Raw genomic sequence first — 49,282 nt, 5'->3', positions numbered from 1 at the left:
TTAAAAAAGATGACTCCTGTTGAATACAGAAATCATCTTCTTGATATTGCCTAACTTTTTTCAAAATGTTCTTTACAAAGGGTACAGATTACTTGTTTCTATAACTTTTTTTGTTACTATTGATAAGTATAGAAAAAATAAAGTAGTAGGGGAAAAGTACATGAAAAAAACAATTGATCATATCGGAATCGCAGTTCGAGATATAGATAGTACGATACGTTTTTATGAAACGGTATTGTTAGGAACTTTAATAGATCGTTACGTAAGTGAGGCGCCTGGTGTGGAAAGCGAAGTAGCCATTCTTGAAGTTGATGGTGATAGAATCGAATTACTTGCGCCGACGAATAATACAACTTCTCCAATAGCACGATTTATAAAGCAAAAAGGGAAAGGTGTCCATCATGTTGCGTATCGTGTAGATGATTTAGATGTAGCTTTAGAAGAATTAAAGGAACAAGGCATTCGAACATTAGAGCATACACTTAGAATTAATAAACATGGTAGAAGGTTAATTTACCTTAACCCAGCGGATACTGAGGGAACGATTATTGAGTATTGTGATTATCCAGAAGAGAAATAAAAAAGAATATTTTTGTGAAAGGTGTTACGTAATAACGTAACGCCTTTTTATTTATGTATTTGGGTGGAGTGACAAAAAAGTTATACATTTTATAAGGGAATCATATCTTATACAAAAAAGAGATGCATTTAAAAAATGTTTGAATATATATTGTGAGAAGCTATCCACTATCCTATAAAAAATTATGCCGACTATGGGGGAAGAAACCATCGTTTTGAACAGCGATATGTGAAAGGAAAAGAGTAGTTTGTAACCAACTATATATTTTTAGGCAATACAAATAATATAAATAGTTAATTTCATGTATTGGAGAGTGGCTAATTGTGTCGATTTCGTATAGTGCTGAAAACTTTAACGTATTATTTGTTACATCTAGTGTTCCTGTATATTTCCCGGTACTAGAGGAATCTATATATAATAGTTTGAAAAAGGCAGTTGGAACTGTAACGATGGTAACATACGAAAACTTGGTGAAAACAGCTTTAAAGATAAAACCGGATCTCATTATTGTATTCCATGGTTTTGAAGAAGGGATAATTAAGGGGATTCAGGAATTAAAACCATATAACTTTAAAACTGCACTTTGGCTTACAGATGACCCTTACTTTACAGATGTGACGAAAAACTTAGTGCTTGATTATGATTATGTTTTTACGCAAGATACAGGATGTATTGATTTTTATAAAGATTTAGGTTGTGATAATGTATATTATTTGCCTTTAGCAGAACCCCCTGTATATACGCCGATACTTAGGGAAGAGGAATACTTATTTGATATTAGTTTCATAGGGACAGCTTTTGATAATCGGCTCGCATTTATTGATTCAATTGCAGAGTACTTAGTGACTAAAAATACTCTAATTATAGGTTGTAATTGGGATAGACTAAAAAGTTATGAGTTATTGAAAGATAAAATTTTACTTTTACCATTTTTGGTTTACGAAAACAGTATAGGATATTACAAAAAAAGTAAAATTAACATGAATATACATCGTTCGATAGAGGATTTAACATTTAATAGAAATAGAGTAAAAGTAAATGCTTGTTCTATTAATAATCGTACATTCGAAATAGCTAGTACAGGTTCTTTTCAAATGACGGATATTCGTTCAGATTTAGAAAAGTGTTATATTCCAGGGGTACAAATTGAGACATTTACCTCATCGGTTGATTTTATAGAGAAAGCTGAAAGATATTTAGTGAATCCGGCACAAAGAAAGAAAATTGCGATGGGAGGGCTTAAGAGAACGCTAATCGAACATACATATGATAAAAGGGTAAAACAGTTGTTAAAAATAATTGAAATGAACCCTAAAAAAGAAAATGAAATTTAAAAATAGGGAAAGAATATGTTGAAACACAACATATTCAAAGAACAAGGTATTTGAACGTAAGAGCACGCATTTCGAATGAATAAGCATGGTAGAAGAATAATTTATCTTAACTTAGCAGATACAGAGGGCACGATCATTGAGCATTGTGATTATCCGGAAGAAAAGTAAAGGGATTTTATTATTGAGAAAGGGTGTTGTGTAATAATGCAATACCCTTTTTTATTTATGTATTTCACATTTTCTTCACAAATGATTCACGATAACTTTTCTTCTACGGGGACTTACATAAATATATTTTATGATATAATAACAATCTGCTTTAAAAATATAAGTTATATATATGAAAGTAGTTACTATTATATTGGAAGTTTAGAGGTGAGGGGTAAGTTAAGAGTCATATTGTATAGAAAGTTATACTTAATCAGGTTAATATTTTGCCGGGGAATCAAACTTAGTAAGTAAAAAGTAATGAAAGTATAGCGATGAAGAAGAAAGAAGTGAAATGAGTGTGAAAGTAATGAGAAGGTTAGGGGCATGGTTGCTAATCGCGTGCGTGTTTATTATTTTGATACCAAAAAATGCATCTGCTCATGCGTATGTAGTGAAATCAAACCCTGCTGAAAATGAAACGTTGAAGAAAGCACCATCTGTTGTGAAAATTGAGTTTGATGAGGATATACAAGTTTCACATTTTAATACATTATTCGTAAGAGATTCCTCAGGTAAAAGAGTAGATTTGAAAGATGCTCATATTGATAAAGGCAATAAAAAATTATTAGAAACTGGATTAAAAGAGAATCTCAAAAACGGTCTTTACTCTATTCAGTGGAAGGCTATTTCAGCTGATGGACATCCAATTCAAGGAGTTATTCCGTTTCGTGTTGGATTAGCGGAAGCGGGAGCAGACGATGTACAAGTAGAAGAGATGGGCTATGTCCCGCAAATTGATATGATTATGGAACGCAGCATTCTATATACAAGTTTCTCACTATTTTTAGGAGTTCTATTCTTTAATCTTATTCTGTATAAAGGGAGTGCAACCCCAGTTCAATCAAGGAGTAAGAGAATAATATGGATAGCATTACTCGGGATATTCATTAGTTTATTATTCAATCTACCATTGCAAGCGAAAATAAATGCTGATGTTTCATGGTTAGAAGCATTTGATCCTTTCTTATTAAAAGAAACATTACAGCTATCTGTTTTTGGTTATGTATGGATCACTCAAATGGCTCTTATAAGTATGCTTATGATTGTTACATATTTTGCGGTGAAGCGTGAGAAACTTTCTTCGTTTAAAGTATGGAGCATTCCAATTGTATTGTTTATTGGGTTACTTGTTATGAAAGCCTTTAATAGTCATGCATATGGATTAAAGTTTAAAGAAATTGCTGTCGTTATGGACTTTCTGCATTTATTCGCAGCTTCGTTATGGATTGGGGGGCTATCATCGATTATTCTTCTTTTACGTAAAGAGGATGACAAGTGGACTATGTATTGGGATGCGATTAAGCGTTTTTCACCATGGGCAACAGGTGCTGTCATAGTGATTTTATTAACGGGTCTTTTTAACAGTACATTTTTTATTCCCACGATCCATTCCTTATTTGATACGAAGTATGGATTGGCCTTATTAGCAAAGATACTTTTATTCGTTTGTATGGGGATATTGGGAATTATTCATTATGTGAAAGGGAAAATGAGGGCTCAAAAAAGGTTAGGAGCTACGCTGAGAGTAGAGTTTATTGTTGGGGTTATCATTTTTCTAATCGTAGCTTTTATGACAAACATACAAACACCGCCGATGCCTCCTACTGGACCTTTTACAGAGAGTAAACAATTAGATAATGGATATGAACTTACTTTACATGTAAGTCCTAATAAGGTAGGACAAAATACATTTCATATTACTTTAAAGGATGAAAACGGACAGCCTGTTACTGATATGGAACAAATGATATTGACCACACAATCGTTAGATATGAATATGGGCAAAGGTTCATTTAAAGTTTCGGCAGTTTCACCAGGAGAATATGAAGCGGAAGGTATGTATATTAACATGACAGGAAACTGGAATATACATGTTCATGGATTGACAAAATCTCTTGATAGCTTTGATACAGATTATAAATTTATTGTAGGTGGCAGATAAAGAGCCGTTATAGATGAAAAGGAGTTAATAGAAAATGAAACGTATAAAAAAATTAGGAACAACAATGATCGCAACAATAATTGCAATGGGGATTTTTTCGTTACCTGTTAGTGCTCACGTAACTGTGCAACCAGCAACTTCAGATGTTAACTCTTGGGAGACTTACACAATAAAGGTGCCAGTTGAAAAAAATATGGCAACGACAAAAGTCACACTGAAAATACCAGCTGGCGTCGAGTTTCAACAGTATGAACCAGTGCCAGGATGGAAAGTAGAAGAACAGAAAGATGCAGCTGGAAAAGTTAAAACGGTAGTATGGGAAGCAACAGGAGAGGGTATTTTACCTGGGCAGTTTCAGCGATTTACTTTCGTTGCTAAAAATCCAGATAAAGAACAAAAAATAGCTTGGGATGCATATCAACAATATAAAGACGGAGAAATTGTTGAATGGACAGGTGATGAGAAAGCTGAGAAGCCACATTCGCTTACTACAATTGCAAAAGGTACAGCATTTACAGGAGAACATGGAGAAGAGTCTAGTGTGGAAAAGAATGAAGGTACAAGTAATATGCAAACAATAGCAATTGTCTTATCTGTTTTGGCGATTGTATCGTCGGTGGGTACGTGTGTGTCGTACGTCGTAAAAAGTAACATAAGAAAAAGCCTACAAACAGTAGGCTTTTTCTTATATTTGTTTATTTCACTTCAATCTGCTGCCTTACAGCAAGTGTTTTTGGCTTTATATTTACAAAATAAATGCTCACGACAATCAATAATAATCCAATCAATAAGCTTATTGTGATTGCTTCATGCAAGAAAATTGAACTTGCAATAATAGCGATAAGAGGGATAAGAAACGTATAAGCCCCAACTTTACTTGCTTCACCAGCTCCGACGAGTGTGAAGTAGGCAAGCCACCCCATTGCAATAACAAAGAATGAAATAAAGAGTAGTACACTTACAAAAGGTATGCTCCAAGCGATGTTAGACCAACTTTCAAATTCTGAACCGAATCCGATTAAGCAAAGTCCGCCAATAATAAGCTGAAGTGTTACCATCCAAATGGAATTAACGCGGTGTCCTGTTTTCTTAATAAATACTGTGCCAAGTGCCCAGCCAATAGCGGATCCTAGTGCAAGAAGGATTCCAATGACAGAAATATGTCCGGTTAAACTACTAGAGCTAATAACTCCTACACCAATAAACCCGAGAACAAGCCCGAAGATTTTTAAACCGTGCATTGATTCTTCAAGCCATATCCATGAGAAAATACCAAGTAAAACAGGCTGTAGAAATACAATTGCGGAAAATAACCCAGCAGGCATATATTGAAGGCCGACAGTCTGTAGTCCGTAAAATATAATGATATTGAGCAAAGAAGAAATTACGTATAAATGCCAAGTTTCTTTTAAATGTAACTCTTTGTATTTTGGTAAAGCGAATAGGAGTAAAATGAATCCTCCAATTAAAGTTCTAACGCCTGCAAATAAAACAGGTGGTGTATAATGCAGGGCAAACTTAGATAAAGGCCAATTAATTCCCCACATGAAAACAAGAAAGGTAAGGATAAAGGCCGTCTTAGTTCGAGAAAGCTGTGTCACTGTAAGACCTCCTTGATATTATTCATTTCACTATGATATGATATCGGCTATGATAAATAAAATGAATCTTTTTTATGAGGAGTATAAGTGATTAGTTATGACCATTACACAACTTCAAGTATTAATAAAAACTGTTGAGTTAGGTAGTTTTACAAAGGCTGCAGGGGTGTTAAATATGACACAGCCAGCTGTTAGTCATGCGATTTCAAGTATTGAGTCAGAGTTAGGAGTTACGATTCTAATACGTGATAAACGAAAAGGGTTAATGGTTACGGATGTTGGAAACAGAATTCTTGTGCATATTAGAGAGATTTTGAACGGTGTTGAGAAGATTGAACAAGAGGTGGCCATGGAGAAAGGCCATGAAGTCGGTACGATTCGTATAGGAAGTTTTCCAAGTGCTTCAGGGTATTTCTTGCCGAAAATGATTAATATTTTTCGTGAAAAGTATCCAAAATTACAAGTAGTTCTTTGTGAGGGGACACTTAAAGAAGTTGAAGATTGGTTATTATCACGAGTTATCGATATTGGGATTGTTATTTTACCGAATAAGGATATGGAAATAGTCCCAGTAACGAAAGGGAAGATGGTTGTAGTTTTAAGGGAGGATCATCTCCTTTGTAAGAAACGTTCTATTACGATAAATGATTTAGAGAACGAACCGATTATACTATTTAAGGGTGGATATGAACCGCCGATTATTGATATGTTCAAACAAGCAAACGTGCCACTTCGAGTTGAATATGCGGTTTCGACCGTTACTACATCTTTAAATATGATTCAAGAAGGATTAGGCATTGCCATATTAGCTGAATTATCTTTAACGAATTTACCAAAGAACGTGCAAACGCGAGAATTGGAGCCGAAAGTGTGGCGAGAGATTGCTTTAGCTGTTCCTTCATTAAAGGAAGCTTCACTCGCTGTTCAGTTATTTATTGAAGAATTCCAAGAGTTGTTTACAGAATAAGAAGGGATGTCTCATATAATGTAATGAGACATCTTTTTTATTTGCTTTAAAAAATCTGTAAAAAGGATTGACTTATTTTTTAGTTGTAACTATAATGGTTACATCAAGGTGGTGATTACGATGAGAATTAGTAGCCGCTTTTCTATAGCTGTTCATATTTTATCTATTTTGAAAAATAATCCATCATCACTGTGCACTTCAGACTATATGGCTGAGAGTGTAAATACCAATCCGGTAGTCATTCGTAAAATCATGTCGTATTTGAAACAAGCTGGATTTGTTTACGTAAATCGCGGACCAGGTGGTGCGGGATTATTAAAGGATCTACATGAAATCACATTGTTAGATGTGTATCATGCGGTGAATGTAGTAGAAGAAGATAAACTATTTCATATTCACGAGCAACCAAATCCAGATTGTCCAATTGGAGCAAACATTCAAGCTGTATTAGAAGTTATTTTAATCCAAGCACAATCGGCGATGGAAGAAGTGTTGAGAAATATTACGATGGGACAGTTGTTTGAATCTTTGCAAGAGAAAATGAATGCTTAAAATATTATCTATATTTTTTTATTATTGATGTAACTAATTTAATTACAACTATGAAGGTAAGGTGTAAAACTTATGACTGTAAAAATGAAAGTATACTCAGACTTTATATGTCCGTTTTGTTTTTTAGCAAAAGGTCCATTAGATGAAGTAGCGAAAGAGAAAGATGTAGAAATTGAATGGATGCCATTTGAATTACGCCCAAGTCCACATTCTAAAATAGATCCTTGGAACGAACCAGATAAGTTAGGTTCATGGGATGCTTTCATTCGTCCTACTGCAAAAAAATTAGGAGTTGAAATGCGTCTGCCACGTGTTTCACCGCATCCATATACACATTTAGCTTTCGAAGGATGTCAATTTGCGAAAGAACGTGAACTAGGAAATGAGTATCATCACCGCGTATTCACAGCGTTTTTCCAAGAAGAGCAAAACATTGAGGATATTGATGTTTTAACAAAACTGGCGGTAGAAGTAGGACTTCCTGAAGCTGAATTTAAAGATGCTTTAGTAACTCGAAAATATAAAGAAAAACATCAAGCAGCAATTCAGCACGCATATGATGAAGCGAATATTATGGCTGTTCCAACTGTCATGATTGGAGATGAAGTTATTCAAGGGCTTGCTAGTAAAGAAACGTTAGAAAGAGTAATTGATAAAGAAATGGAAAAGGATAAAATAAATTCATTTGAAGGAATGCAATGTAATACGGATGGATATTGCTAATTCGTTTTGCATGAAATAATCAAATTGATTTGTTTAAATAAAAAAACATATATTTGGAGGAATTAAAATGTCAGCAACTACAACAAACTTAAAAGAAGCGATTGTGAACCGTCGTTCCATTCGTAAAGTAACAAAAAGCGATGCAATTACGAAAGAAAGAATTGAAGAAGTTTTAAAAACAGCGTTACATGCACCAACTTCTTTCAATATGCAAAGTGGTCGTATGGTCGTATTAATGGATGGAGAGCATGAAAAGTTTTGGGATATCGTAAAAGAAACACTAAGAGCTCGCGTGCCAGCAGAAAACTTTGAAGCAACTGTAGAAAGACTAAAAGGCTTCCATGCAGGTGTAGGGACAGTTTTATTCTTTGAAGATCAAGCAACAGTAGAAAAAATGCAAGAAAATGCACCATTATATAAAGATCAGTTCCCATTCTGGTCTCATCAAGGAAATGCAATGTTACAACATACTGTGTGGATGCTATTATCGGCTGAAGGAATTGGAGCGTCATTACAACATTACAATCCAATCGTAGATGCTGAAGTAAAAGAGACTTGGAACATTCCAGCAGAGTGGAGCTTAGTAGGACAAATGCCATTTGGTGAACCAAATGAAGAGCCAGGAGAAAGAACATTCTTACCTACTGAAGAGGTAGTGAAATTTTATTAAGAAATCCAATATGTAACGAGAAGACATCTGTTATATATTTATCAAAATCAAAATTAAAAAAGTTCAATGAAAGAAAGGACATTACTATTAGTCATATGTAATGTCCTTTCTTATTCAATATTCACGCTCGATTGCGAAGTATATTATTGAAGATAAGCATCCCTATAGCTTAATAATGAAAAGGTTACTGCGAGAACAATTTTTTTAATATTGATTGATGACTTACAATTAAAAATCTATTATGTTTATTTTTTGAAATGACAGTAAACATCCCCGTCATGTTTGGTGAGTAATCTTTAAAATCATATTTCTTCAAAATGTATCCTCCAAGTCCTCAATTTCAACAAGTATATAAATTCGACATTTTTTTATCTATTCCTCGTATGCAAACTCCATTTAGCTATTGATTATAATATCCTCTATTCAGTGTAGTCTACTTAATTAAGTACAGCTTCCTTACTTGTAGTAATTTATAAGGGTTTAGGGAAGGAATATAAGAAATGATCCAGTGAGAAGGGAAGTGGAAAAATGAATGATGGGAAAAGATATACAGTGGTAGGTACGGATGTCGAGGAAGTAAAACGTTTAAATAAAAATTCAGGGTTAACGTATAACCAAGTGAAGGAATTGTTAGCGAAGCAAATGCAAAAAAGAAATAATTAAGCTTTTCATTTAGCATTTTTCTAGAGAGAGTTAAGTAGTAGATAACTCTCTTTTTTCAATATGAAAAATCTATTAAGGAGCAATTTTTAGAGCGGGGGAAATAACATGAAAAAATGGATAAAGGTAACGTAGGATATGCGTATGAGCAACAGTCTAAAAATAGACGTTCGCCTAAAATATAGAGTTGGAAAATTTTTAGAAAAGTATTAGATAAAAAATCCGACATTAAAAAAGAAAAAAAGGATTCTTCCCAATTAGTAAGAAAGATTGTCTATAGAAGTTCATAAAATGTAATATATTCAATTTCCATCCATTGAAGGGGGAGGTTAATTCTTAATGAATGAAGTGAAAAATTTCTTTCGAAGTAGAGGGTTTCAACGGTTTCTCGTTTTAATAATATTAGCGCTTGTATTATATGGATTAAAAAGTATGATTAATTTAATATTAATTACATTTATTCTTACATTTTTAATGGATCGATTTCAAAAGTTTATCTCAAAAAAATTGAAAGTAAATAGAAAAGTTGTTATTGCTTGTTTATATATTGTATTAGTGACGTTTATTGTCACAACGTTATATAAATATTTACCTGTACTAACGATACAAATTTCCCAATTAATTTATCAATTTAAGTTATTTTTTCAAAACCCGCCTGATAATGAGATAATTAAATATGCACTTTCGACTATTAATGGGATGGAAGTATCAAAATATATTGAACAAGGTGTAGATGTCATTTATCAATCGATAGCAAACATAGGAAAAGTCAGTTTGCAAATCCTACTTTCTCTTATTTTAAGCTTATTTTTCTTACTAGAAAAAGAACGCATAATATCATTTACTTCGAAATTTAAAGATAGTAAGCTGAAAATTTTTTATGAGGAGATTGCATATTTCGGTGAAAGATTTGCAAGGTCGTTTGGAAAAGTGATTGAAGCACAGTTTTTAATTGCGGTTGTAAATTGTGTTCTCACTGTAATTGCGCTTGTCATTTTAGGATTTCCGCAGTTACTGGTATTAGCAGTTATGATCTTTTTACTCGGCTTGATTCCTGTTGCTGGTGTTATCATTTCATTGTTTCCACTTTGTATCATTGCCTATAACGTCGGCGGGGTTATATATGTTGTTTACATACTAATATTCATTACAGTGATTCACGCTCTTGAAAGTTATTTTTTAAATCCGAAATTTATGTCGGCAAAAACGAATTTGCCTGTTTTTTATACATTTATGATTCTTATCTTTTCAGAGCATTTCCTCGGAATATGGGGGCTTATCATTGGGATTCCAATCTTTATCTTTTTATTAGATGTACTTGATGTAAATAATGAAGAACCGATTAAAAATAATAAATGATAGAAAATAACCGATGTTTTTCCGATTGAAAACATCGGTTATTTGTTATTTTTTCTTTGGAGGAGGTAGTTTAATGAAGACATTTGCAATTAAAGCTATAATAACAGCAGCAAAAATAAACAATGCGATTACGCCAACTCCTATACCTGCCCATCCTCCTATAAGGAAGATACTTATCGGTATTGCTAACAAGCTTAAAATAATTAGAATCAACCCGAGATTCTTATCATATTTTTTAGTTGGAAATAGCGTTCTGATGATTAAGAAGAGGAAGAGAATTAAGGCTGCTACAGCTAGTAAGAGGATGACAATCGTCCAAGAATCATTCATGAAATCACTCCTTTTTATTATAGATAATATTACGGTTTAGATTGAGGGTGAACAATAAAAATATAAAAAAGCAATCCAAAATAAGTTGGATTGCTTTTTGAATATACGATTAAAGAACTGGAGCCATTGTTTCTTTCAATACTTGAACAGAGTGATCGAATTTTAATTCTTCTTCTTCACTTAGTTCAACTTCTAAAATTTCACGAACGCCTCCGCGGTTTAAGACAGCAGGTACGCCAATATAAACGTCTTGTTGGCCGTATTGACCTTCAAGATAAGCTGATACAGTTAATACGCTGTTTTCATTGTTTAAGATTGCTTTCGTTACACGAAGCAGTGACATACCAATGCCATAGTATGTAGCACCTTTTCGTTCAATAATGTGGTAAGCTGCATCACGAACGTTTATGAAAATCTCATCTAAATCTTTTTGGTTGTATGTGTTGTCTTTTTCAAGAAGTGTTTCTAGCTTTTGAATACCAATTGATACGTGACTCCAAACAGGAAGTTCTGTATCACCGTGCTCTCCGATAATATAAGCATGAATGTTATGAGGTCCAATATCGAAGTACTCACCTAACATATAGCGGAAACGAGCAGAATCAAGAGTTGTACCAGAACCAATTACACGTTCTTTCGGTAAACCAGATTCTTTCCAAGTTACGTAAGTTAAAATATCTACAGGGTTAGTTGCGATTAAGAAGATGCCATCAAATCCGCTGTCCATAATGCTACGAACAATTTGCTTGAAAATTTTAGCGTTTTTCTCAACTAAATCTAAGCGTGTTTCACCTGGTTTTTGTGGTAACCCAGCTGTAATTACAACAAGATCTGCGTCTTTACAATCTGCATAGCTACCTTTCCATACTTTAGTTGGAGCTGGTGCGAAAGGCACGGCATGGCTTAAATCCATTGCTTCTCCTTCAGCTTTTGCCTCATTTACATCGACTAAAACAAACTCTTCAGCTACAGCTTGGTTAATCATACAATAAGCATAACTACATCCAACTGCTCCTGTTCCTACTAATACAACACGGTTAATACCTTTTTTCATTTCAAAATTCCTCGCAATTTCATTATTTTATTATGTAAGATAATACGTCTTACCTCTATAGTTTCATATCTATTTTATTACATTTTATAAAAGATATTCAAGTATTTGAAAATGTATCCGGGCAATTCCTTGTACAAAACATAGGAATCAAGTTAACTGAATATAATTCAGTAAAATCCTTTACAAAAGGGGAAAAGGACATGCTGAAGCCGTTAACGATGGAAAACATGCTTCATATTATTAATGTGGGGCTCTTAAAAACGAATAAGCCAAAACAAATCATTATTGCTGGTGCAGGGATTTCTGGTTTAGTCGCAGCATCTTTACTAAAAGAAGCGGGTCATAAAATAACGATTATAGAAGCAAATAACAGAATAGGTGGCAGGGTGTATACGATTCGTGAACCATTTAGCGCAGGATTGTATTTTAACGCAGGTCCTATGCGTATTCCGGATACTCATCATTTAACTTTAGCCTACATTCGTAAATTTAAACTACCGTTAAACCTTTTTATTAATAAAACTTCTTCAGATATAATTTATACGAATAATAAAAGAACGAGATTGGATGTGTTTGAAAAGGATCCAAGTGTACTTGGATATCCAGTTTTAGATAAAGAAAGAGGGAAAACGGCAGAAGAATTAATGTTAGAGGTATTAGAACCGATACTTAATTATATTAAGAAAGATCCTAATAAAAACTGGATTATTGTTGAAAAAAAGTATAAAGCATATTCGCTCGGATCATTTTTAACCGAGTATTATTCAGATGGAGCAATAGATATGATTGGAGTACTTCTTGATATGGAAGCATACATGGGAATGTCTTTAATTGAAGTATTACGAGAAATGATCTTTTTCACTTCCACGACGAAATATTATGAGATAACTGGCGGGATAGACGCATTACCAAATTCATTTTTACCGCAGCTAAAGGATAATATTTTCATGTCATATAAAGTAGAGAAAATAATTCAAGAAGATAACCAGGTAATGATGCAAGTGAATCATGAAAAAACGTTAGAGCAATCTATAGTAACGGGTGATATTGCTATTATTACAATTCCATTTTCAGCTTTGCGATTTGTAGAAGTCCAGCCGTATCATTTATTCTCTTATTATAAAAGACGGGCAATTCGTGAATTAAATTATATTGCAGCAACTAAAATTGCGATAGAGTTCAAAAGTAGATTTTGGGAAAGATCGAGGCAGTGTGGTGGGAAATCTATTACGGATTTACCGATACGTTTTACATATTATCCGAGCTATGGCATTCAGTCACCAGGGGCAGCTATCGTTATAGCAAGTTATACGTGGGCAGATGAAGCGTTAACGTGGGATAGTCTCTCGCATAGAGAGCGTATTCGTTATGCATTGAAAAATTTAGCGCAAATATATGGGAATGTGGTCTATAGCGAGTTTGTTACAGGGGCATCTTTTAGCTGGAGTAAGAATCCGTATTCTTGCGGAGCATTTACAGCTTTTGAGCCAGGCCAAGAGCTAGAGATATTTCCTTATATTACGCCGCCAGCTGGAAAAGTGCATTTTGCAGGTGAGCATACGACATTGACACATGGATGGATGCAAGGAGCGATTGAGTCTGGAGTTAGAGTTGCTCATGAAGTTAATGAACAATGAAGATATATTTACAAATCACTATTCTTTTAATAAAATGATAGATATAAATCGTAATTATTACGCTTTGAAGAAATTTGAAGTAGAGAAATGGATGGTCGGTCAAATGAATAAAGTAGAAATTCACATATTAGGTGGCTTTTTAGGTAGCGGAAAATCAACATTACTGCAAAATTTATTATTAGCAGAAAAGCAGAAGAATCGAAAAGTTGCAGTATTAATGAATGAAATTGGTGAATACTCAGTCGATACAGATATTATTGGTAAAGAAAACGTGTTAAGAGAACTTTTAAAAGGATGTATTTGTTGTACGTTAAAAGAGGAACTTGAAATTCAATTACATTCTTTATATCAACAAGAAAAACCAGATGTAATTTACATAGAAACAACAGGTGTCGCGCATCCGATTGAAGTGTTAGATGCATGCGTATCACCTATATTAGCACCTTTCCTTGAAGTGAAATCTATTGTAGTCGTTTTAGATGCAGTAAGGTGGTTAAATCGAAGTGTATTAAGCGCAAACGTTCAGCAATTGTTGCATGAACAAATGAAGTTTGGTAGCCACATTTTAATTAATAAATCAGATTTACTAACAGAAGAAGATAAAAACAAAGTACTTGAAGATGTGAAAGCAATAAATAATCATGCAAAATTGTTTGAAACAAAGTATTGTAATATATCTTTAAATGATATTGAAGAAGCTAAATTTGTAAGTGATGGAGAACACGAGACACTACATGTCAAACAGCATTTACATATACAAACAATGACGTATCAATTTACAAAATCGATTGATCAAGACAAATTATATGAATGGCTTTCGAATTTACCAGATAGTATTTATCGTGTGAAAGGTTTTGTGAAATTCCATGGAGATAAATACCCTCATTTATTCCAATATTCGTTTGGGGTACCAACTTTATTGGAACAAGACTTTGGTTTCCCGACAAACTTGGTAGTAATAGGGGAAGGGTTAGATAAGAAACTATTGGTTGAAGGATTAGAGAAAGTAGAAAATAATTAAGTACTTTTTAGGTAGGCTGCAAATAATTAACTTAAGTTAATTATTTGCAGCTTTTTTCGTGATGATTCCTGTAATGAAACAGTAATTTCATTTGAACAACGGAATATATATGGATTGTATGTCCGTTTCCATTTAATAGGAAGGTGATTATAGATTTGTGCCGAATGTAGAGATTACTACAAGAGTTTTCCATTACCAATTGTACAGTTTAAAAGTCATGATTACGGACAGGGGAATTTGGCGTGTTTGATTCTATCAGAAAGTAAAGTATGGGGAGGATCACAATGTCGATGAAAAAACGTAAATGGCTAAAAACGATGGTTACTGGTTGTGTTTTAGGCTCATTATTAGTAACAGCAGCATGTTCAGGAAAGAAAACAAGTACTGAGGATGAAAAAACAATTAAGGTAGGGGTTCTTGCTTCATTAACAGGTCCATTAGAATCATATGGAAAACAAACAGTGAACGGGTTTGAATTAGGGTTAGACTATGCAACTGGTGGAACAGGAAAAGTAGACGGAAAGAAGATTAAGTTTGTTGTAGAAGATACAGAAACGAAAGCAGATGTAGCAGTAAAGAAGGCTACAAAGTTATTAGAAGAAGAGAAAGTAGATTTCTTAGTCGGATCATCTAGTTCAAGTGATACGCTAGCAGTTTTACCACTAGCAGAGGAATATGAAAAAATTATGGTGGTAGAACCAGCAGTTGCTGATAGTATTACAGGGAAGAACTGGAATAAATATATTTTTAGAACAGGAAGAAACTCTTCGCAAGATGCGATTGCTGGGGCTGCCTCAATTGCTAAAAAAGATGTGAAGATTGCGACGTTTGCTCCAGATAATGCTTTCGGTCGTGAAGGAATTGCAGCATTTAAAGCTGGAGCGAAGAAATTAGGTGCGAATATTGTAAACGAGCAATACGCAGATACAAATTCAACTGATTTCACTGCAAATATTCAAAATATCATTAGCTCAAAACCAGATTATTTATTTATCGTTTGGGCAGGAGCAAATTCACCTTGGAAACAATTGAAAGATATGAATGTAGAAGCGCAAGGTATTAAGATTTCTACTGGCGCACCAGATATACCAGCATTAAAAACGATGGATGCATTAGTAGGAATGCAAGGTTTTTCTGTTTATTATCACACGCTTCCTAAAAATAAGGTGAATGATTGGTTAGTTGAAGAACATAAAAAACGATTTAATGGTGCGGTGCCAGATTTGTTTACAGCAGGAGGAATGTCAGCAGCAATTTCTATTGTTGAAGGACTAAAGAAAACGAATGGCGATACAGATGTAGATACGCTTATTAAGAAAATGGAAGGGATGGAATTTGATACACCGAAAGGAAAAATGAAGTTTAGAGAAAAGGATCATCAAGCGTTACAAACACTATATTCTATTACGCTGAAAAAGCAAGATGGTGTTGATTATCCAGTTCCTGTTTTAGAGAGAGAATTAACAATGAAAGAGACAGAGCCACCAGTTCAGAATAAATAAACTGAATTTTCTGTTGTTTTGTATAAAGAGGGGATACCCTCTTTATACTTATTTCTTTCATAAAATGGTTTTTAGTGGGAGGGATTTCGTGACCAATTTGCTAGAGACGAAAAATCTTTGTGTATCTTTTGGTGAGCATCATGTTATTAAAGAGGTTAATTTAACCGTACAAAAAGGAAAACTCATTTCAATTATTGGACCGAATGGGGCAGGAAAGACGACATTATTTAATTTACTAAGTGGACAAATTTCTCCAACGAAAGGTGAAGTGTATTTTAAAGGCCAAGATATTACAAACCTATCGATTTCAGATCGAACACGCTTAGGAATCGGTCGTTCTTTTCAGCTTACAAATATATTTCCGGAGTTAACGGTACTTGAAAATGTCCGTTTAAGTGTTCAATCATTCGTACAAGATTACTATAGTTTTTTTCCGAGTTCGGCAAAGTTTAAGCAACAAGTTGGAGAGGCGAGACGTTTCTTAAAAACAGTATTACTTCACGAGAAAGAGAATGTATTAGCGAAAGATTTAGCACATGGGGAAAAAAGAAAACTAGAGCTTGCGATGTTATTAGCTTTAAAAACGGATGTGTTACTACTTGATGAGCCGACAGCAGGTATATCAGTTGAGGAAGTACCTGCTATTTTACAAGTGATTGAAAATATTAAAAAGCATCCAGAGAGCACAATCGTACTTATCGAACACAAAATGGATATGGTAATCGATTTATCAGATCATCTTATTGTTTTATTTCATGGAGAGTTATTGGCTGAAGGTTTGCCTGAAGAAATTATGAAAGATGAGCGTGTACAAAGTGCTTATTTAGGGGGACTATACAGTGGCACTATTACAAGTGAATAACATAGAGACGTATTTAGATCAGTTTCATATTTTACAAGGGGTATCCCTCACTGTTGAGAAAGGGACGATTACTGTACTGTTTGGGAGAAACGGAGCTGGGAAGACTACGACATTACGCTCGGTTATGGGGTTTCACCGGATTGCAGATGGTGAAATTTATTATGATAGTGCACAAGTAAATGGATTATCTACACATTTAATTTCAAGAAAAGGAATAGGATATGTACCAGAAAACCAAGGTATTTTTCATGATTTGACAGTAGAAGAAACATTTGCTCTTGCTAGGGGTAAAGGGGAAGAAGCGGAAGAAAAAATAGATTGGATGCTCGAACTATTTCCAGATTTAAAGGAGTTTTGGAATAAAAAAAGTGGGCTTTTGAGCGGAGGACAAAAGCAAATGTTGGCCATTTCAAGAGCGTTTATTAATAGTGATGGATTATTATTAATTGATGAACCGAGCAAAGGGCTGGCCCCGATTATGGTAGAGAAATTAATGGTAGCCATTTTGAAGATGAAAGAAAAAACAACAGTTTTACTTGTCGAACAAAACTTTATGATGGCTAGTCAAATTGGGGATTATTTTTACATTATGGATAATGGGAAAATTGTGCATAACGGTTTCATGAATGAATTACGCGAGGATAAGGAAACATGTCAAAAGTATTTAGGAATTTCTTAACATTGATACGGGGGGATAGAACGTGGATGTGTTAATTAACTTATTTGTAAATGGTGTTTCGACAGGGATGCTTATATTTTTATTAGCATCAGGTCTGTCACTTATTTTCGGATTAATGAGTGTATTGAACTTTGCACATGGTGGTTTATTTGCATGGGGAGCTTTTACAGGCGTTTGGTTATTTAATATGACAGGTAGTTATTTATTAGCGTTAGTTGGAGCAGTAGCTATGGGAATGTTGCTTGGTTTTATTTTAGAAAGATTTCTTATCAGGCCTGTGTATGGAAATCATGTTCGGCAACTACTCGTTACGCTCGGAGGAATGCTCGTTCTAAGTGAATGTATCAAGATATTTTGGGGACCCAATCCAATTAGTGCAAAATTACCTTTATGGCTACAAGGAAGTTTTACATTCGGAGGCGTTATATTAATTAAATATCGTCTGTTCGTTATTGTAATCGGGATACTCATTTACATTGCATTACTATTATTACTCAAAAAAACAAAGATAGGTCTTATGATCCGTGCTGGTGTAATGGATAAAGAGATGGTTCAAGCGCTCGGTATTAATGTAAAAGCAATATTTTCTTTCGTTTTTCTATTAGGAGCGGGAATGGCAGCATTAGGTGGATTTCTACTTGCACCATATTCAGGCGTTATTTTCGCGGAAATGGGTATGCAATATGCAATTTTAGCTTTTATTGTAGTAATAATTGGCGGGTTAGGAAGCGTACAAGGTTCAGCTATCGCTTCTTTAATTGTTGGATTAGCCGGTGCGTTTACAGCCTATTTCATACCAGATTTATCACTTGCAATTAATATGTTGATGTTACTATTTTTCTTAATAGTGAAGCCAACTGGACTTGTTGGTGAAAAGGGGTGAAATGGTGAACAGCACATCGAACCGAATTAAAGTATACTTCGGAGTATTTATGCTCATTTGTTTAAGTGTATTTCCATTCGTAAATGATTCACGGAGCTTGTTAATTTTATTCACTCAAATTTTCATCTTTGCTATTTTTGCAATGAGTTTTGATGTATTGCTTGGATATACAGGAATTGTATCGTTCGGTCACTGTATGTTCTTTGGAATAGGAGCATATGGGGTAGCACTTTTATTTGATCGGCAAGGAGTATCAATAACGAACTTTTTTATAGGTATAGTCGCTGCAGTCATCGTTTCGGCAATCGTTAGTTATATAATTGGTTTGCTTTCTTTGCGATTGAAAAGTCATTTTTATGCAATGTTAACACTTGCTATTTCACAGTTATTTTTCGTACTTGCTGAAAAATGGCGTGGGCTTACCCACGGAGGAGATGGATTTACCTTTGGTGTACCAGATGTATTCCGTGATCGTTTTACATTTTATTATATAACATTCATATGTCTAATTACGATTTTCATTTTGTTACGCCTTTTCACAAAATCTTCTATTGGAAAAGTATTAAAGGCAATCTCACAAAATGAACAACGTGTTGAAGCACTAGGATATAAAGTTCTTCATTATAAAATAATCGCAAGTGTAGTGGCAGGAGTAGTAGCAACAATCAGTGGTGGTTTATTTGTTATCACATTACGTTTTGTAAATACGACTGTATTTTCAATTGAAATGACGCTAAACGCATTATTGATGACAATGATTGGGGGAGTTGGAACGTTAATTGGAGCCATTGCTGGAGCTGGGATTATTGAATCACTTAAATATTATTTATCAGAGCTAGCGACAGAGTATCCGATTTTTGAAAGATGGACGATTATTTTAGGTTTATTGTATATTATTGTGTTACTAGTTTTTCCGAAAGGGTTAGTTGGAACGATTAAGAAGTTGAAGAATTTTAAAAGAAGTAAGAAAGAGAAAAGTACTGGAGTGGAGCAGAACGTGTGAAAAATATAATGCAAATAATATGAAAATCCCTCTTTTCGATTCGTTAAGGAGGGATTTTTATTTGAAAAAGACATCAGGCGTATGTAATTTGATAGTTTGTAAACAAAGTCATTATATTAACCAAATAGTTCAACAGGGATATGTTTTATAAAGTTTCCATTTGTAAAAAAATGAACAGCTAATTTCTCTATTGGAACATCTTCAATTGTTACTAATTGTTCATTTCTAATCGGTAAAAAGGCTATTCCTTTTCCATCACTAATAAAGTCTTCAATAATCGAATAAGAATCTAATTGCTGAAGTTGACGCTGAGATAGATTTTTTTTAATTATCTTATGTATACTCAAAACAAATTACTGCTTTTCTTAATTCTTTATTGAAGAATAAGTATACATGATCTGCACCATAAGCTTGAAAATAATATCCTGTGACAAATCCAACATATGTAAAGGGATGACCATATTCATCTTTTGGCACATATAGAAGATTAGTATAGTCAAAAATTTCGTCTTCGTTAACGCAGTCTTCTAATAATTCTTTGCCTTCTTCTGTCATAAAACGTATATCATTTAGGAACCCATTTACCTCGGGATAATTTAATCCCCAGCCATTTGTTTGTTTTTCAGTAAACTCTTGTTCTAATACTTCTACAGATGTAAATTCTTTTCCAAAACTAGAATAAGGATAAATTTTTTGATTGCGATTGAAATATTCTTTACGGATATTATAGTTTTTTTCATTAAACTCGTAGGCTTTTTCTATAATATCAGAATGATTTTGTTCAATTTCAAAGTAATTCCAATTTGCTTCGAATTTATATTTCCCATCAATGACATCGAAGCATATTGTATCTGCTTTCGTATAATTTGTGTGAAATGATTGGGTGAAATCACCAACGCATCCTTCGTGAATTTCCTTTGCTGACACAATATGTAACCATTCGTCCCATTCCGGTTCAATACATTGTAAGTTTATAGAGCAAATGGGTAAAAAGTGTTTTTTATGCAGTTCCAAATTATCATAAAATACTTCTTCATATGCAGGAAACGGTTTTATAAATTGTTTAGAAATATGCATGTTCTGTCCACCTTTATACGAGTGTTTTGTTTAATTTTATCATATTATTTGAATTTTTTCTTATTTGAAACTTTAAGATACTCATATTTATCCCGCTATTTGTAGGCAGCTCTCGACTCCCACCTCTAGGCTGAAGCAAAGAAGTTAGGTGGGAGTCGAGAGCTGCCCATAAAAGCCCGATTTGTGTAGACAAGGGTCTTTTATGCAAACTTATACAAGTTTTACATGAAAACGGTAAGCTTGAATGAAATGACGGTACGGCAAAAAATATTAGGTTAGATGGTGTGAATTTCAAACATACCGTTTTGGAAAAAAATAAATGCATGATAAGGATTAGGCATTGGGACTTAATCCTTTTTTGTATGGAGATGTAGAGAACGGCAAGTAGACTTGACACTACACGAGTGATGCATTTCGATATAACTTATTGTTTCAAGTTTAAGTAAATTGAGTTGTATAAAAAAATGTAATTATCACTTGCATTACTATCACTTGCGTAGTAAAGTGAAAGTAAGATTAACGCTAGGAAGTGACAAAACATGCGTGATAATACGATAGGATCATTAATATGGTTACGTTTAATACGATTTACGAACCAAAGTAATCAGATGTCAAATGAGTTTTTAAAACGTTTTGATTTAACAACAGCTCAATTTGATGTACTTTTGCAAATACGGACATATCAGCCACTAACACAAATGGAGTTAGCTGAAAAGGTTACTGTTACACAAGGCGGTATTTCTCGAATGTTAACACGCCTTGAAAAAGAAGGCTATATTATACGAAAACAAGATTGGAAAACGAAAACAATTAGTCTTACAGAGCAAGGGGAAGCCGCGTTAGAAAGAGCATTACCAGAGCAACTTGCATTCCAATCATCATTTTTTGATGATGTATTAAATGAAGAAGAGCAGAAAATACTATATGAGTTGATGACAAGAGTTCACAAGCATAGTGAAAAAAAAGAATTACCGCATGAGTAATTTTTTTTACAGAATCAATTGACTAATCAAGTGATGAAGAGGAGGAAGTTTTATGTATACAATTCCAGGACACCACCACATTTCTATGGTGACAAAAAATGCGGAAACAAATAATAATTTTTATCGAGTTGTTTTAGGTCTACGACGAGTGAAAAAGACGGTCAATCAAGATAATCCATTTATGTATCATTTATTTTATGGAGATTTAACAGGTAGTGCAGGAACTGAATTATCATTTTTTGAAATGCCGAACGTTGGCAGAACGATTCGAGGTACGAATGCGATAACACAAATAGGATTACTTGTATCTTCACTAGAGAGTCTTGCATTCTGGAAAAAACGTTTTGAGTCATTCGGGGTGACACATGGAGAACTTACAACATATGCAGGACGAGACGCGCTGCATTTTGAAGATCCAGACGGTCTCCGTTTAGTATTATTAAACAATAACGGAGAAGAAGTTCCAGACTATTGGACAGCATGGGATGCATCTTCTGTAAAGCAAGAGAATCGGATTTTAGGGATGGGTACAGTTGAAATGACAGTAAGAAGCTTAAAAAAATTATCAAAAACATTAACTGAATTGTTCGGTTATAAAGAAGTATCTCGCTCTGATAATGAAGGACTATATCAATCCGTTCTAGGTCAGTCTTTCGGAGAAATTTTAGTGAAAGAGAAAGAGGGAGAAAGAGAGAGACCTGGAAAGGGAAGTATTCATCATTTAGCAATTCGTGTGAAAAATGATGAAGAACTAAACTATTGGAATGAAGCAGTGAAAGATAGAGGTTTTGAGACAACAGGAGTTATTGATCGTTTTTATTTTAAAAGTTTATATTTCCGTGAATCAAATGGAATTTTATTTGAAATTGCGACTGATGGGCCAGGGTTTACAGTAGACTCAGCAGTTGAAGAATTAGGAAAAGCGCTAGATTTACCACCGTTTCTAGAAGAGAGAAGACAAGAGATAGAAGAGAAACTAATACCACTGGATTAAAGGAGAGAGCAACTATGGAGAAATACCGTATGGATACAAGTAAAGGAATTGAGTTCGGCTTATATTCAATTGGGGATCATATTTTAAATCCGCATAATGGGAAACAATTAAGCGGAGGGGAGCGAATTCGTGAGCTTATTGAAACAGCTAAGCTAGCTGATACAGCTGGACTTGATGTATTTGCGGTTGGTGAAAGTCATCAAACTCATTTTACAACGCAAGCCCATACAGTTATTTTAGGGGCCGTTGCACAAGCGACGAAAAATATTAAAATTGCGAGTTCTGCAACAATCTTAAGTACATCAGATCCAGTTCGAGTATATGAGGATTTTGCGACTATTGATTTAATTTCTAATGGTCGTGCTGAAATCGTAGCTGGTCGTGGTTCTCGCATTGGAGGATATAGTTTACTTGGTTACGATGTAAATGATTATGAAGAGCTATTTGAAGAAAAGATGGATCTTTTATTGAAAATTAATAAAGAAGAGAGCGTAACATGGAATGGGCAGTTTAGAGCACCACTTGAACACGCTTCGATTATTCCAAGAGCTAAAAATAATAACTTACCAATTTGGCGTGCGGTTGGTGGTCCACCAGCTAGTGCAATAAAAGCGGGGCGCGCAGGTGTTCCGATGATGATAACAACACTTGGCGGACCAGCTATTAATTTTAAAGTGTCAGTAGATGCTTATCGTGAGGCGGCTGCGCAAAGTGGGTTTGATCCAGCAAATTTACCGATTGCTACAACGAGTTTATTTTATACAGTAGAAAATTCACAGGATGCGCTAAGTGAATATTATCCTCATATTAATGCTGGAATGATTGCGTTACGTGGAGGCGGATATCCGAAGCAACAATTTACAAATGCGCTAGATTACTGTGATGCGTTAATGATTGGTAGCCCGCAGCAAATTATTGAAAAAATGCTTTATCAATATGAATTATTTGGACAACAACGTTTTATGGCACAAATTGATTTCGGCGGTGTACCATTTGACAAAATTGAGAAAAACATCGAATTAATTGCTACTGAAATTTTACCAGCTGTTAGAAAACATACAGCGAAATAATTTGAAAACACCGAGAATCGAATGGATTCTCGGTGTTTTTTTGTGTATTTATTTAGTTTGAAAAAGTGACAAAAAAATGAATTTTTAGTTTGGAGAGAAGGGAGTTATTTTCTATTTTTGAATAACAAAATGATAGGATTGAATTTTTAAAATACATTTTTCTCTTGACAAAACCTAAGCGTTTTTTCTAGTTGTTTACAAGGGCATTTTTTTGAAGAAAAGTCAAGTGTATAAAGAGAAAAACAGTACTTTTATTGAAATGAAAGCAAGTTTCACATTCGAAAAATACATTTTAATAATATAAAAAATCTAATTCAAAAAAATACCAAAAGACATATTTCAGACAAAATGATGTCAATAATACGTCAAAAATCATCTGAATTTATTATGTAAGTATATTATACAATTCGATTAACGAATCAAAACACTACAGAAATAGTGAAAAGGTAAAAAATAGCATTGCAATAGTTTGAAAAACTGAAATTTTGCATTTTTCGATAATACATAAAAGATGTTTTTGTCTTTTCGTATTTCTTAATAATTGAGTTTTTAAGAGTGCTCAATTAATTTTTATTATAAAAACTATGAAGGAAGTGAGTTAGCATGGAAACGCTCGAATTGGCACGAATACAATTCGCATCAACAACGATATTTCATTACCTTTTTGTTCCACTATCCATTGGTTTAGCTTTTATTATTGCGTTAATGCAAACGATGTATGTGGTAAAAGGACAAGAAGTGTATAAGAAGATGGCGAAGTTTTGGACACAAATATTCCTAGTAAACTTTGCGGTAGGTGTAGTAACAGGTATATTACAAGAATTTCAGTTTGGAATGAACTGGTCAACATATTCACGTTTCGTAGGTGATGTATTTGGTCCGTCACTTGCAATTGAAGGATTATTAGCATTTTTCATTGAGTCTACATTCCTAGGTTTATGGGTATTCGGTGAGGATAAACTACCAAAGAAAATTCACCTTTTATGTATTTGGCTTCTTTCAATTGGAACGATGCTATCAGCGTTTTGGATTTTAACTGCAAATGCATTTATGCAGTCACCTGTAGGATATAAAATGGCAGCAGATGGTCGCGCACAGATGAATGATTTCTTAGCGATTATTCAAAATCCACAACTATGGGTGCAATTCCCGCATACAATTACAGCGGCACTTGCAACAGGTGCATTCTTTATTGCTGGTGTTAGTGCATGGAAAATTACAAAACAACAAGAGACTGAGGTGTTTAAGAAGTCTTTCCGAGTTTCTATCGTTGTTGGAACAATTTCAACAGCATTGGTATTATTTTTCGGTCATGCACAAGCGCAAAATTTAATTAAGACACATCCGATGAAAATGGCAGCAGCTGAAGCATTATGGAATACGAGTGAGGATCCAGCGCCATTTACGGTATTTGCAAAAATTGATACAGAGAAGAAAGAAAATTCGTTTGAAATTCAAATCCCTTATATGCTAAGTCTATTGTCATACGATAAATTTAGCGGTCAAGTAGAAGGTATGAATCAAATTCAAAAACAATATGAAGAAAAATATGGACCTGGGGATTATATTCCGCCAGTACATACAATGTTTTGGAGCTTTAGAGCGATGGTAATGAGCGGAACGTTCATGTTACTTTTAGGAGCTTACGGATGGTTCTTATCAAGAAAAGATCGTTTAGCTGAAAAAACGTGGTATTTAAAATTAATGGTGTATGCAATTTCACTACCGTTTATCGGCAATACTGTCGGATGGGTTATGACTGAAATGGGTCGTCAGCCATGGGTAGTATTTGGTGTCATGAAAACAGAAGATGCTGTATCACCAAATGTAACATTCGGTGAAGTGTTATTCTCACTTATTTCATTCACATCAATGTATTTAATTATGGGTGGAATTTGTGTTTACTTATTCGTTCGTATCATTAAGGGACATACGAATAAGAAAACGAAAAAGGATGACCAAAGCCATGATCCATTTGATAAGGAGGAAGAGTATGTTATCTCTTAATGAGTTATGGTTTGTAGTTATTGCAATCTTATTTGTTGGATTCTTCGTACTGGAAGGTTTCGATTTTGGTGTGGGAATGGTTTCAAGGTTTTTAGGAAAGAATGATTTTGAAAAACGAGTTTACTTAAATACAATTGGACCGTTCTGGCATGCGAATGAAGTATGGCTAGTTTGTGCTGGTGGCGCTATGTTTGCAGCATTTCCGCACTGGTATGCAACTTTATTTAGTGGTTTTTATATTCCGTTTGTCTTTATGCTACTTGCCTTAATTTTAAGAGGTGTTTCCTTTAAGTTCCGTGCGAAAATAGATAATCATAAATGGAAGAGTGCATGGGATTGGGGGATGTTTATAGGAAGTATGTTACCTCCTATCCTTTGGGGAGTTGCAATTGCAAACTTTATGGTAGGTGTACCTATTGATGAGAGTAAAAATGTTGTAGGGGGATTCCTGCAATTACTTCATCCATTTGCGTTACTTGGAGGAGTAATGTTCCTTCTACTATGTATTGTTCACGGATTACAATTCCTTACAATACGTACAACTGGTAAATTGAGAGAACGTGCACGAATTGCTGCAATAAAAATTGCACCATTTTCATTAATTACGCTTCTTATTTTTGCTGGTATAGGGTTATGGAAAACTGATATTTTCACTGCACATGGAACAGAATGGATTATGGTACCAATTGGAGCTTTTGTAGCATTATTAATGTCTACTCTATTAAACAAAAGAAGAAGAGATGGTTGGGCTTTCTTTATGACGAGCTTAACAATCATTTTACTAAGTGCGAGTGTATTTATCGGTATGTTTCCACGTGTTATGATTAGCTCTTTAGGAGCAATGAATGATTTGACAATTTACAATGCAGCATCAGGGGCTTATGCATTAAAACTTATGACTTACTTTGCGATTGCTATTTTACCTTTCGTTATCGGAAGTCAAATATGGAGTTATTATGTATTTAGACAACCTGTTAAGTCAGACAATGATTTGGAGTACTAATGAAAAGAAAAAGAGGACTTCCGTCTTATCCCGGTAGCCGTATTTTATATGTAGCGTTAACGATTATTAGTATTTTAGAAGCTTTAAGTATTATTGTACAAACAATCTTTTTAGCACGCGCTATTACATTTTTATTTCATGGAGAGACAGTACAAACAGTGTTAAGTGAAATTGTTTATTTTGGTATCTCGTTTGTAGCGCGTCAAATATTAGTTCGAACATCACAAATATTAGTGGAACGTTTCGCTGAAAAAACAGGGTCGTTACTAAGAAAACAATTAATAGAAGCATATTTTACATTAGGTCCAAGGTATGTTCAAACTGCTGGAACGGGTCATCTGGTTACCTTATCGATTGAAGGGATTGAGAAATTTAAAACATATATTGAATTGACAATTCCTAAAATGATTAGAAGTAGCATCGTTCCGTGTCTAATTGTTCTATATGTTTTTACGTTAGATATTGAGTCTGGAATCATTTTAGTTGTAACGATTCCTATCGTGATCATATTTATGATTCTTTTAGGATTAGCAGCGCAAAAAATGGCAGATAGTCAATATGAGACATATCGTGTGCTTTCTAATCATTTTGTAGATACGTTAAAAGGATTAGAAACATTAAAGTATTTAGGGAAAAGTAAACAGCACGAAGGTAAGATTGAAAAAGTAAGTAAAAGATATAGAAAAGCGACGATGCGAACTTTGCGAATTGCTTTTCTTTCTTCTTTTGCATTAGATTTCTTTACGAGTTTATCAATCGCATTTGTAGCAGTTGGGTTAGGGATACGTTTAATAGATGGGACAATTATATTGTTACCTGCTCTTACCATATTAATTTTAGCTCCGGAATATTTTCTTCCCATTAAGCAAGTTGGAGCGAATTATCATGCTACATTAGATGGACAACTTGCCATGGAGCAAATTGAAGGGATTTTACAGCAACAAAAGGCAATGGAAATAAAAGAATCAAATGTAGAAATTACATGGGATTCTTCTAGCAGCATAAAGTTACAAGATATAAAAGTAAATAACGATGAATCTGAAAAGGCTATATTAGAAGGAATTGACTTTACTTGGGAAGGTAACGGTGCTATTGGAATAATTGGTGAAAGTGGAGCTGGAAAATCAACGTTAATCGATGTTTTGGCAGGGTTTTTAGCTCCATCTAGTGGGAAGATGATCGTAAATGGCTTGGAAATTGATGAATCCATTCGAGAAGATTGGCAAAAAAATATTGCTTATATTCCGCAGCAACCGTATATTTTTCCGCTTTCATTAAAAGAAAATATTTGTTTTTACGAAACAAATACAACTGATGAAGAATTTGAGAAAGTTATTAATGACGTAGGTCTTCGTTCACTCGTTGCATCACTTCCAAATGGGATGCACGAAAGAATTGGAGAAGGTGGACGTATGCTTAGTGGCGGACAAGAACAACGTGTCGCTATGGCGCGTGCACTTTTAAGTAAAAAGCCAATTATTTTATTAGACGAGCCTACGGCACACCTTGATATTGAAACTGAATTTGAAATAAAGCAATCGATGTTACATCTGTTTAAAGGGAAATTAGTATTTCTCGCAACGCATCGTCTGCATTGGATGAAACAGATGGATTATATTCTAATTTTAAATAAAGGGAAAATTGAAGAAAGTGGAACATATGAAGAACTGTTAGAGAATGAGACATTACATTTTCATAGGAAAGAGAGGGGATAGGGATGAGTAGCTGGGTTAAACCTTATATAAAGCGAAATAAGGGTAGAATGACTTTGACTATTTTTCTTGGACTTCTTGGAGTTAGTTCAGGTGCGATGTTACTTTTCATTTCAGGGTATTTAATTTCTAAATCTGCTCTCAGACCTGAAAATGTAATGGTTGTGTATGTTCCTATTGTTGCAACACGTGCGTTTAGTATAGGACAAGCGGTCTTTCATTATATAGAGCGTTTAGTTGGACATGATGTCGTACTGCGCATATTAGAAAAAATGAGAACGAAACTATATAGAATAGTAGAACCACAGGCGTTATTTTTCCGCTCGCGATTTCAAACAGGTGATATGTTAGGCGTATTATCTGAGGATATAGAGCATTTGCAAAACCTATATTTACGTACAATATTTCCTAGTATATTAGCATTAGTTGTTTATAGTATCTTTGTACTTGTTATCGGTGCTTTTGACGTAGTGTTTGCACTGATTGCTGGGGGGATGTTAGCTGTTATCGTTTTTCTTCTTCCGTTCGTATCATTACTATTGATGAAGCAACATCATGTTGCTTTGAAGCAAGGAAGAAACCGTTTGTATCAACAACTAACAGATGCAGTCTTTGGATTATCTGATTGGCAGGCAAGCGGTAGAAAAGATGAATTTATTAATGAGTATGTAGAACGAAATAATCAGTTGTTAAAAACGGAAAAGAGAGTGAAGCGCTGGTATCATATTAGGGACAGTATCATTCAATTAGTAGTGGGTATTGTAGTTATTTCAATGATAATATGGACTGGGAATGAAGCGGCTAGTGAACAAATTGCACCAACGGTTATCGCAGCTTTCGTTTTAATGACGTTATCTGTCACAAATGCGCTTATTCCAGTATCAGATGCTATTGATCGAATTCCGTCTTATGTAGAATCTTCTCATCGGCTTAATAGTATAGAAAGTGATGATCACGTTTTGCAAGATAGAGATGAGTTATTTGAAGACAAAGGTTACATTGCACCAAAGCATGTAGACATTGAACTGAATAATGTATCGTATAATTACCCGAATAGTAATGAGTCTGTATTAAAAGATGTATCACTGCAAATAAAAGCAGGAAAGAAAATTGCTATTTTAGGGAGAAGTGGGACAGGGAAATCTACTTTGCTAAAATTGTTAGCAGGAGCGTTAAGTCCGGTAAATGGTCAAGTTTTATTGAATGGTGAACAAGCTCATACGAATCTGTTGTCAAAATATATTTCTGTATTAAATCAAAAACCGCATTTGTTCGATACGACAATTGGAAATAATGTGCGAATTGGTAAACCAGAGGCGAATGATGAGGATATATGGAAAGCTTTAGAAAAAGCACAATTAGCTTCACATATTACTTCTCTCCCAGATGGAGTACAAACAAAAATGCATGAAATGGGAAAGAGGTTTTCTGGTGGGGAAAGACAACGGGTTGCTTTTGCTAGAACGCTTATGCAAGAAGCACCGATTATTGTACTTGATGAACCGACTATCGGTTTAGATCCTAAAACTGAATTGTCCTTAATTGAGACAATGTTTTCTGCAACGGAAGAAAAGACGGTTATTTGGATTACACACCATCTTGTAGGAATTGAACATGTAGATGAAGTTATATTTCTTGATCGTGGTCACATTGTGATGCAAGGTAGTCATGAACAACTTCTTAAAGAAAACGAAAAGTATCGTAAGCTTTATGAACTTGATAAAGGAATATAAACATATAATGAAAAACACAAATTCTTGATAGTTCAAGGTTTGTGTTTTTTTGTAAGATCCGAATTGTTTCACTGGAGGTAGGGTTTAAAATCTAGCTGTTTAAGGCAATACTGAGCCATAGTGAATGCATAGTTGGAAGGCGTGATTATATGTTTGAAGAAGATGGGATTGTTTTAATTATGGAACCAGCTGATGAACGGAATCTGAGGAGATTTATTTTTACGGTGCCGAAGTCCGTTTATGCAAATAAGGAGATATTATTACAGTACGGAACACCTTTAGGACAAGGATATACGGATATTATTGAAGATATTATTAGTGTACATATAGAAATTGAAGTGGTTACAGTTATTGGTCATGTAAGAGCATAAATGAGGGATGACTTCAAGCGAACGGATGTACTTAAAATAAGTATGTCTGTTTGCTTGCTTGTATTTCAATGAAAATAGTTAAGGATAGGTATAGATGCTTTACTTTGAGAGATAAGGACTGTAGGAAGATAAAAGAGGAAATGATGTTATATTTTTTCTCGATGTACACGTTGAACAGGAAAAGAGTAATTTTTCTAGAATATATAAAATGAAAATTAGAAAATAACATATGCTGTGATTAGGTGTATAAGAAGAAAACATACTGTTTATATAAGTATGAAGGAATAACAATTATTTAGGAGGTTAAAATGAAATTTACAAAAACAATGTTACTTGCAATTATCGTTTCAATTGGTTTAATGGGATGTTCGGTAGTAGAGGAAGGAAAGAATTCGTTAGATTATGCTCAAAAAGCAACAGACTATGTAAATGAAATAAGTGCATTTGCAAATGAAGCTCCAGCGTTAGTAGAAAAGGCTGTTAATGATAAAGAAGCTCGCAAAGAATTGGAAACGAAGCTAAATGAAATTAAACAAGATATACCAGCTTTTAATGAATTAACACCACCAGATGTTGCGAAAGATCTTCACCAACAAATCGTTGGATATAATGAGAAGTTAAATACATTAATTGATACATCTATGAAGAAAATAGAAGAAGGAAAAATGGATGTAGAGCAATTTAAAAACTCTGAGCTTATGCAGACGATAGATCAAGTTCAAGCTTTGAAAGATAAGGTACAAAATTTAGGTCAATAATGAAAAGCTCCGTTTGTGATGAACGGAGTTTTTTAATGTTTTCTAACGGAAAAGTTCATTATAGTTTCTTCTTATTAATATATATATTTTTTAGACCTGCCATTTTTCTAAAATATGTATTGTTTTATTAGTTGCATCCATCTTAACTTGAATACCAATAGGCATTGTGATCATTGGATGTGTATGACAATAATCAAAGTCAGCCAAAAAAGGAATTCTTTGATTTTGTAGTACTTCTAATAGTATTTCGTAAGGTTTTCGATTTGTACCGCAATCATCAAATTGCTCATGTTTTCCAAGAATAATACCTGAAACTTTATCAAATACTCCGTTAATCTTAAGTAATGAAAAGCTTCTTTCAATAGTAGCTGCATCTTTTGAGCTATCTTCAATAAATAGAATATCTCCTTCTTGAATGCATGGCATATAAGGGCTCCCGAAAATTCCTTGTATTGTATTTAAGTTTCCGCCAATAATACGCCCAGTAGCTTGTCCATTCGTTACAGAAATCCAATTATTTGGTCTAAGTTCTTTTTCTTTCGTCTTCTCTTCCCAATTAATAAATTCATCTGACCAAAATAACGGTTTTTTTATATGGTAAGGAAGAGGTTGATCGTTTATTAATGTTTCTGAGAAATATTTGTATGTGTCATCTACAAAAGGTTCAAATTCTCCAAAGGAAGGTACGAGTGCCGGACCGTAAAATGCAGGAATTCCTGTTTTTGCATAAATTCCTAGTAGTAAAGCTGTTGCGTCTGAATAGCCAATCATTATTTTAGGGTTATTTTGAAAAGCATCATAATCAATATAAGGTAATAATGAATTAGCATTCATGCCACCAATTGTTGACATAATACAAGAAACATCAGGGTCTCTTATCAAGTCATTTAGTTCCTCAGCACGCTCTTGTATACTGCCAGAACGATAGTAATCATGTCGGCCTGTTAGGGAACCTTCTAATATACGAAATCCCTTCTGTTGTAAGTAAGATTTTGCTCGTTCAAATCTTTTTGGAGAAGTGTAGGTTACTGGTGAAGAAGGTGAGTAGATACCAATTGTGTCTCCGTATTTTAATGATTTTGGAAGTAACATTTGTATGAATCCCTTCTATTAAATAGTTTATTTACGAGACTGTATTGTTAAATATTCTTATATTTCTGTATTATTAGTGTAACATAAATACATTGAAATAAAATTGCAATAGATGAATGAATATGTTTTTTACCTTGACGATATAAAGGAAAAGTTGTTATGGTTAAATTCGAGTGTATAAAAGGTTTACTAAAGGAGTTTTAAAATGAAGCAGTTAAAATGGGGAAGAATAGCAATCCTATTAGTAGTAGTTTTGGGTATATGTTGGTTCTTTTTCCAAGGGGCTCAAAAGAGTGGGAACAGCGTAGATGCACAACCTTTACAGGTAGCTGAATTACCTAAAATAGGGCTAACTGATAAGGAAGTTCCACAAAAGTATATTCCACCGGAAATTAATGCAAAAGCAGCCATCGTTATAGATGCGAGTGATGGAGATGTTATTTATCAAAATAACGAGAATGAGGCTTTTGCGCCAGCTAGTATGTCTAAGATGATGACAGCATATCTTTTATTAGAGAGTGTACATAATGGGAAAGTTCGTTGGGAAGATCCAGTGACAATGAGTGCAAAAGCGGCACAAACAGAGGGTGCAAGAATCCTAGTACAAGTTAATGATACATTAACTGTAAAAGACTTATACCATGCGTTAATGATTGAGTCAGCTAACAATTCGGCTGTGGCTTTAGCAGAGCATATCGCAAAGACGGAGAAAGATTTTGTTCAGCTTATGAACGCGAAAGCGAAACAGTTCGAAATGTCGGAATATGCTAAATTTGCAAATGCTTCTGGGTTACAAGAGCCTGATGGAAGTGAAACAAAGATGACGGCTGCTGACGTAGCAAAGTTAGCGTATCATCTTATAAAAGATTATCCAGAGATATTAGAAGTGACTCACTTACGTCAAAGTCAGTTAGCATTTAATAATATTAATGTTGTAAGTACGAACGATATGTTAAACAAAAATAATAAAGATTTATATATAGAAGGAATAGACGGATTAAAAACAGGATTCACAGATAGCGCAGGGTATTGTTTTACAGGTACTGCAAAACAAGGTGACAATCGAGTTATTACAGTAGTCATGGGGACATCAGGTAAAACAAAACGTTTTACAGAGACGAATAAGTTAATGACATATGCTTTTGGATTAGTTAATTAAGTAAAATATCGTTGTAGATCGCTACATAAGCAAGACTGTGTGCTGTTACTTATTTTAGATAACAACACACAGTCTTTTTATAAGTAATAAGGATTTTTTTGCTCGGCATTTTTCATCTGATTTTTTAATTCGTTTTTACGTGTTTCAATAGCTGCTACTTTTTGTAATGTTATAAATGAAACGAATAGAATAGAAGCATAGTATAGTTCTATATTTTTATTTATATGATCATCTATTATGTTTTTCACGAATGGCCTCCCTTTTTTTTAATATAATGAGACTTTTACCTCGAAATTTGACCTGATCCGTGTGGGTGTTAGTGGGAATGAACAAAACACCGATTTATTAAAGTGTTATTTTATACGGATATCAATATGATAATAAAAATATCCTGAAAATTCCATAGTTAGTAACAATAAATAGTTAATAGAGTGTGTATTTTCTTTAAAGTGAGTGAGACTTTAGGAATTAAATCTTACAATTCGTCAAATTGTTTCAAAGTTTTAGATAGTATAGGAAATTAGTTTTCTAAAAATATTATACTATTGATAAATAGAGTGATTTTTGTCATGATAAGAGTACACTTCATGTAAGTAGCTTTATAAGAAAACACATACTTTATTTTGTATTAGGTTAATAGAATTTTTTATAGTGGATAGAAAATAGAAATTCTATATTGAAATATTAATTGAAATGTCGAATTTTAATGCGATACATAAGAATTTTTTTAAAATCGTTGCAAAAACAGTGTGTTTAATGGTAAAGTTCACATGAAGTTCACACGGATTTCACTTCATGCGTTTAAAATGAACTACGTGTGAAAAATAAAACTCTTGCTAAAAAATGGAACTTGATGAATATTTTACTTTGATAGTATTGTAAAGTATTAAGTTTATAAGTTTTTTTTAAGAGGATAGTAGGGAAAGGAAGTAAAGACAACTTATGAAAAAAATAATCGCAGGTTTAGCAGCAGCTTCAGTAGCAGGCGTTGCAGTTCCAGGTATGGATTCTGCTCATGCACAAGTTTCAAACGAAGCGCTAAAAGAAATTAATGGACAAACACAAACTCAAACGACTGTAACTGAAACAAAAACCGTAGAAACAACTTCTGAATTAAAATACACAGTAACAGCTGATGTATTAAATGTACGTTCAGGTGCTGGTACAGGACATGACGTTATTTCTAAAGTAAAAGAAGGTCAAGTACTACAAGTAATTGGACAAGAAAATGGTTGGTTCAAAGTTAATGTAAATGGCCAAACAGGTTATGTAAGTGGGGACTTCGTAACAAATGGTGGTAATAAAGGAACAACTGTTCAACAAGGAACAGGTACTTACACAGTAAACGTTTCTTCACTTAACGTACGTACAGGCCCAAGTACTTCTCATACAGTATTAGGTTCTGTAAATAAAGGTAAAACAGTACAAGTTGTTGGTGAAGTGCAAGATTGGTTTAAAATCAACTTCAATGGTGGAACTGGATACGTAAGCAAAGACTTCGTAACAAAAGGTGGTTCTGCTGTTTCTAACGAAACACAACAACCAACTACAAACAACAACAATACTACTACAGTTCAAACTGGTGGTTCATATGTTGTTAACACTGGTGCTTTAAAAGTACGTACAGGCCCAGCTACATATAACGCTGTAATTGGTGGAGTAACGAATGGTACAGTATTAAACGTTACTGGCGCTGAAAATGGTTGGTATAAAATTAACCATAACGGCCGCACAGGTTATGTAAGTGCAGACTTTGTTAAGTTTGTAAAAGGCGGAGTGAACAATGTAGTTACTGGTGGTAACCAAGGTTCTAACCAAGTACAAAAACCAACAGCGCCAACAGGTGGAGATACATCTTCAATCGCTGCATTTGCTAGATCATTAAATGGTTCACCATACAGAACTGCTGGTACAACACCTGCTGGTTTTGACTGCAGTGGATTCATTCACTACGTATTAAATCAAACTGGTCATACAGGCGCTCGTCAAACAGTTGCTGGATACTGGAGCTCTAAAACGAAAACTAGCAATCCACAACCAGGTGATTTAGTATACTTCCAAAATACTTATAAATCAGGTCCTTCTCACATGGGTGTTTACTTAGGAAACGGTCAGTTCATTAGTGCAGAAACTGATGAAACTGGTGTACGTATTAGTTCAGTAAGCAACTCTTACTGGAGCAAGCACCTATTAGGTTACACAAAAGCATACTAAGAAAAAGTATTTTTTATACTTTTTGTATAGAGAAAAGGCTTTCCAGGGAAACTTGGGAAGCCTTTTTCATATTTGGATAGATTACAAATATAGAAGCATTTATTTTAATTTCCCATGCAAAAATTTAGCATACAAATCATGAAAGTAGTTGGGGCGAAATAAGTTTGCTGCATGTCCAGCTAACGGGATTTCTTTATATAAAACGTTAGGAAGAATGGACTTTAAATCAAAAAGACAAGATTTATAGAGATGATCATGTTCGCCCATTACCCATAGTATAGGGTGGGGAAGTGATTTTAATTTAGACTTTAAATCGAATTCTAAACGGTGTCGTAATGATTGGGCAATAATTGACGAATGTAATTGTAATCCGAAACGGTAGTAAATATTCCTGGAAATGACTGCGAATGGATTTGCTCTTAGTATGCCACTCGGAAAAATAGTATTTGCGTATTGAGAGAGCCATTTAGAGTATTCATCCCCTCGCTTCTCCCAAAATTTTTGAAATACGTTATATAAAAGGGACGGATTATTATAATGTCCACCAATATGACAAATGCTTAATACTTTTTCTGGGTGCATTTGGGCAAAAATTGTAGAGATATAACAGCCATAGCTTAAAGCGCAAATATGAGCCTTTTTAATGCCTTCTTTTTCATATAAGCTCAATAATTGATCTACGAGGCGCTGTAATGAAAATTCGATAGCTTCTCCTTTATCGTCACCGTGACCTAATAAGTCATAAGTTATAACGTTGTAGGAGGCAGAAAATCGTTTATGCTCTTTTTTGAAGGCACGGCGATTGCCAACTAATCCATGAATAAAAATGATTGTTTCCTTTTCGGAATGTATATTTGTTTGCAAAAAGGATACTCCTTTCAATAATTGGAGATTTAAATAGTATTTTAAATTAGTTATCTAAAATTCACATAGAATAATATTAAGTACCAGGTAATAATATCAGATGTTTATATCTGTTGTAAAGATGAGTTTGCATGTATATTTTGTAAAAATAGAAAAAGTGTGTTTACATTCAGTTTACATTTGTATTGTATTCTAGTTTTAGAAAGAACAGTTTGGCTTAACACGAGGAGATGAACATGCATGGAAGTTAGAAATGAAATGAAGAAAAAAGGGAGTTGGAGGCAGTTTTTACGCCTTATTCAAGATACAAATCCTCCGAAAGGGATTCTTGCTTTTGCATTATTAATGAGTTTGCTTTCTACGGGAGCGAGTTTATTTATTCCGATGTTAACAAAAGGATTAGTAGATAATTTTTCGCTTTCTTCAATTAGTACGGGACAAATTGTTGGATTAGTTGCCTTCTTTATTATGCAAACCATTGCTGCAGGATTGTCTATATATTTACTGAATTTTATTGGACAGAAGATTGTCGCGGGGCTGAGGGAACGATTATGGAAAAAGGTACTTATTTTACCAGTTTCTTATTATGACCAAAATAGAACGGGAGATACAATTAGCCGTATGACAAATGATACAGGCGTTGTTAAAACGTTAATTTCTGAGCATTTGTCAAACTTATTAACAGGCGGTATTTCAATTGTTGGATCGTTAATTGTATTGTTTGTTTTAGATTGGAAAATGACTGCTTTACTTTTAACGGTTATTCCGTTGTCTGTACTAATTTTAGTGCCACTTGGACGAAAAATGTATAAGATTTCAAAAGCGCTTCAAGATGAAACAGCTTCTTTTACCAGTGTGTTAACACAAGTGTTATCAGAAATTCGTTTAGTGAAATCTTCAAATACAGAAAAAAGAGAATATGAAACAGGAAATACAGGTATACAAAAGTTATTACAATTTGGTTTGAAAGAAGGAAAAGTGCAAGCATTAATTTCGCCAGTTATGTCGTTTGTTTTAATGGCATTGCTTGTTATTATCGTAGGATATGGTGGAATGCGCGTTTCTAGCGGTGCATTAACAACAGGAGAACTTGTAGCGTTTATTTTATATTTAGTTCAAATAATAATGCCGATGAGTCAATTATCTATGTTCTTTACACAATTTCAAAAGGCAATTGGCGCAACTGAAAGAATTAATACGATCTTAGAATATGAGGTAGAGGACCATGAAACTGGTGTGAAGGTTTCAAATGCTAAGCAGCCGATAGTTCTTGAAAATGTACATTTCGAGTATAACAAAGAAGAGCAAGTCTTAAAGAATATTGATTTTACAATTGAATCTGGAAAAGTAACAGCGATCGTAGGACCAAGTGGTAGCGGGAAAACAACGTTATTCTCATTACTAGAACGTTTTTATGAGCCAACTAGTGGTGCCATTAAATTAGGAAAAGAATCAATTACGAGCTATTCATTACAGTCATGGCGACGTCAAATCGGTTATGTATCACAAGATAGTCCATTAATTGATGGAACGATTCGTGATAATATTTGTTACGGTGTTGAAGGCGAAGTGACTGATGGAGAAATCGAAAAAGTAGCAGCGATGGCATATGTTGATGCATTTATTCATGACTTACCAAACGGATATGCAACAGAAGTTGGAGAACGTGGTGTGAAGCTTTCGGGAGGACAAAGACAAAGAATTGCTATTGCCCGAGCGTTACTTCGAAATCCACAAATTCTTATGTTAGATGAAGCAACTTCAAGCCTGGATAGTAAATCGGAGTCTGTCGTCCAAAAAGCATTAAACAACTTAATGAAAGGCAGAACAACGTTAGTTATTGCACATAGACTTTCTACTGTTGTAGATGCAGATAAAATTATCTTTATTGAAAAAGGGAATCTTACAGGAAGTGGCTCACATGATGAATTATTACAGACGCATGATATGTATCGCGAATTTGCAACGCAACAATTGAAAATTAAAGAGGGCGCATTATAAAATGAATAATCAGTGGGGATTGTACTTCGCTGATTATTCATTTTTAAAAACTGTATAAAGGATGCTAAGTAGAAAGGAAATGGTTCCTTTGATACCTAAAATTTTAATCGTAGACGACGACCCGCACATTAGAGAACTTGTTTCTGTTTTTTTAGAACGGGAAGGTTTTCAAACATTAGAGGCGATTGATGGACTAGATGCACTTCAGAAGATAGATGAAGTGAAAGTTGATATGGTTATTCTCGATATTATGATGCCGAATATGGATGGCTTTGATGTATGTTTTGAATTAAGAAAATACTATGATATCCCGATTCTGATGCTAACTGCCAAAGGTGAGACGTCTCAAAAAGTAAAAGGGTTTCACCTTGGAACAGATGATTATCTTGTAAAACCATTTGATCCGATAGAACTAGTAGTGAGAGTAAAGGCATTACTGAAACGTTACCAAATTACAGTATCGCAATCTATTCAAGTTGGAGACGTATTATTAAATCGTAAAACATTTGAAGTTACACTTGGAGAACAGACCATTACGTTGCCGCTAAAAGAATTTGAGTTACTCTTTACATTAGGATCTAAAGCTGGAAGGACATGTTCAAGAGAGCAATTAATTGAAGGTGTATGGGGGTATGATTTTGAAGGGAATGAACGTACACTAGACGTTCATATTAATCGGTTACGTGAGAAGTTTCAAGAAGAGAGTTCGAAGTTTAGTATCAAAACGATAAGAGGATTAGGGTATCGCTTAGAGGTAAGTAAATGAGAAGAAGAGAACGAATGAGTAAGTTAAAGATACTGAAAGTAATTGGAGCGGTCATAGCGCTCTTTTCTTTTCTCACTATAATTTGGTCTATCGCATTTTATGTAGCATCTAGTATATTAGATGCTCTAGAAATAAACGTATCGCCGTTTGTTACTTTTTTAATTAGTAATATGGCCGGCTTTGTATTTATTGTTCTTATTTGGGTATTGATTGGAGTATTAATGAGACCAAAACGAGAGGCGATGATTTGGACTATTATTGAACCGATACAAAAAATTGCAAAAGGGGACTTCTCTGTAAAAATACGAAATGAAGAAAAGTATGATGGAGAAATTGGTGTACTCGTAAAAAGTATAAATGATATGACAGATGAACTGAATGCAATGGAGAAAATGAGACAAGAATTTGTATCGAATGTTTCTCATGAAATACAGTCGCCATTAACTTCTATAAAAGGGTTTGCTAGAGCGCTACAAGATAATAATCTTTCTGAGGAGAAAAGAAAGCATTATCTTACCATTATTGAAACTGAAACAACGAGATTATCTAAACTAAGTCAAAATTTACTGAAGCTAACTCTTTTAGAATCAGAAGAGTATATACCAGAAAGAGTGGCTTATCGATTAGATAAACAATTAAAGCAAATTGTGTTAAATAGTGAACCGCTTTGGGCTGAAAAAGAAATTGAGTTAGACCTTGATTTAGAAAAAGTGCAAATTACTGCCGACCAAGAAAGTATGAGTCAAGTGTGGATTAATTTAATTCATAATAGTATTAAATATACTCCAAGTGGTGGTACGATTACAATTCAGTTAAAAGAACATGAGGAATTAGTGGAAGTACGTATTCATGATAATGGAATTGGTATATCAGAGGAACAGAAGCAGCATGTTTTTGAACGTTTTTACAAAGCAGATTCTTCACGGAATCGCGCTCATGGAGGTAGCGGATTGGGATTGGCGATTGTAAAAAAAGTAGTAGATCTTCATCAAGGGGAAATTAAAGTTAAGAGCACGGAAGGAAATGGTGCGGAATTTATTGTACGTATTCCTTATTATAAAGAAAAACAGTGTTAGGGAAGTTTCCGCATGCCCATCAACCTAAAGAATCAAAATCCCCCATAACTAAATTTCTATTCATTACTGACTACTGATAATGATGGGTTATGTTAATTAGAATATTTCAGATTGTTAAAGAGTACATTTGAAAAATAGGTTTAAGTTGATGATTTTATAAAATAAAAGAAGGCGTTCCATATTTGGAATGCCTTTTTTTCATGTTTTGTTGCTAATGTGGGTTGTTAAGTTATTTATATTCGCTTAATTCTCGTTTCTTCTTGATGAGGAGTAATTGGCGCATTTGAAATATGGTGGAGGAACAAAGAAGGGTACACATTGGATATTCAAATTCATAAAAAACGAGATCATCAGGTTGCATATGCCTTTATGAAAAGACACCTATTAAAGAAATTTACCTAGTTATTAAAATTTGCCAAATCCTTTTCTTACATAAGTATTAATTGATATGCCTATTTTAAAAAGGGTACATCTAATATTTTTTATGAATTAGTTTAAATATGGAAAAGAAAGGGATTTTTATGTCTAATATAAAAAAATTGACACTTTTTGGGTTAATTGGTATTACAATGGCCTTTTTTGGAACGGTACGAAGTGTGCCGACTCTTTCAATTACTGGTTGGACCCAAATCTTCTATATGTTGATAGCTGCGTTTGCATTCGCTCTACCTATTGCGTTAATGTCAGCTGAGCTTTCTACGGCTTTCCCTGAAGAAGGTGGACCTCAAGTTTGGGTCGAAAATGCATTAGGTGAGAAATGGGGATTTGTCACCTCATGGTTATTATGGGTTCAAATGTTTTTTGGGATGGTAATGGTTGCGTCAACTGTTGGTATTCTATCGGGTTACGTTATTAATAAGCCAGAACTATCTTCAAATAACTACTTTATTTTTGCCATAATCTTAATTTCATACTGGAGTGTGACTTTATTAAACCTTAAGTTTGATATGGTAAAAGTTGCGGGTAACTGGGGCGCTGTTATTGGTGTGTACATTCCGTTTGTCATTCTTGTTGTTCTAGGTGTCATTTATATGGTGAAAAACGGGATTCAATCGAATAGTTATTTAGGCGGCTTTAAGCCAAAGGATCTTATTCCTAATTTTAAGGACTTAGGAAGTTTAACTTATTTATCAGGAATTATCTTTATTTTTGCAGGAGTAGAAATTTCGTCTGTACATGCAAATAATATTGATAATCCAAAACGTAACTATCCAATTGCTGTTATCACTTCAGTAATTTTATTAGCAATTTTTAATATCATTGCTGGGTTGACTGTTTCAAATGCGGTACCAAAAGGTAAATTGGAGCTTGCGAATATAACACAGCCATATATGATTTTCACTAAAAATCTAGGGATTCCATCTATCTTTGTTAACATTATTTCTTTAATGATTTTAATTGGGGTTTTAGTTCAGCTAAGTGCATGGGTACTTGGACCAAGTAAATCTATGATTAAAGTGGCAGAGGAAGGGAATTTGCCGAAGTTTTTTCAAAAGAGAACAGAGAAAGATATTCCAATCACTTTTGTGATGATTCAAGCAATTGTAATTTCATTAGTAGCTATCTTATATATAGTAGTTCCGGATGTAAACAGTGCATTTTTAATAATAACAATTACAACAACAATTTTGTATTGTGTTGTGTACTCTTTAATTGCTATTTCAGCTGTTCGCTTGCGTTATAAGATGCCAGATGTTAATAGACCATTCAGATTAGGGAGTAAAGGGAATGGATTAATATGGATGGTCTCTATTCTTTCAATGATAAGTATTGTTTTTACGATTATTGTAAGTATTATTCCGCCATCTATTTTAAAGCCAAGTCAATATACTGGATATGTTATTTATCAAGTGGTCGTTACATTAGCAATGATTGGTATAGCACTTATCATCAACAAATTTAAAAAACCAGAGTGGAAGAAAGATAATAGCTCACCTGAGGATATAAGGAAATCAAGCTAAAGAACAAATAAATATTTGGTACGTATTCCTTAAGTTTTGTTATCAAATGATCTGGCTTATTTGATTAACAGTGTTTTATATCCCGTTTTTGATGGCAGATAATAATTTATGTGTGAATTTTTTGTGCAGAAAAAACTAAAAAATAATAACGTATTTTGTATCGAGGTTACTTAGGGAATATTTGTGATAATTTGGAGGAAATGAAAAATGAACTATAAAATACCGGATATTAATTTAAAAGCATTATTCTTAGGTGATAAAGGTGAAAATGCCGATTTATTTAAAGAGCTGTTAATTAAAATGGTAGATGAACATGTTGGTTGGCGTCAAAATTACCAACCACAAGACCTACCAGTTATTACTCCGCAAGATAAAAGCTCGAAAAATTTCGTAGAAACTGCTGACCATATCCGCAGTGTAATGGATGTGTTATCTTCAAAACTTCGTACCAATTCATTACCATGGCATTCGGCAGGGCGGTTTTGGGGACATATGAATTCAGAAACATTAATGCCGGCTATTATTGCATATACAGCTGCAATGTTATGGAATGGGAATAACGTGGCGTATGAATCTTCTCCAGGCACTTCTCAAATGGAAGAAGAAGTAGGGCATGAATTTGCTGCTCTTATGAGTTATAAAAAAGGTGAGAGTTGGGGGCATATTTGTGCGGATGGTTCTATTGCTAATCTAGAAGGCCTTTGGTATGCAAGAAACATGAAATCCCTTCCTTTAGCGATTAAAGAAGTAGCTCCTCAATTTGTAGAAGGTAAATCAGAATGGGAATTATTAAATATGTCTACAGAGGAAATTTTAGATATTTTAGAAAGAATACCTGAAAAAATTGATGAAATTAAAGCACATTCTGCGCGTAATGGTCAACATCTACAAGAGCTGGGCAAATGGTTGATTCCACAAACTAAACACTATTCTTGGCTAAAATCAGCGGATATTATTGGTATAGGCCTTGATAATGTGGAAGCAATTGATGTTGATCATAACTATCGCATGGACATTGATAAACTTGAAGAAAAAATCCGAGAATTAGCTGCAGAGAAAATACCTATTCTTGGTGTGGTAGCTGTTATTGGTACAACAGAAGAAGGACAAGTAGATCGTATTGATAAGATTGTTGCGTTGCGTGAAAAATTAGCGCAAGAGGGCATTTATTTTTACATCCATATAGATGCTGCTTATGGCGGGTATGCTCGAGCGATTTTCTTAGATGAAAACAATGAATTTATTGACTATAACAAAATCGATGAAACATATGTAAAATATGGTATTTTCAATTCGGAAAATGAATGGTTGACAGAAGATATTTACAATTCTTTCAAGGCAATAGACCAGGCTGAAACCGTTACAATTGATCCGCATAAAATGGGATATATACCATACTCTGCGGGTGGGATTGTTGTAAAAGATATTAGAATGCGTGATGTAATTTCTTACTTCGCAACATATGTGTTTGAAAAGGGAGCTGATATTCCTGCATTACTTGGTGCATATATGCTTGAAGGTTCTAAAGCAGGGGCAACTGCAGCCTCAGTTTGGACAGCCCATAAAGTATTACCATTAAACGTAACTGGTTATGGTAAATTACTAGGTGCAAGTATTGAAGGAGCTTACCATTTTTATCATTTTTTACAGGATAAACAATTTAAAATTGGAGATAAAACTATTCATGTTTATCCATTAACAAAGCCTGATTTTAACATGGTTGACTATGTATTTAATGAAGAAGGAAACACAAGTTTAGCAAAAATGAACAAATTAAATCATGATTTTTTTGGTCAATCTTCTTATGTAAAAGGAAATATATACTACAATGAATTTCTTACTTCTCATACAGATTTTGCTATCCCTGATTACGGAAATAGCCCACTTCCATTTGTGAAAAGTCTTGGATTTAGTGAAGAAGAATGGGATAAGGAAAGAAAAGTAACAGTACTACGAGCTTGTGCACTATCTCCCTACGCTCATGATAAAGATGTATTCGATGAATACGCTAATAAGATTGAAAGCGCAATTCAAGAAAAACTTGAAATGATTTACAATGTGAAAAATAAAAGTAATGATGAGTCTGTTTAAGGTGTAGTATACGATAAACGTTGAAGAAGTGCAGCGCAGTAGTTATAGATACAATTGCTGAGAGTAATATTAATGGTACAATCTGGGCGGCAATACGATTAAGAATGGTCCTTATGTATTTTTTAGACATAGGGACCTTTGTTTTCAGACACACTAAAAAGCGAATTCTTAAAAATGAAAGGGGTTAGAAAAGCATGAACATCATTGACGAATTAGAATGGCGTAATGCTATCAATCAACAAACAGATGCAGAAGGGTTACGTGAGTTAGTAGAAGAGAAAAAAATTTCCCTGTACTGTGGGGTAGATCCAACGGGTGATAGTATGCATATTGGACATTTAATCCCATTTATGATGATGAAACGTTTCCAATTAGAAGGACATCATCCAGTAATTTTAATTGGAGGGGCTACTGGGACAATTGGTGATCCAAGTGGACGTCAAACAGAACGTCAATTACAGACGTTAGAACAAGTACAGCATAATGTTGAGGCATTGACGACACAAATGAAAAAGCTATTTGATTTTGGTGGTAATAGTAAAGTGAAGATGGTAAATAACTATGACTGGACACATCAGGTAAATATTATTGAATTTTTACGTGATTACGGTAAGAATTTTAGTGTGAATACGATGTTAGCAAAAGACATTGTAGCAAGTCGATTAGGGAGCGGGATTTCTTTTACAGAATTTTCATATCAAATTCTACAAGCTATGGACTTCCATCATTTATACAAATACGAAGGAGTACAACTACAAATTGGTGGTAGTGACCAATGGGGCAATATAACAAGTGGGTTAGATTTAATACGTAAATTAGAAGGGGCAGAGGTAAAAGCATTTGGATTAACAATACCCTTAATGCTAAAAGCAGACGGCACAAAGTTTGGTAAAACAGCAGGTGGGGCGATTTGGTTAGATTCAGAAAAAACAACACCATTTGAATTCTATCAGTTCTGGGTGAATACAGATGATCGCGATGTAATTAAATATTTAAAATTCTTCACTTTCTTAACGAAAGATAGAATTGATGAATTAGCGGTCAAGGTTCAAACAGAACCTCATAAACGTGAAGCACAAAAAGTATTAGCAGAAGAAATGACGAAATTTGTTCATGGTGAGCATGCGCTTTCGCAAGCATTAAAAATTACAGAAGCGTTATTTAGTGGGGATATTCAATCATTAACTGCAGATGAAATTGAACAAGGATTTAAAGATATGCCAACTTTCCACGCTTCAAACGAAACAAAAAATATTGTTGAGTGGTTAGTTGACCTAGGGATTGAACCTTCTAGACGTCAAGCAAGGGAAGACATTAATAATGGAGCTATTTCTATGAATGGTGAAAAGGTAACGGATGTAAATACAGATGTTACAGTTGGAAACTCATTCGATGGAAGGTTTATCATTATTCGTAAAGGTAAAAAGAATTACAGTTTGGTGAAATTAGGGAAATAGATTCTGTTAATGGTAACAGTTCACTTCCATTCGAGAAGAGCTTTGAATTTAGTGACGAAGAATAGGAACAGCACTATGAGCTTGCGCGTCATCTTCATATGCTCATGATAAGAATGTACTTGAAGAATATGCTGTGAAGATGGCAAAAGTAATTCAAGAGAAACTCGAAACCAACTATAATGTAGTGAATAAATTTAGTAGAAAATCTTTTATTTACATAATTTATATTGTTACGGAATCTTAGCTAGTCAGTATACTTACTCCCTCAAAATTTAGCGGTGTTGAATACCCCCATTTGTTTATATTATTTCTCGGTTTACCGGAAATTCCAAAAGTGAATCTAAAGAATTTAAAAAAGTTGATTAAATCCTATAATATTTTGTAGTTTATAAAACAACGTTGTTTGAGATTATCCCCTTTAAGTAGTAATTCAAAAACTCCTGGTAATGTGGAGAAAAGAATGAGACTTAGAGAGGACTTTTTTATGTTGAAAAGAGAGGTATTCATAATTATCTTATTATTTTTTATGAAGAGAAGATTAGTTATTGATTTATTACTTTAGTTTTTTAAAAATATTCATTTACCATTACTATAGTTACCTACAGGTAACCTACGCACATGAAAGTGCATCATTGCCTTTTTACATAAACATAGTTACACTTTTAATATAATAAACAACTGAGAAGATTAAGGAGTGTTACACTTGGCAGAATTATTACAAGGTAAAAATGCTTTAATTACGGGAGCAGGTAGAGGGATTGGTCGTGCTGTAGCGATCGCATTAGCGAAAGAAGGCGTAAATGTAGGTCTTTTAGCTCGTTCAGAAGAAAATTTAAAAGCAGTTGCGAAAGAAGTAGAAGCAGAAGGTGTAAAAGCTGTTATTGCGACTGCTGATGTATCTTCATATGAAGAGGTAACGACTGCAATTGAAACGTTAAAAAACGGTTTAGGATCTATCGATATTTTAATTAATAACGCTGGTATTTCTAAATTCGGTAAGTTTTTAGAACTAGACGTTGCTGATTGGGAAAAAATCATTCAAGTAAACTTAATGGGTGTATACTATGCAACTCGTGCAGCGTTACCGAGCATGATTGAACAGCAATCTGGTGATATTATTAATATTTCATCTACAGCAGGACAAAAAGGTGCGCCTGTAACAAGTGCATATAGTGCTTCTAAATTTGGTGTTCTTGGCTTAACAGAATCGTTAGCGATGGAAGTTCGCAAACATAACATTCGTGTAACTGCTTTAACACCAAGTACAGTAGCAACGGATATGGCTGTAGATTTAGGATTAACTGATGGAAATCCTGATAAAGTTATGCAAGCAGAAGATATTGCAGAGTTTATCGTAGCACAGCTGAAATTAAATAAACGTACATTTATTAAATCAGCAGGACTTTGGTCTACTAATCCGTAAGCTCTAAATTTATAAACAAAGCAGGGACATCTATTCTGTAATGGAGTGGGTGTCCCTTTTTTATTTTTTGTTTAAAACAGAATTTTCGGTATAATTAAATGTGTATGGTAGAAAAGCGTTAAAAAGGGATAGGCCGTTTCTATAAATTAATAGTTATTGATTCACATGTGTAAGTGCTATAGCGTTTGGGAGTAAAAGGCACGATGTTTTTTTGTGACGGCAGTCGTAAAAGAGTGATGTAAGGAGGCAAAAGGGATGAAAAAGAAGTTTCAAAAATTATAATGTGTATCGTGTACAACGAAATTAGCCCGTGGACCTCCAATTTAAATAGCTTTATATTATATATTAAAAAATTGGAGGTTATAAGTAGATGAGAACTGAAAAAGAAATGCTAGACTTAATTATAAATACAGCAAAAGAGGATGAAAGAATTCGAGCAGTCATCATGAATGGATCACGTGTAAATCCAAATGTGAAAAAAGATTGTTTTCAAGACTATGATATTATTTATGTTGTAAAAGATATACGCTCTTTTACGTCTGATCATAATTGGATTCGTAGATTTGGAGAAATAATGATTGTACAAATGCCGGAAGAAATGTCAGTAGTTCCAGCAGATGAAGACGGGAAATTTCCGTATTTAATGCAGTTCATGGATGGGAATCGTATTGATTTAACGCTAGTTCCAGTTCATTTAATAAATAAGTTCGTTGGACAAGATAGCTTAAGTAAACTGCTTCTTGATAAAGATGAATGTATTGAAGAATTACGACCAGCAAGCGATAAGGATTACTTAATAAAAAAGCCTACAGAAAAAGAATTTCTGGATTGCTGTAATGAATTTTGGTGGTGCAGCACGAATGTAGCAAAAGGGTTATGGAGAGAAGAACTTTCTTATGTGAAAGGGATGCTTGATGGTCCAGTACGAGATATGTTAATCGTAATGCTAGAATGGCATGTTGGTATGAAAACAGACTTTACAGTTAATACAGGGAAGTTTGGGAAGCATTTCGAGCAATATATTGACAAAGATACGTGGGAGCAATTTAAAAATACATTTTCTAATGCAGAATATGAGAGTATTTGGGAGTCATTCTTGGTAATGGGAGATTTATTTAGGGAAGTTGCGAATGAAATTGCTACCACTAATGGTTATCAATATCTGCAAGATGATGATGACAAAGTGACGAGTTATTTAAAGCATGTGAAAGCTTTGCCGAAAGATAGTACAACGATATATTAATTTTATAAAGCAGTAAGACTGTCCTAATTACGGACAGTCTTATTTTTGTTTAGGAATAAGAATTTCTCTAACAAAGTGCAGCTGAATCACATATGAAATTTTAGGGAGGTTTTTATCATGTATTATTTTTATTCACCAGAGATGTTCGTTCCATTTCAATCGGGGCTAGAACGAGATATTTCGTATGCTTATATGCCGTATCCTCCACTTTATTATGGAGACTATATAAGCTCATTGCCATACGCTTTACATGTTCCTCAAAATTATGAAGTCCAAATAAAAGAAGATCGTGGATCATGGACTCCATTTTCATGGGTTGAAAAATATGCGTATGCATTTTCAGGACCATATAATAAAGCGGAAGTAGCTCTTACATTTGATGATGGACCAGATTTAGTATTTACGCCAAAAATTTTAGATAAGTTAAAACACCATAATGTGAAAGCGACTTTTTTCTTACTTGGTGAAAATGCTGAAAAGTTTCCGAATGTAGTAAAGCGTATCGCGAATGAAGGGCATGTAATTGGTAATCATACGTATAGTCATCCAAATTTAGCGAAAGTAAATGAGGCCGAGTACCGTAATCAAATTATAAAAACGGAAGAAATATTAAAACGTTTAGCCGGCTATGCTCCTAAATTTATACGTCCACCGTATG

Annotated in this window: 43 protein-coding genes and 4 pseudogenes (1 of these 47 running past the window's edge); 39 read left to right on the top strand and 8 right to left on the bottom strand. The window is 34.1% G+C overall.

The features are described from left to right. Positions 1-160 precede the first annotated feature (160 nt). The 5 genes and pseudogenes from MR065_RS15775 to MR065_RS15755 form a co-directional block, all read left to right on the top strand. Complete coding sequence (locus tag MR065_RS15775) at positions 161-580, top strand: VOC family protein (RefSeq protein ID WP_097904397.1); 420 nt, start codon at positions 161-163, stop codon at positions 578-580. 323 nt (positions 581-903) lie between these two features. Continuing rightward, entirely contained in the window at positions 904-1,914 is a 1,011-nt protein-coding gene (locus MR065_RS15770; RefSeq protein ID WP_242214313.1) for a CgeB family protein, read from the top strand. 60 nt (positions 1,915-1,974) lie between these two features. After that, positions 1,975-2,082 (top strand): annotated as a pseudogene (locus MR065_RS15765) (glyoxalase); the annotation flags it as partial. 334 nt (positions 2,083-2,416) lie between these two features. Next, positions 2,417-4,066, top strand: coding sequence for a copper resistance CopC/CopD family protein (locus MR065_RS15760; RefSeq protein WP_242214312.1), 1,650 nt, complete (start codon positions 2,417-2,419; stop codon positions 4,064-4,066). A 34-nt stretch (positions 4,067-4,100) separates the two neighbouring features. Further along, positions 4,101-4,706 (top strand): annotated as a pseudogene (locus MR065_RS15755) (YcnI family copper-binding membrane protein); the annotation flags it as partial. A 55-nt stretch (positions 4,707-4,761) separates the two neighbouring features. Here the strand turns inward: MR065_RS15755 and MR065_RS15750 are convergent. After that, positions 4,762-5,667, bottom strand: a complete 906-nt coding sequence (locus tag MR065_RS15750) for a DMT family transporter (protein WP_242214311.1) — start codon at positions 5,665-5,667, stop codon at positions 4,762-4,764. A gap of 97 nt (positions 5,668-5,764) precedes the next feature. Between MR065_RS15750 and MR065_RS15745 the strand changes: the two genes are divergently transcribed. The 6 genes from MR065_RS15745 to MR065_RS15725 all read left to right on the top strand — a co-directional run bounded on the left by MR065_RS15745 (position 5,765) and on the right by MR065_RS15725 (position 10,598). Beyond that, positions 5,765-6,634, top strand: coding sequence for a LysR family transcriptional regulator (locus MR065_RS15745; protein ID WP_242214310.1), 870 nt, complete (start codon positions 5,765-5,767; stop codon positions 6,632-6,634). Positions 6,635-6,754: 120 nt separating this feature from the next. Beyond that, positions 6,755-7,186 (top strand): Rrf2 family transcriptional regulator, encoded by a 432-nt coding sequence (locus MR065_RS15740; RefSeq protein ID WP_242214309.1) that lies wholly within the window; start codon positions 6,755-6,757, stop codon positions 7,184-7,186. 72 nt (positions 7,187-7,258) lie between these two features. Then, positions 7,259-7,909: a DsbA family oxidoreductase gene (locus tag MR065_RS15735; protein WP_242214308.1), complete on the top strand. Its 651-nt coding sequence runs from the start codon at positions 7,259-7,261 to the stop codon at positions 7,907-7,909. A gap of 67 nt (positions 7,910-7,976) precedes the next feature. Next, positions 7,977-8,579, top strand: coding sequence for a nitroreductase family protein (locus tag MR065_RS15730; RefSeq protein WP_242214307.1), 603 nt, complete (start codon positions 7,977-7,979; stop codon positions 8,577-8,579). A 528-nt stretch (positions 8,580-9,107) separates the two neighbouring features. Next, complete coding sequence (locus MR065_RS27475; RefSeq protein WP_277927430.1) at positions 9,108-9,242, top strand: hypothetical protein; 135 nt, start codon at positions 9,108-9,110, stop codon at positions 9,240-9,242. Between the two features lie 336 nt (positions 9,243-9,578). Further along, positions 9,579-10,598, top strand: a complete 1,020-nt coding sequence (locus MR065_RS15725) for an AI-2E family transporter (RefSeq protein ID WP_242214306.1) — start codon at positions 9,579-9,581, stop codon at positions 10,596-10,598. Between the two features lie 45 nt (positions 10,599-10,643). On the opposite strand, the gene MR065_RS15720 is transcribed toward MR065_RS15725, so the two are convergent. Together MR065_RS15720 and MR065_RS15715 are read right to left on the bottom strand one after the other, a co-directional pair. Continuing rightward, the gene (locus MR065_RS15720) at positions 10,644-10,928 is read right to left on the bottom strand and encodes a YesK family protein (protein ID WP_242214305.1); all 285 of its coding nucleotides are present in this window, start codon (positions 10,926-10,928) and stop codon (positions 10,644-10,646) included. Positions 10,929-11,037: 109 nt separating this feature from the next. Next, complete coding sequence (locus MR065_RS15715; protein WP_242214304.1) at positions 11,038-11,982, bottom strand: L-lactate dehydrogenase; 945 nt, start codon at positions 11,980-11,982, stop codon at positions 11,038-11,040. Between the two features lie 200 nt (positions 11,983-12,182). On the opposite strand from MR065_RS15715, the gene MR065_RS15710 reads away from it, so the two are divergent. The 7 genes from MR065_RS15710 to MR065_RS15680 all read left to right on the top strand — a co-directional run bounded on the left by MR065_RS15710 (position 12,183) and on the right by MR065_RS15680 (position 19,569). Beyond that, positions 12,183-13,619 carry a flavin monoamine oxidase family protein gene (locus tag MR065_RS15710; protein WP_242214303.1) on the top strand — a complete coding sequence of 479 codons (1,437 nt, stop codon included), beginning with the start codon at positions 12,183-12,185 and terminating at the stop codon, positions 13,617-13,619. A 103-nt stretch (positions 13,620-13,722) separates the two neighbouring features. Then, positions 13,723-14,640: a CobW family GTP-binding protein gene (locus tag MR065_RS15705; RefSeq protein ID WP_242214318.1), complete on the top strand. Its 918-nt coding sequence runs from the start codon at positions 13,723-13,725 to the stop codon at positions 14,638-14,640. Positions 14,641-14,924: 284 nt separating this feature from the next. Then, positions 14,925-16,142, top strand: a complete 1,218-nt coding sequence (locus MR065_RS15700; protein WP_242214302.1) for a substrate-binding domain-containing protein — start codon at positions 14,925-14,927, stop codon at positions 16,140-16,142. Between the two features lie 88 nt (positions 16,143-16,230). After that, positions 16,231-17,004 carry an ABC transporter ATP-binding protein gene (locus tag MR065_RS15695; protein WP_242214301.1) on the top strand — a complete coding sequence of 258 codons (774 nt, stop codon included), beginning with the start codon at positions 16,231-16,233 and terminating at the stop codon, positions 17,002-17,004. After that, the gene (locus tag MR065_RS15690; protein ID WP_242214300.1) at positions 16,982-17,683 is read left to right on the top strand and encodes an ABC transporter ATP-binding protein; all 702 of its coding nucleotides are present in this window, start codon (positions 16,982-16,984) and stop codon (positions 17,681-17,683) included. The genes MR065_RS15695 and MR065_RS15690 overlap by 23 nt, the downstream gene beginning before the upstream one ends. A 22-nt stretch (positions 17,684-17,705) precedes the next feature. Then, positions 17,706-18,566, top strand: coding sequence for a branched-chain amino acid ABC transporter permease (locus MR065_RS15685; protein WP_097904379.1), 861 nt, complete (start codon positions 17,706-17,708; stop codon positions 18,564-18,566). A gap of 49 nt (positions 18,567-18,615) precedes the next feature. Next, positions 18,616-19,569 (top strand): branched-chain amino acid ABC transporter permease, encoded by a 954-nt coding sequence (locus tag MR065_RS15680; RefSeq protein ID WP_242214317.1) that lies wholly within the window; start codon positions 18,616-18,618, stop codon positions 19,567-19,569. Between the two features lie 116 nt (positions 19,570-19,685). Here MR065_RS15680 and MR065_RS15675 read toward each other — a convergent pair. Together MR065_RS15675 and MR065_RS15670 are read right to left on the bottom strand one after the other, a co-directional pair. Next, positions 19,686-19,892: pseudogene (locus MR065_RS15675) on the bottom strand (LysR family transcriptional regulator); the annotation flags it as partial. 10 nt (positions 19,893-19,902) lie between these two features. Further along, positions 19,903-20,646 carry a siderophore biosynthesis protein gene (locus MR065_RS15670; RefSeq protein WP_242214299.1) on the bottom strand — a complete coding sequence of 248 codons (744 nt, stop codon included), beginning with the start codon at positions 20,644-20,646 and terminating at the stop codon, positions 19,903-19,905. Positions 20,647-21,185: 539 nt separating this feature from the next. Here MR065_RS15670 and MR065_RS15665 point away from each other — a divergent pair. From MR065_RS15665 to MR065_RS15625, 9 genes are all read left to right on the top strand, one after another. Then, complete coding sequence (locus MR065_RS15665) at positions 21,186-21,629, top strand: MarR family winged helix-turn-helix transcriptional regulator (protein WP_097904375.1); 444 nt, start codon at positions 21,186-21,188, stop codon at positions 21,627-21,629. A gap of 52 nt (positions 21,630-21,681) precedes the next feature. Further along, positions 21,682-22,623 (top strand): ring-cleaving dioxygenase, encoded by a 942-nt coding sequence (locus tag MR065_RS15660; protein ID WP_242214298.1) that lies wholly within the window; start codon positions 21,682-21,684, stop codon positions 22,621-22,623. A gap of 14 nt (positions 22,624-22,637) precedes the next feature. Beyond that, positions 22,638-23,693, top strand: a complete 1,056-nt coding sequence (locus MR065_RS15655; protein ID WP_242214297.1) for an LLM class flavin-dependent oxidoreductase — start codon at positions 22,638-22,640, stop codon at positions 23,691-23,693. A gap of 603 nt (positions 23,694-24,296) precedes the next feature. Then, positions 24,297-25,700: a cytochrome ubiquinol oxidase subunit I gene (cydA, locus tag MR065_RS15650; protein ID WP_242214296.1), complete on the top strand. Its 1,404-nt coding sequence runs from the start codon at positions 24,297-24,299 to the stop codon at positions 25,698-25,700. Continuing rightward, entirely contained in the window at positions 25,687-26,703 is a 1,017-nt protein-coding gene (gene cydB / locus MR065_RS15645; protein WP_000950093.1) for a cytochrome d ubiquinol oxidase subunit II, read from the top strand. The genes cydA and cydB overlap by 14 nt, the downstream gene beginning before the upstream one ends. After that, positions 26,703-28,418, top strand: a complete 1,716-nt coding sequence (gene cydD, locus MR065_RS15640) for a thiol reductant ABC exporter subunit CydD (RefSeq protein ID WP_242214295.1) — start codon at positions 26,703-26,705, stop codon at positions 28,416-28,418. The genes cydB and cydD overlap by 1 nt, the downstream gene beginning before the upstream one ends. 2 nt (positions 28,419-28,420) lie before the next feature. Then, positions 28,421-30,148 carry a thiol reductant ABC exporter subunit CydC gene (gene cydC, locus MR065_RS15635; protein ID WP_242214294.1) on the top strand — a complete coding sequence of 576 codons (1,728 nt, stop codon included), beginning with the start codon at positions 28,421-28,423 and terminating at the stop codon, positions 30,146-30,148. A 149-nt stretch (positions 30,149-30,297) separates the two neighbouring features. Then, on the top strand, positions 30,298-30,519 hold the full coding sequence (locus MR065_RS15630) for a hypothetical protein (protein WP_242214293.1): 222 nt from the start codon (positions 30,298-30,300) through the stop codon (positions 30,517-30,519). Positions 30,520-30,827: 308 nt separating this feature from the next. Further along, complete coding sequence (locus MR065_RS15625; protein WP_242214292.1) at positions 30,828-31,277, top strand: DUF6376 family protein; 450 nt, start codon at positions 30,828-30,830, stop codon at positions 31,275-31,277. A gap of 90 nt (positions 31,278-31,367) precedes the next feature. On the opposite strand, the gene MR065_RS15620 is transcribed toward MR065_RS15625, so the two are convergent. Continuing rightward, the gene (locus MR065_RS15620; protein WP_242214291.1) at positions 31,368-32,369 is read right to left on the bottom strand and encodes a S66 family peptidase; all 1,002 of its coding nucleotides are present in this window, start codon (positions 32,367-32,369) and stop codon (positions 31,368-31,370) included. Between the two features lie 205 nt (positions 32,370-32,574). On the opposite strand from MR065_RS15620, the gene MR065_RS15615 reads away from it, so the two are divergent. Further along, positions 32,575-33,528: a D-alanyl-D-alanine carboxypeptidase family protein gene (locus MR065_RS15615; RefSeq protein WP_242214290.1), complete on the top strand. Its 954-nt coding sequence runs from the start codon at positions 32,575-32,577 to the stop codon at positions 33,526-33,528. A 77-nt stretch (positions 33,529-33,605) separates the two neighbouring features. Here MR065_RS15615 and MR065_RS15610 read toward each other — a convergent pair whose 3' ends face one another. Then, positions 33,606-33,776: a DNA mismatch repair protein MutT gene (locus MR065_RS15610; protein WP_242214289.1), complete on the bottom strand. Its 171-nt coding sequence runs from the start codon at positions 33,774-33,776 to the stop codon at positions 33,606-33,608. 694 nt (positions 33,777-34,470) lie between these two features. On the opposite strand from MR065_RS15610, the gene entFM reads away from it, so the two are divergent. Continuing rightward, the gene (entFM, locus tag MR065_RS15605; RefSeq protein WP_242214288.1) at positions 34,471-35,742 is read left to right on the top strand and encodes an enterotoxin EntFM; all 1,272 of its coding nucleotides are present in this window, start codon (positions 34,471-34,473) and stop codon (positions 35,740-35,742) included. Between the two features lie 99 nt (positions 35,743-35,841). Here entFM and MR065_RS15600 read toward each other — a convergent pair whose 3' ends face one another. Continuing rightward, a complete protein-coding gene (locus MR065_RS15600; RefSeq protein WP_242214287.1) occupies positions 35,842-36,606 on the bottom strand; it encodes an alpha/beta fold hydrolase in 765 nt (254 codons plus the stop codon). A gap of 240 nt (positions 36,607-36,846) precedes the next feature. Here MR065_RS15600 and MR065_RS15595 point away from each other — a divergent pair, with 240 nt between their 5' ends. The 10 genes and pseudogenes from MR065_RS15595 to MR065_RS15550 all read left to right on the top strand — a co-directional run. Then, complete coding sequence (locus MR065_RS15595) at positions 36,847-38,607, top strand: ABC transporter ATP-binding protein (RefSeq protein ID WP_242214286.1); 1,761 nt, start codon at positions 36,847-36,849, stop codon at positions 38,605-38,607. An 88-nt stretch (positions 38,608-38,695) separates the two neighbouring features. After that, positions 38,696-39,373, top strand: coding sequence for an envelope stress response regulator transcription factor HitR (gene hitR, locus MR065_RS15590; protein WP_242214285.1), 678 nt, complete (start codon positions 38,696-38,698; stop codon positions 39,371-39,373). Next, positions 39,370-40,449: an envelope stress sensor histidine kinase HitS gene (gene hitS / locus MR065_RS15585; protein ID WP_242214284.1), complete on the top strand. Its 1,080-nt coding sequence runs from the start codon at positions 39,370-39,372 to the stop codon at positions 40,447-40,449. The genes hitR and hitS overlap by 4 nt, the downstream gene beginning before the upstream one ends. Before the next feature lie 300 nt (positions 40,450-40,749). After that, a pseudogene (locus MR065_RS15580) lies at positions 40,750-40,845 on the top strand (IS6 family transposase); the annotation flags it as partial. Between the two features lie 125 nt (positions 40,846-40,970). Beyond that, complete coding sequence (gene tyrP, locus MR065_RS15575; RefSeq protein WP_242214283.1) at positions 40,971-42,410, top strand: tyrosine-tyramine antiporter; 1,440 nt, start codon at positions 40,971-40,973, stop codon at positions 42,408-42,410. Positions 42,411-42,617: 207 nt separating this feature from the next. Further along, positions 42,618-44,501, top strand: coding sequence for a tyrosine decarboxylase (gene tdc / locus MR065_RS15570; protein ID WP_242214282.1), 1,884 nt, complete (start codon positions 42,618-42,620; stop codon positions 44,499-44,501). A gap of 194 nt (positions 44,502-44,695) precedes the next feature. After that, positions 44,696-45,958, top strand: a complete 1,263-nt coding sequence (gene tyrS / locus MR065_RS15565) for a tyrosine--tRNA ligase (protein ID WP_128281378.1) — start codon at positions 44,696-44,698, stop codon at positions 45,956-45,958. Positions 45,959-46,661: 703 nt separating this feature from the next. Continuing rightward, positions 46,662-47,381 carry a 3-ketoacyl-ACP reductase gene (locus MR065_RS15560; protein WP_000818985.1) on the top strand — a complete coding sequence of 240 codons (720 nt, stop codon included), beginning with the start codon at positions 46,662-46,664 and terminating at the stop codon, positions 47,379-47,381. A gap of 370 nt (positions 47,382-47,751) precedes the next feature. After that, positions 47,752-48,624, top strand: a complete 873-nt coding sequence (locus MR065_RS15555) for an aminoglycoside 6-adenylyltransferase (RefSeq protein WP_242214281.1) — start codon at positions 47,752-47,754, stop codon at positions 48,622-48,624. A 117-nt stretch (positions 48,625-48,741) separates the two neighbouring features. Continuing rightward, a protein-coding gene (locus MR065_RS15550; RefSeq protein WP_242214280.1) for a peptidoglycan-N-acetylglucosamine deacetylase crosses the window boundary here: on the top strand, positions 48,742-49,282 show its 5' portion. It continues 287 nt past the right edge of the window; only the first 541 of its 828 coding nucleotides appear in the window; it begins with the start codon at positions 48,742-48,744; its stop codon lies beyond the right edge, outside the window.

It is taken from the genome of Bacillus cereus group sp. BfR-BA-01383, assembly GCF_022663495.1.
GTDB lineage: Bacteria > Bacillota > Bacilli > Bacillales > Bacillaceae_G > Bacillus_A > Bacillus_A cereus_AU.
This window is presented reverse-complemented; position numbering and strand designations above follow the sequence as displayed.

Coding starts and splice junctions, on each gene's coding strand:
- MR065_RS15595 (WP_242214286.1), top strand. CDS start 36,847: ATGGAAGTTAGAAATGAAATGAAGAAAAAAGGGAGTTGGAGGCAGTTT.
- MR065_RS15705 (WP_242214318.1), top strand. CDS start 13,723: ATGAATAAAGTAGAAATTCACATATTAGGTGGCTTTTTAGGTAGCGGA.
- MR065_RS27475 (WP_277927430.1), top strand. CDS start 9,108: ATGAATGATGGGAAAAGATATACAGTGGTAGGTACGGATGTCGAGGAA.
- MR065_RS15760 (WP_242214312.1), top strand. CDS start 2,417: ATGAGTGTGAAAGTAATGAGAAGGTTAGGGGCATGGTTGCTAATCGCG.
- MR065_RS15775 (WP_097904397.1), top strand. CDS start 161: ATGAAAAAAACAATTGATCATATCGGAATCGCAGTTCGAGATATAGAT.
- cydA (WP_242214296.1), top strand. CDS start 24,297: ATGGAAACGCTCGAATTGGCACGAATACAATTCGCATCAACAACGATA.
- MR065_RS15660 (WP_242214298.1), top strand. CDS start 21,682: ATGTATACAATTCCAGGACACCACCACATTTCTATGGTGACAAAAAAT.
- MR065_RS15725 (WP_242214306.1), top strand. CDS start 9,579: ATGAATGAAGTGAAAAATTTCTTTCGAAGTAGAGGGTTTCAACGGTTT.
- MR065_RS15555 (WP_242214281.1), top strand. CDS start 47,752: ATGAGAACTGAAAAAGAAATGCTAGACTTAATTATAAATACAGCAAAA.
- MR065_RS15735 (WP_242214308.1), top strand. CDS start 7,259: ATGACTGTAAAAATGAAAGTATACTCAGACTTTATATGTCCGTTTTGT.
- MR065_RS15745 (WP_242214310.1), top strand. CDS start 5,765: ATGACCATTACACAACTTCAAGTATTAATAAAAACTGTTGAGTTAGGT.
- tyrP (WP_242214283.1), top strand. CDS start 40,971: ATGTCTAATATAAAAAAATTGACACTTTTTGGGTTAATTGGTATTACA.
- MR065_RS15655 (WP_242214297.1), top strand. CDS start 22,638: ATGGAGAAATACCGTATGGATACAAGTAAAGGAATTGAGTTCGGCTTA.
- MR065_RS15740 (WP_242214309.1), top strand. CDS start 6,755: ATGAGAATTAGTAGCCGCTTTTCTATAGCTGTTCATATTTTATCTATT.
- MR065_RS15670 (WP_242214299.1), bottom strand. CDS start 20,646: ATGCATATTTCTAAACAATTTATAAAACCGTTTCCTGCATATGAAGAA.
- MR065_RS15700 (WP_242214302.1), top strand. CDS start 14,925: ATGTCGATGAAAAAACGTAAATGGCTAAAAACGATGGTTACTGGTTGT.
- MR065_RS15615 (WP_242214290.1), top strand. CDS start 32,575: ATGAAGCAGTTAAAATGGGGAAGAATAGCAATCCTATTAGTAGTAGTT.
- MR065_RS15630 (WP_242214293.1), top strand. CDS start 30,298: ATGTTTGAAGAAGATGGGATTGTTTTAATTATGGAACCAGCTGATGAA.
- MR065_RS15625 (WP_242214292.1), top strand. CDS start 30,828: ATGAAATTTACAAAAACAATGTTACTTGCAATTATCGTTTCAATTGGT.
- MR065_RS15680 (WP_242214317.1), top strand. CDS start 18,616: ATGCTCATTTGTTTAAGTGTATTTCCATTCGTAAATGATTCACGGAGC.
- MR065_RS15710 (WP_242214303.1), top strand. CDS start 12,183: ATGCTGAAGCCGTTAACGATGGAAAACATGCTTCATATTATTAATGTG.
- cydB (WP_000950093.1), top strand. CDS start 25,687: ATGTTATCTCTTAATGAGTTATGGTTTGTAGTTATTGCAATCTTATTT.
- MR065_RS15730 (WP_242214307.1), top strand. CDS start 7,977: ATGTCAGCAACTACAACAAACTTAAAAGAAGCGATTGTGAACCGTCGT.
- tyrS (WP_128281378.1), top strand. CDS start 44,696: ATGAACATCATTGACGAATTAGAATGGCGTAATGCTATCAATCAACAA.
- hitS (WP_242214284.1), top strand. CDS start 39,370: ATGAGAAGAAGAGAACGAATGAGTAAGTTAAAGATACTGAAAGTAATT.
- MR065_RS15720 (WP_242214305.1), bottom strand. CDS start 10,928: ATGAATGATTCTTGGACGATTGTCATCCTCTTACTAGCTGTAGCAGCC.
- MR065_RS15620 (WP_242214291.1), bottom strand. CDS start 32,369: ATGTTACTTCCAAAATCATTAAAATACGGAGACACAATTGGTATCTAC.
- cydC (WP_242214294.1), top strand. CDS start 28,421: ATGAGTAGCTGGGTTAAACCTTATATAAAGCGAAATAAGGGTAGAATG.
- cydD (WP_242214295.1), top strand. CDS start 26,703: ATGAAAAGAAAAAGAGGACTTCCGTCTTATCCCGGTAGCCGTATTTTA.
- MR065_RS15715 (WP_242214304.1), bottom strand. CDS start 11,982: ATGAAAAAAGGTATTAACCGTGTTGTATTAGTAGGAACAGGAGCAGTT.
- entFM (WP_242214288.1), top strand. CDS start 34,471: ATGAAAAAAATAATCGCAGGTTTAGCAGCAGCTTCAGTAGCAGGCGTT.
- MR065_RS15665 (WP_097904375.1), top strand. CDS start 21,186: ATGCGTGATAATACGATAGGATCATTAATATGGTTACGTTTAATACGA.
- tdc (WP_242214282.1), top strand. CDS start 42,618: ATGAACTATAAAATACCGGATATTAATTTAAAAGCATTATTCTTAGGT.